General features: G+C 43.4%; 38 protein-coding genes (2 of these 38 running past the window's edge). 26 read left to right on the top strand and 12 right to left on the bottom strand.

Going from position 1 to position 57671, the window contains the following annotated elements:
• Positions 1-1660, top strand: the 3' portion of a protein-coding gene (locus EZE20_RS17645; RefSeq protein ID WP_132120102.1) for a DUF5060 domain-containing protein. It extends 200 nt beyond the left edge of the window; only the last 1660 of its 1860 coding nucleotides appear in the window; the start codon falls outside the window, past its left edge; its stop codon occupies positions 1658-1660.
• Positions 1661-3064 (top strand): sulfatase, encoded by a 1404-nt coding sequence (locus EZE20_RS17650; protein ID WP_132120104.1) that lies wholly within the window; start codon positions 1661-1663, stop codon positions 3062-3064. It abuts the gene before it with no gap.
• Between the two features lie 97 nt (positions 3065-3161).
• On the opposite strand, the gene EZE20_RS17655 is transcribed toward EZE20_RS17650, so the two are convergent.
• Positions 3162-4556 (bottom strand): glycoside hydrolase family 27 protein, encoded by a 1395-nt coding sequence (locus EZE20_RS17655; protein WP_132120106.1) that lies wholly within the window; start codon positions 4554-4556, stop codon positions 3162-3164.
• A gap of 419 nt (positions 4557-4975) precedes the next feature.
• On the opposite strand from EZE20_RS17655, the gene EZE20_RS24090 reads away from it, so the two are divergent.
• From EZE20_RS24090 to EZE20_RS17730, 15 genes are all read left to right on the top strand, one after another.
• Positions 4976-6529, top strand: a complete 1554-nt coding sequence (locus EZE20_RS24090) for a family 43 glycosylhydrolase (RefSeq protein ID WP_165933509.1) — start codon at positions 4976-4978, stop codon at positions 6527-6529.
• Between the two features lie 27 nt (positions 6530-6556).
• A complete protein-coding gene (locus EZE20_RS17665) occupies positions 6557-8116 on the top strand; it encodes a sulfatase family protein (protein WP_132120108.1) in 1560 nt (519 codons plus the stop codon).
• 262 nt (positions 8117-8378) lie between these two features.
• A complete protein-coding gene (locus tag EZE20_RS17670; protein WP_165933510.1) occupies positions 8379-9752 on the top strand; it encodes a hypothetical protein in 1374 nt (457 codons plus the stop codon).
• 24 nt (positions 9753-9776) lie between these two features.
• Positions 9777-11324 carry a sulfatase-like hydrolase/transferase gene (locus EZE20_RS17675; protein WP_165933511.1) on the top strand — a complete coding sequence of 516 codons (1548 nt, stop codon included), beginning with the start codon at positions 9777-9779 and terminating at the stop codon, positions 11322-11324.
• 132 nt (positions 11325-11456) lie between these two features.
• On the top strand, positions 11457-13367 hold the full coding sequence (locus tag EZE20_RS24290) for a nucleoside hydrolase-like domain-containing protein (protein ID WP_228713864.1): 1911 nt from the start codon (positions 11457-11459) through the stop codon (positions 13365-13367).
• A complete protein-coding gene (locus EZE20_RS17685) occupies positions 13364-14827 on the top strand; it encodes a family 43 glycosylhydrolase (RefSeq protein WP_132120116.1) in 1464 nt (487 codons plus the stop codon). The genes EZE20_RS24290 and EZE20_RS17685 overlap by 4 nt, the downstream gene beginning before the upstream one ends.
• Before the next feature lies 1 nt (position 14828).
• The gene (locus tag EZE20_RS17690) at positions 14829-16760 is read left to right on the top strand and encodes a family 43 glycosylhydrolase (RefSeq protein ID WP_132120118.1); all 1932 of its coding nucleotides are present in this window, start codon (positions 14829-14831) and stop codon (positions 16758-16760) included.
• Positions 16753-18240, top strand: a complete 1488-nt coding sequence (locus EZE20_RS17695; RefSeq protein ID WP_132120120.1) for a sulfatase family protein — start codon at positions 16753-16755, stop codon at positions 18238-18240. Before EZE20_RS17690 ends, EZE20_RS17695 begins: the two co-directional genes overlap by 8 nt.
• A gap of 16 nt (positions 18241-18256) precedes the next feature.
• Positions 18257-20200, top strand: coding sequence for a family 43 glycosylhydrolase (locus tag EZE20_RS17700; RefSeq protein ID WP_165933512.1), 1944 nt, complete (start codon positions 18257-18259; stop codon positions 20198-20200).
• Positions 20197-21576 (top strand): glycosyl hydrolase family 28 protein, encoded by a 1380-nt coding sequence (locus EZE20_RS17705; protein ID WP_132120124.1) that lies wholly within the window; start codon positions 20197-20199, stop codon positions 21574-21576. Before EZE20_RS17700 ends, EZE20_RS17705 begins: the two co-directional genes overlap by 4 nt.
• 306 nt (positions 21577-21882) lie before the next feature.
• The gene (locus EZE20_RS17710; RefSeq protein WP_132120126.1) at positions 21883-25050 is read left to right on the top strand and encodes a SusC/RagA family TonB-linked outer membrane protein; all 3168 of its coding nucleotides are present in this window, start codon (positions 21883-21885) and stop codon (positions 25048-25050) included.
• A gap of 43 nt (positions 25051-25093) precedes the next feature.
• On the top strand, positions 25094-27202 hold the full coding sequence (locus EZE20_RS17715; RefSeq protein WP_132120128.1) for a RagB/SusD family nutrient uptake outer membrane protein: 2109 nt from the start codon (positions 25094-25096) through the stop codon (positions 27200-27202).
• A 41-nt stretch (positions 27203-27243) separates the two neighbouring features.
• A complete protein-coding gene (locus tag EZE20_RS17720) occupies positions 27244-28377 on the top strand; it encodes a DUF5017 domain-containing protein (protein ID WP_132120130.1) in 1134 nt (377 codons plus the stop codon).
• 79 nt (positions 28378-28456) lie between these two features.
• On the top strand, positions 28457-29635 hold the full coding sequence (locus EZE20_RS17725; RefSeq protein WP_132120131.1) for a glycoside hydrolase family protein: 1179 nt from the start codon (positions 28457-28459) through the stop codon (positions 29633-29635).
• Between the two features lie 13 nt (positions 29636-29648).
• The gene (locus tag EZE20_RS17730) at positions 29649-31478 is read left to right on the top strand and encodes a glycoside hydrolase family 2 protein (protein ID WP_199879919.1); all 1830 of its coding nucleotides are present in this window, start codon (positions 29649-29651) and stop codon (positions 31476-31478) included.
• A gap of 254 nt (positions 31479-31732) precedes the next feature.
• Here the strand turns inward: EZE20_RS17730 and EZE20_RS17735 are convergent, their stop codons facing one another.
• From EZE20_RS17735 to EZE20_RS17760, 6 genes are all read right to left on the bottom strand, one after another.
• The gene (locus EZE20_RS17735; RefSeq protein WP_132120133.1) at positions 31733-32149 is read right to left on the bottom strand and encodes a sugar 3,4-ketoisomerase; all 417 of its coding nucleotides are present in this window, start codon (positions 32147-32149) and stop codon (positions 31733-31735) included.
• A 5-nt stretch (positions 32150-32154) separates the two neighbouring features.
• Positions 32155-33810, bottom strand: a complete 1656-nt coding sequence (locus EZE20_RS17740; RefSeq protein ID WP_132120135.1) for a sodium/sugar symporter — start codon at positions 33808-33810, stop codon at positions 32155-32157.
• A 24-nt stretch (positions 33811-33834) separates the two neighbouring features.
• The gene (gene fsa, locus EZE20_RS17745; RefSeq protein ID WP_132120137.1) at positions 33835-34491 is read right to left on the bottom strand and encodes a fructose-6-phosphate aldolase; all 657 of its coding nucleotides are present in this window, start codon (positions 34489-34491) and stop codon (positions 33835-33837) included.
• Between the two features lie 31 nt (positions 34492-34522).
• Positions 34523-35227, bottom strand: coding sequence for an L-ribulose-5-phosphate 4-epimerase (locus tag EZE20_RS17750; protein WP_132120139.1), 705 nt, complete (start codon positions 35225-35227; stop codon positions 34523-34525).
• On the bottom strand, positions 35224-36708 hold the full coding sequence (gene araA / locus EZE20_RS17755) for an L-arabinose isomerase (RefSeq protein ID WP_394345655.1): 1485 nt from the start codon (positions 36706-36708) through the stop codon (positions 35224-35226). Before araA ends, EZE20_RS17750 begins: the two co-directional genes overlap by 4 nt.
• A 68-nt stretch (positions 36709-36776) precedes the next feature.
• Positions 36777-38399: a ribulokinase gene (locus EZE20_RS17760; protein WP_132120141.1), complete on the bottom strand. Its 1623-nt coding sequence runs from the start codon at positions 38397-38399 to the stop codon at positions 36777-36779.
• Between the two features lie 229 nt (positions 38400-38628).
• On the opposite strand from EZE20_RS17760, the gene EZE20_RS17765 reads away from it, so the two are divergent.
• The 3 genes from EZE20_RS17765 to EZE20_RS17775 all read left to right on the top strand — a co-directional run bounded on the left by EZE20_RS17765 (position 38629) and on the right by EZE20_RS17775 (position 45773).
• The gene (locus EZE20_RS17765) at positions 38629-40065 is read left to right on the top strand and encodes an arylsulfatase (protein ID WP_132120143.1); all 1437 of its coding nucleotides are present in this window, start codon (positions 38629-38631) and stop codon (positions 40063-40065) included.
• A 7-nt stretch (positions 40066-40072) separates the two neighbouring features.
• Positions 40073-41500 (top strand): glycoside hydrolase family 27 protein, encoded by a 1428-nt coding sequence (locus EZE20_RS17770; protein ID WP_132120145.1) that lies wholly within the window; start codon positions 40073-40075, stop codon positions 41498-41500.
• A gap of 238 nt (positions 41501-41738) precedes the next feature.
• Entirely contained in the window at positions 41739-45773 is a 4035-nt protein-coding gene (locus EZE20_RS17775; RefSeq protein WP_132120147.1) for a two-component regulator propeller domain-containing protein, read from the top strand.
• Between the two features lie 454 nt (positions 45774-46227).
• On the opposite strand, the gene EZE20_RS17780 is transcribed toward EZE20_RS17775, so the two are convergent.
• Positions 46228-46707, bottom strand: a complete 480-nt coding sequence (locus EZE20_RS17780; protein WP_132120149.1) for a DM13 domain-containing protein — start codon at positions 46705-46707, stop codon at positions 46228-46230.
• 744 nt (positions 46708-47451) lie between these two features.
• Between EZE20_RS17780 and EZE20_RS17785 the strand changes: the two genes are divergently transcribed.
• Together EZE20_RS17785 and EZE20_RS17790 are read left to right on the top strand one after the other, a co-directional pair.
• Positions 47452-48000 carry a DUF2867 domain-containing protein gene (locus tag EZE20_RS17785; RefSeq protein ID WP_132120151.1) on the top strand — a complete coding sequence of 183 codons (549 nt, stop codon included), beginning with the start codon at positions 47452-47454 and terminating at the stop codon, positions 47998-48000.
• Between the two features lie 180 nt (positions 48001-48180).
• Entirely contained in the window at positions 48181-49320 is a 1140-nt protein-coding gene (locus EZE20_RS17790; protein WP_132120153.1) for an FAD-dependent monooxygenase, read from the top strand.
• Positions 49321-49450: 130 nt separating this feature from the next.
• On the opposite strand, the gene EZE20_RS24100 is transcribed toward EZE20_RS17790, so the two are convergent.
• From EZE20_RS24100 to EZE20_RS17800, 3 genes are all read right to left on the bottom strand, one after another.
• Positions 49451-49603 carry a hypothetical protein gene (locus EZE20_RS24100; protein WP_165933513.1) on the bottom strand — a complete coding sequence of 51 codons (153 nt, stop codon included), beginning with the start codon at positions 49601-49603 and terminating at the stop codon, positions 49451-49453.
• A 92-nt stretch (positions 49604-49695) separates the two neighbouring features.
• Positions 49696-52293, bottom strand: a complete 2598-nt coding sequence (locus EZE20_RS17795; RefSeq protein ID WP_132120155.1) for a PQQ-dependent sugar dehydrogenase — start codon at positions 52291-52293, stop codon at positions 49696-49698.
• Positions 52294-52733: 440 nt separating this feature from the next.
• A complete protein-coding gene (locus EZE20_RS17800) occupies positions 52734-53213 on the bottom strand; it encodes a DM13 domain-containing protein (RefSeq protein ID WP_132120157.1) in 480 nt (159 codons plus the stop codon).
• Positions 53214-53854: 641 nt separating this feature from the next.
• On the opposite strand from EZE20_RS17800, the gene EZE20_RS17805 reads away from it, so the two are divergent.
• The 4 genes from EZE20_RS17805 (at position 53855) to EZE20_RS17820 (ending at position 56902) form a co-directional block, all read left to right on the top strand.
• Complete coding sequence (locus tag EZE20_RS17805) at positions 53855-54094, top strand: hypothetical protein (protein WP_132120159.1); 240 nt, start codon at positions 53855-53857, stop codon at positions 54092-54094.
• 8 nt (positions 54095-54102) lie between these two features.
• Complete coding sequence (locus EZE20_RS17810; RefSeq protein ID WP_132120161.1) at positions 54103-54504, top strand: SMI1/KNR4 family protein; 402 nt, start codon at positions 54103-54105, stop codon at positions 54502-54504.
• A 168-nt stretch (positions 54505-54672) separates the two neighbouring features.
• A complete protein-coding gene (locus EZE20_RS17815; protein ID WP_132120163.1) occupies positions 54673-56109 on the top strand; it encodes a S41 family peptidase in 1437 nt (478 codons plus the stop codon).
• Between the two features lie 214 nt (positions 56110-56323).
• Positions 56324-56902: a dihydrofolate reductase family protein gene (locus tag EZE20_RS17820; protein WP_132120165.1), complete on the top strand. Its 579-nt coding sequence runs from the start codon at positions 56324-56326 to the stop codon at positions 56900-56902.
• Positions 56903-57300: 398 nt separating this feature from the next.
• On the opposite strand, the gene mph is transcribed toward EZE20_RS17820, so the two are convergent.
• On the bottom strand, positions 57301-57671 hold the final stretch of the coding sequence (gene mph / locus EZE20_RS17825; RefSeq protein WP_132120167.1) for an Mph(E)/Mph(G) family macrolide 2'-phosphotransferase. Its footprint extends 514 nt past the window's final position; the window shows 371 of its 885 coding nt (coding positions 515-885); the start codon falls outside the window, past its right edge — the gene reads right to left on this strand; the stop codon is at positions 57301-57303.

A 57671-nucleotide genomic window follows, 5' to 3' on the forward strand; every position in this document is an offset into this window, starting at 1 on the left:
AGTCATGATCGTACCGGGATATTACGCTGCCGATGGCCAGGCAGCCAACTCCTCTGCTACTGCCGGCAACGTATGGCGAGTCCATTTTTCACCCCTAAAAACAGGTCAGTGGCAGTACGAAGTATCATTTAAAGCAGGCGAAAACTCAGCTGTAAGTGAGGGCGGCATATCGGCTGGTTTTATGGATGGCAAAAAAGGAAGTATCTCGGTACAAAACACCGACAAAGTTGCCCCCGACAACCGTGCCGTTGGTCGGCTCAATTATGTGGGAACCCGCTACCTTCAATATGCCGAAACGGGCGAATATTTCTTGAAAATTGGCGCGGACTCCCCCGAAAATATGCTTCATTATGAAGATTTTGACGGCACCCTCAACGGCTACGGAAAACTCGGAAAAGAGTACCTTCAACTGATGAAAACCTGGCAACCTCACGCCCCGGATGCCGATGAAGCCGCCAATTTATTTACCTGGCAAAATGGCAAAGGCAAAAATCTTATGGGAGCTATCAACTATTTGTATCAAAAAGGGCAGAATGCGGTATCATTCCTGACATTTTCTGTGGATGGCGACGATGGCTGCGTATATCCACACCTGGTAAAGGACGATACTACTTTTATAAAAGCTTCACAAGAATCCAAAGCCTGGGAAAAAGCCCTGTACCATGACCGATTCGACTGTTCCAAACTCGACCAATGGGAAAGAGTTTTTGAATATGCCGAGACCAAAGGAATGTTTTTGCATTTCAAGACTTTTGAAAATGAAAGTGCTTCTACCATGGGTAAAAAAGAATTGACCAGGGACCGAAAACTTTATTACCGCGAACTCATTGCCCGCTACGGGCACCACCTGGCACTCAACTGGAACCTCAGCGAAGAAACGAACGTAGATGTAGCTGTGATCCGAAAAACGGCCTCTTTTATTCGTAACCTCGATCCTTACAAAAATCACCTCGTACAGCACACCTTCCCCCCACACCATAACAAAAACGCCCTTGTACAGCCCAATTACGATTACTATTACCTCAATTTGGTAGGTTTTCAGTCGGAACTAACGGGTGCTTCGCTTCAACTCGAAAAATCGGTAACACACAAGGAAATAAAACGTTGGGTGAACCTTGCGGAGCAAAGCGGCAAACCGTGGGTGGTTTGCAACGATGAGCAGGGATATGCCAACGATGGTGTAACAGTAGATGCCGATCACCCGCTCTACAAAGCCCTGAAACCTGACAATGTCGATCAAATCCGTCATCAGGTACTTTGGGCCACTTTTTTAGCCGGCGGGGCCGGGGTAGAGTACTACTACGGCTATCAATGCGAAACCAACGACCTCAACGCTCAGGATCACCGTACCCGTGCCAGAAAATATGAGCAAGCTAAAATAGCACTTGATTTTATGAAGCAATTGCCTTTCTTTGAAATGAAATCTATGGATGAAATCACTTCAAATCCAGACGATTATGTGTTTGGAATAGAAAACCAAACTTATGCAGTGTATGTGCCGAAAGGCGGCACAACAACCATCAACCTTCCCAAAAATCAGTGGGCAGTGCAATGGTATAATCCCCGAACAGGCGGAAATCTCACCTCCAAAAAATCAATCACTAACCAGCTGACTACCCCCGACCATAAGGATTGGGTAGCACTAATCACCAGAAAATAGATGAAAAAGATAATTTTTTCCCTGGCACTGATTCTTGCAGGTTGGGCTTGTAGTCGTACTATTCAGTCCGGGAAGATACGGGCGGGGAATCAGGCCCAAAAAATGAACGTGCTATTTATTGCCGTTGATGACCTCAATCACTGGGTTGGTTATTTCGGACGTAATGATCAGGTTAAAACCCCCAACCTCGATCGCCTCTCCGCCATGGGCATGAGTTTTACCAATGCCTATTGTGCCGCACCCGTTTGTTGTCCGTCAAGAGCGGGCCTAATGTCAGGATTAAGACCTTCTAGCTCAGGAGTTTATGACAATGGCGACGATTGGCGTATAGGAATTCCAAAAGAATTACCCCTCACGACTTTCTTCAAAGACAACGGCTATACCGTTTTAGGCGGGGGGAAAATTTATCATGGAGGCTTTGACCGTGACGAGGAGTTTGATTTCTATTTTCGCGGCGGAAAAAACAATCCCAACCGAAAGGTGGTCAAAAAAGGTCAGTTCGGGGGCATCAAGTGGGCACAACTGGATGCAGATGATGATGTACTGGACGACTACCATGTAGCGCAATGGGCAGCCGCAGAATTACTCAAAAAACATGACGAGCCGTTATTCCTGGCCGCAGGTATTTTTCGTCCTCACATGCCCTGGAATGTTCCCAAAAAGTATTTTGATATGTATCCGTTGGACAAAATCATCTTGCCACCTTTTAACAAAGATGACCTCAATGACCTGCCCGAGGAAGGTTTAAAAATGGCCAATCCAAATCAGGACCACAACCGCCTTGAATCAGAAACACAGTGGAAGGAAGCCATACAAGCGTATCAGGCATGTATTACCTACGCCGATGCTCAAATCGGTCGAATACTGGATGCCTATGAAAAAAGTCCTGAACGTGAAAATACCATGATTGTACTTTGGGGTGACCACGGCTGGCACCTGGGCGAAAAACACCACTGGCGTAAGTTTTCCCTTTGGGAAGAAGCCACTCGTTCACCCTTAATTTGGGTAGTACCCAATGTAACAAAGCCAGGGAGTATTTGCCAAAAAACGGTAGATTTTATGAGCATCTACCCTACTCTTGCCGCAATCAATGGGTTGCAACTACCAAAGCACGTCGAAGGGGAAAATATTTCAAAACTCCTTCAAAATTCTGAAAGTAAATGGAAAATTCCTGCGCTCACAACTTTTGGCGAAAATAATCATAGCGTGCGATCGGACAAATGGCGGTATATCCGCTATGCCAAAGGAGGCGAGGAACTTTATGATGAAGTCAACGACCCCTACGAATGGAACAACCTGGCCAATGATCCAAAATTCAAAGCGGTGAAAGCCGACCTGGCAAAATGGCTACCAAAAACCAATAAAAAAGCCCTGGGTAATAAGGGAAAGCCCGCAGGGGAATAATGAAAAGTTCAGGAATGACTACAAAGAACCCTCCCCATACCTAATGGGGAGGGTTTCTTTTACTAACTCCTAACCTAACATTAACTCTACCTAAACTTTACTTTTTTGCCTCAGTAATTAAATACATCCCCGCGCCGTGAGATTTAATTTCCTGCGCAAAAGTCCCTTTAAACACGCCAATGTCCTGTTTTTTCCACAAATCACGTACCGTATATCTGGCTTTGGGATTTAGACCCAACTGCTCAAAGGTTACCTCTACATGTCTGGTCTCTTTGGCGTGATTGAACAAAGCCAGGTTGATGGCCGTTGAGTTTGGTACTTTGGACATCCAAACTATTTTTTCCTCTTTTCGATACACTTCTTTGGGTGAAACACCTCGCTGATTGACGGCAATAATTTCGTCATTGGTAATTAAACTAGTTACAAAATCGGTGTTTTCAGGCAAATTCCCCCCAAACATCAAAGGAGATTTGCAGATTGACCAAAGGGTCATGTGCGTAATCTGCTCAACTTCCGTAAAGCGGCTATACCGCTCGTTGCCAACCGGGCCTCTTTTCGCAATTTTGCCTAATTGCAGCATATCGGCATCAGGCCAATTGCCTGGCTCAGCCACGTGCGCCCATTGCGCACAGAGCGCGAACTGCTCTTCCAGTTGTTCCCAGGAATCCCAGTAGTCCTTTGAAATTCGCCACGTTTCGGCATTTTCTTTGGCGTGTTCGCGGTTTTCGTACTTCATGTTGAGCGAAAGACTCAACGTTATGGGGCGGTTTGTACTTTCAATGGCTTTATGAAAAGCTGTTACTTCCTGGCGACGATACGGGTATTTTTCATCCAAATCGGTATCGTCCAGTTTGATGAAGTCCACACCCCAATCGGCGTAAAGTTTTAGTATAGAATCATAATACTCTTGTGAGCCCTCTTTGCTCATATTTACGCCCCACATGGTATTGAGCCAAGGACAAATAGAGGTAGTATCTACTACATCTTTTGCTCTTACGCCCGAAGCACCCATGATGGGTGTGTTGTACCAAACGGCTTGCCTGGGAATGCCCCGCATGACGTGAATCCCAAACTTTAAACCCAGTGAATGAACATAATCGGCTAAGGGTTTGAAGCCTTTGCCTGCCGCCGATGAGGGAAAACGACGTACATCGGGCATCAACCGACCGTATTCATCCATCCCAAAATAGGGGACCAGGGAGCCGTCGGATTTAAGTTTAAACTGTGGTGGATTGCTCTGATTACTACCAGGAGGATGTGGATACCACCAGCAAAAATCTATCACGACGTAGTTCCATCCGTGTTTTTTAAGGTTTTTTGCTACATATTCAGCATTCGCCCGAAACTCAGACTCTTCAACCGTAGCACCGAAGGCATTGTAACTATTCCAACCCATCGGAGGCGTTGGGGCAAGTTGTGCAGAAGGAGTTTGGGCGATGCTTACGCTCCATACCCCCATGAACAGAAATAAAAGGCAACTATTTTTTGACATAAAAAAGATGAGTTAAAACCTGATACGAAGGTATTTTCGAACTCATACTTTTTCTTGCTCTATTGTTTAATGGATTGGCTGTAACGTACGGTCAATGTCTGTACCCTTAATTTTACGGCAAACTGGGTTTTTATAATCAAGCAAAAGGCAGGAATCAGGATCAGAAAGTCACGCGATTAGGTTTTGTTCAGCAGTGCCAAATTTTAGAATAGGCTAGTTTAAAAATAGCGAAGACTCCCGATTTCAAAATACATGCATTTTCACTTCAAAAGAGCTTTCTATACTGTCCCGATCAACCAGTAATGTTTTCTTTGCAGAAGGGTATTTTTGGAATAATTTGGTTTTTAGAACAAAGATTGTGAATGTTTTAACCATGCCATAGCCGTTGCATATAGTTATTTTGCTAAAAATTTTACTTCGTGAAAAACTTACTTTTTCTTTTATTTTGGAGTGTTACGACACTCGCTCAGCAAATACCCATCGAAGCAAACGGCTTCGTGGAAGTAGAAGCCGAAGATTATATTGAGCAATCCAAAACCGAAAAACGGCGCTGGGAAAAAATAACGCTTCAATCGTCAAATAATCATGCACTATCGGCTGGGAAAAACACCTACCTCGAATGTCTGCCCGATACCCGGGTTACGCACGATGACAAGCTAATCAACGGTGAAAACTTCTCCAATAAGGCGGGAGAAATGGCTGTTTTGAGTTATAAAGTCAATTTTACGACAACTGGTAGATTTTACGTGTGGGTAAGAGCCTATTCCACAGGAAGCGAAGATAACGGCCTTCATGTTGGCATTGATAATCAGTGGGTTGAATCTGGACAACGAATGCAATGGTGCGAAGGTAAAAATGTCTGGACCTGGGCAAGTAAGCAACGAACCGAGAAAAATCACTGTGGTGAACCCTTCAAAATCTATTTGGATATTGACAAAACAGGCGAGCATCTCATACAGTTTTCGATGCGGGAAGATGGCTTTGAGTTCGACAAATTTATCCTGACAACTGATAAAAACTTCAATCCCAACGAAACACTCAAACGTTCTCAAATTTATATTCGAGATCCGTTTATTTATGCCGATGAAAGCACCAAAACCTATTTTATGTATTCATCTGCCAACAAATCTGAACATCTGCCCGATGCGGTCAATGGCGTGGTGGTTTATCGAAGTAAAGATTTAGAAAACTGGTCGAAACCCAGGTATATTTTCAAAACACCTCAAAATTGGTGGCCCTCAGAAAAACACGGCGTATGGGCACCGGAAGTTCATTTTTACAAAGGGAAATACTATGTTTTTGCTACTTTTACCCACCCCGATAAGTCATTGACTGCTAAAAATCCATCGGCAAAAACTGCGATGCGAGGAACTGCGATTTTGGTTTCGGATTCTCTAACCGGACCATTTAAACCGCTTTCAGAAATACCACAAACCCCCGGCGATTGGATGGCGTTGGACGGAACGCTCTTTATTGAAAAAGGTAAGCCCTACATGGTTTTTTGTCATGAATGGATTCAAACCATTGATGGAACGATGGAAATGGTTGCTCTGACAGAAGATTTATCCAAACCCAAAGCAAAACCAAGAACCTTGTTCAAGGCCACCAATGCTACCTGGGTCAAAAAATTAGAAAATGTAAAGGCGTGGAATACCGACGGATACATTACCGACGGCCCCTGGTTTTATCGTACCAAAAGTGGTAAATTATTGATGTTATGGTCAAGTTTTGGTGATAAAGGCTACGCCGTGGGGGTGGCAGAATCTGCTACTGGAAAACTGTCTGGCAAGTGGATTCAAAAAGAGCGATTATTTGAAAAAGACGGTGGGCATGCAATGATTTTCAAAACTTTTGAAGGACAACTCATACTAACGCTTCATCAACCCAACTCGGGTGATATTCGGGCAAGGTTTTTTGAAATCACCGAAGAAAACAATTCCCTGAAATTGGGAAAAATGCTGGAATTCAAGTAAATCAACCCTTTTGCTGTACCATATCCCATGAAAAAAATATTCGTTTTCCTTGTCCTGCTTATCGTTTTTTCATCCTACAAAAAACAACCGTTACAAAAAACAAACATCCTCTACATCGTAGCCGACGATGCCGGACTTGACATGAGTGCGTACGGAAGAACATGGGTCAATACGCCTGCGTTTGACCGAATAGCCAAAGAGGGGATTTTGTTCAAAAATGCCTACACTCCCAATGCCAAATGCGCTCCCTCACGCTCGTGTATGCTCACAGGCAGGAATCCGTGGCAGTTGGATGCCGCCATGAATCATTCGATTTTCTTTCCCAACTATTTCAAGACGTATCCCGAAGTACTGCACGAAAACGGTTATTTTGTAGGCTATACCGGCAAAGGCTACGCTCCCGGCAAGGCATTGAAAGAAGACGGCAGCAAGCGGGAATTGTTGATAAAAGATTTTTTAGCTCTCAAAACCACCCCACCTACCAAAGAAATCTCCAACAATAACTACGCGGGAAATTTTGGTGAATTTTTGAAAGCATCAGGCGACAAGCCCTGGGCCTTTTGGCTAGGATTTACTGAGCCACACCGAGCCTACGAATACGGCAGCGGTGTAGCCAAAGGCGGTAAAAAACTGACAATGGTGGACAGAATCCCCGACTATTACCCTGACTCAGACACCACCCGCCACGACTTGCTCGACTATGCCCTGGAAATTGAATACATGGATAGTCACGTGGCGCAAATTTTGAAAACATTGGAAGAGGCCGGGCAATTGGAAAATACGCTGATTGTCTTTACCTCAGACCACGGAATGCCGTTTCCTAGGGTCAAGGGAAATCAGTACGAAAACGCCAACCATGTTCCCTTTGCCGTCATGTGGAAAAATGGCATCAAAAACCCCGGGCGTCTGGTGAACGACTACATAAATATGACTGACCTAGCCCCTACATTTCTGGAAGCAGCAGGTATCGAACCACAAAAATCCGGGATGCGGCCCATGTCAGGCAAAAGCCTGTTCGATATTTTTAAATCGGAAAAAAGCGGGCAAATTGACGCTACCCGGAATTTTCAACTTGTAGGTCAGGAGCGCCACGATTTTGGCAGACCCAAAGATGTGGGGTATCCTGTGCGCGGAATGCACAAAAACGGATTTTTGTATTTAAAAAACTACGAACCCGACCGTTGGCCTGCATGTAATCCTGAAACTGGATATTTGAACTGCGACGGCGGAGCCATAAAAACCATGCTCCTGGCAAATCGTAGAAAAGGGATTGATACCTATTTCTGGAAGTTATCATTTGGCAAAAGACCTGCCCAAGAGCTCTACGATCTGGCCAAGGATCCCGATTGTGTCACGAATTTGGCTCAGAATCCTGCCTATCAGGGGATTAAAAAAAGAATGGAAAAAGAAATGGAAGCCAAACTTTTGGCACAAGGAGATTTAAGAATGCAAGGGTATGGACACCTGTACGAACAGTATCCGGGGGCGGAAATCAACGGTTTTTATGAGCGGTTTATGAACGGCGAAAAGTTTAAACTCGGATGGGTCAATGAGAGTGATTTTGAGAAGGAGCCGGTAGAAGACTAAAAAAATCCTGCAAAACCTGTTGAACCAGTTTGGATATTTCTCGTGTGCGTATTTGGCCCTGATAGCAGAATAGTGTATCGGTGGCTATTTAGCTACTGCCAATGCCCATTAAAGCTTGAAAATGGAAGAAAAGCCTGCCAACTAAGTCAAATTCCTGGATTTGCCTGATAAAGCAGACGATACAGCTAAATCTAAAAACCCTACGACATAGCGTTGTCGTAGGGTTTTTAGATTTTTGAGGATGCATTTAAAACCAAATCCTATGCTACGAAAAAGTTGGTGGATGCTGCTGGCAATGCTGGCAGGTAGCCAGGTAAAGGCACAAACCACGGTTTATCCATTTCCTGAAAACAGTAGTGAATTTTTACCTCAATCAGCCGAGTATCAGGTTTTTGTGGTTCAAAAAGACCAATTAACCGAAAGCTTTGTTTACAGTAGTCAGACTAATTTTGAAAAGCCCGAACAGCAAAGCGACTGGAATCACTGGACCACTTTTGAAGCAACAGGAGAAATAGAAGTAGTACTAAAAAAACGAAAGGGCAGTATTGAAAATCCACGGGTCTATCCTGCCCGTTTGGGGATAAAACCTTCCATCCTAGGCGATGAAATACGGCTGAAAATTGCCCCTCCCTGTAAACTATTGATAGAAATGGAGGGTATGGAGGAACACCCGCTGTTCATTTTTGCGGATGCTCCTGAAAAAAACAAACCCAATAGAAATGATCCAAATGTACTTTGGTTTGACGCAGGAAAAGTGCATAAGGTAGGATTACAATTTAAAGTACCCAACGGTAAAACATTATACGTAGAAGGCGGCGCCATCGTTTGGGGGACTTTTTATTGTGAAGATGGACCTCTAAAAACCGCCATTAAAGGTAGAGGTATCCTTACTACCCGTAGCTCAGAGAGAAAACCCAATGCCCAAAACATTCCCTTTACGTCCATCTACGGTGTAATTACCGACCTCGAAATAGAAGGAATAACCATTACCGACCCGGTAAAATTCTGCATTTTAGGTCGCAGTAAAGTCGAAACTGACAATGTAAAACTTTTTGCCTGGTATCATCAAACCGACGGCTGGGGTGGCGGCGATGACTCCCGGATAACTAATAGTTTCATGAAGGTTTTTGATGATAATGTAAAACTCTATGGCAAAAATCAGAAAGCCGCCAATTTGGTACTTTATCAACAACACAATGGTGCTCCGTTTCAACTGAGCTGGGGAGGACAAAGCGGGCAAAATTGCCTCGCAGAAAACATAGACATTGTAAAATGCTGGGTCAATAAACAGGCAGGCGTAAGCAATTCGGCACTTCTCAATCTACGCAAGGGGAGCAATAGGCCAATCAGCACTATTACCATCAGAAATGTACACGCCGATCAGGGACTGCATCAGTTGATTGGTGTGCTGAATGATCAGGGAGCTACCGTGCAAAACCTTCGTTTGGAAAATATAACTATCAGCCAGGGACTTTTTCAAAAAAGTTATCTTGATAATCAACAAGATAGCAAACTTCTGGGGATTGCTCTATCGAATGTAACAATCGATGGCAAGTGCCTGGAAAAGGAAAATATTCAGCTGAATTCAGTGCCTGAAAAAGAATTAACCATCAGTTGTCAATCACAAAATAAGTGACAGTACCCAAAACGAATAATGAACATGAAAAAGCCCATTTTTGTACTAGTATTGAGTGTTTTTTACAACCTGGTCTCTGCCCAAAAACCAAACATCGTCTTCATCTTTTCTGATGATTTGAGTTTCAGGGATTTAAGTGCGTATGGGCAAACCAATTACAAAACACCAAATCTTGATGCCCTAGTGGCTCATTCCACCCGCTTTACCCAAGCCTACGCTGCGGCTCCCGAATGTGCCCCATCACGCGGGTGCATGCTTACGGGATTGCAGGTCGGCAGGAGTCCAATTCGCATCAATTCCAGTGCAAGAGGGTTTGAAGAATTACCCGCCACCGCCCTTACTTTCCCCAAAATGCTTCAACAAAACGGCTACAAAACCGCTGTGATTGGGAAATGGGGGCTTGGTTATCCAAACAGCATTGGTGACCCCAGAAAACAAGGATTTGATTATCATTTTGGCTACTATGACCATTATGAAGCGCATTCGTTTTTTCCCTTGAACCTGTATCGAAATGGGAAAAAAGTTGACTACCCTACCAATAATGCCTTTAACCTGGAAGTACTTTATGACAAAGAAAGAGCCCCTAAAAGCTTTGACTATGAAGGGATGTATGATGCCGACGGAAAACTAAAATACATCAACGAAAACAAGGGCGTATATGCTGTGGATGAGTTTGACAGAGAGGCATTGGAGTATATATCTGCCAACAAAAACAATCCTTTCTTCTTGTTTTACACCACCAATCTGCCACACGGTCCACAAATTGTGGATGATTTAAGAGATTTAAAAGACCGCAAAGACATGGATTTGAGGTCGAGAGAATGGGGGGCGATGGTCAGGCGTTTGGATATTTCTGTGGGTAAGCTAATTCAAAAACTAAAAGATGAAGGTGTTTATGAAAACACCATGATACTTTTTGCTTCTGATAATGGCTACGCTATGCATAATCCTGGTAAAGATTCTAACGGTATGCCACGATGGGAAGATGACAAATGGCTTCAAAATAAAGGACCATTCAATGGGGGAAAATTTACGGTGCGGGAAGCGGGTATGCGAATACCGCTCTTTATTCGGATGCCCAATCAATCTCAGGCAAAGACAATGAGTCAACCTGTTTGGTTGATAGACTTGTTTCCTACCTTCGCCGATTTTATAAAAGCATCAGCTCCTGAAAACATTGACGGGTTTTCGCTTCTGCCCCTGCTCACTGGTCAGGTTTCAAAAATTCCCACAGAAAGACCGTTTTACTTCTTTAAAAACAACGAGCAATCCGTTCGGATGGGGGCATGGTTTGGATACCGTGAACACCCCAATAAGCCCCTTCAATTATACCTTTTGGAAGAAGACCAAACCTGTGAGCGGAATTTGGCAGCGTTTTATCCTGATGTGGTAACAAAAATAGAAGATTACCTGAAAACGGCCCACGAGCCGCATCCATGGTATTGGAATCCTGGCGAAACACAGGAGGATTTTCAGAGGAAGCAAAAGTTAGCTATCGAGACCAAACAAAAAATCGAGGCTTTAAGACCTAACAATATGAAATTGATGCCTTGGGAGAAGTCAGCAAAGTAAAGTCGCATATTAAAATCTTGACTAAACATGAATAACATCAAAAGTATTGTAATCAATCTTACCCTTTGTTTTGGGCTATTCCCGCTATTTTCACTTGCTCAATCCAAACCCAACGTTTGGATTTACACAGACATGAGCGACAGGAACATCAAAGGGCAGGAAAAGGAAGGCTCTGCCAATGATCCCGATGATATTTCGGCAATGGCTGGCTATTTATTGATGGCCAATGAGTTTGAAACCAAAGGCATTGTGGTAGGCAGTACGCATCGAAAAGAACATAAAACCTCGCCGGACCAGGCCGCCTGGGCCAATACTTTTTTTGGAGATGCGTACAGACAGGATGTTGTTAATTTAAACAAGTTTATCGGAGGGTATCCTGCCAATATAACTTTCTTACAATCAAGCATTAAAGAGAGTGCAGAACGATTTGAGACCAGCAAAAACTATGAAGATTTAAGCACTTACAAATCAATTACTGATCTAATAAAAATTGCCAAGACCGAAAAAGACATTATCAATGTACTGATTTGGGGTTCTACTACCGAACCTGCCATTCTGGTAAAACACTGCCTCACCACAGGCAATCAAAAAGTATTGAAAAAGCTAAGATTCATTGCCCATTGGACGAGTTCGTATTGGCATCAGGGAAGTATGGATAAGCCAGAAAATGTAGCCAATTGCCGGGAAGATGCAGCTGCCTGTGCTTATATGAAAGATATGGCAAAAAAAGGCAAAATTGACTATTATGAATGCGGAGCCATTGGTCAGCATGGGATAGTAAGTGGAAGCCAAAAAGGGGAAGCTTATTTTAATCAATTCAAAACCAGTGCCGTAGGAAAAATATTTGCAGAGGGAAAGTTTGCCCACAACAGCGTGGACCATTCGGATGCCGCTAGCTATTGGGCATTGTTGGGTAATTGGGGCGTAAGTTTAAATGACATTAAATCTAATGGAATCAACACCCCTGAAATAGAAAAGGCTAACGAAGAAAAATTCACGACCTGGTCGCACAAGATTCATAATGAGCTGTTAAGAAGGTCAAAAATTGCAGGCTACGTAACTAATCCCGATGGATATACCCAAAAAGTAGGCGTCATTCATCACCCTGATTTTTTACCAAACACTATTACCCGCCTTACCGATTTTGGTGAAAGGGCAGCTTTTTCGCCCGATGGCAGGAAAGTGGCTTTCATGAACAAAACTTTTGGAGATGCCTATGAAATAGACCTCCAAACGAAGCAAATTAAACCACTCACCCAACACTTCTATCATTATGGTTTTCAGAGGGTCCATTATTTATCAAATGGCGATTATCTGCTCACAGGCGCTGATTTTTTTGAAAAAGATAACCCCTGGAAAGCACGAAAACCAGAGAATTGCCAAGTATGGATATTGAAAAAAGACCTTAAATCACCGCCAACGCCACTCGGTATTACCCTAAAAGAAGGGATTGCCATATCCAGAAATTCACTTAAAATCGCCTGGGTGCAAGACCCCAACATGTACTATGCAGAGGTTGTCTATGAAGATGGAAAACCAAAGTTGGCTAATAAAAGAGTCTTGTTTTCGCAAAAAGATTTACCCGAACCTGTCAAAGATTGGAAACTCGAACCGCAAGATTTTAGGCCCACCCTTGACAATGAGCTTATATTTAATGCCCACTTTGAAAGTATCATTTATGAAGCAGAGGTAATGGGATTCAATTTTGAAACAGGTGAAATAAAAAGCTATTCGAAGAGGCCGGATAGGTACGATGAACCCGAAACTATTTTTCCAGACGGCAAATCTATATTGGTTGAAAGTAACCGACACAGGCCAAAATATAAAAACTACAAAAGTTGGAATTTAATTGACCTTTATCGCTTACTGTTAGACGGCTCAGGCAAAATGGAGCGGCTCACTTATTTCAACGATAATGAAAATTTCAAGGCCAGTAATCCAGTGGTAAGCCCCGATGGAAAGTTACTCGCATTTCAATATGCTCAATTAGATGAAATTACGGGAATTGGACACGGAATTTTAATCATGGACCTAAACAAATGAAGAACAAAAACTTTATTTTTCTTACTCTTTTTGCAATTACTCAGAACTTCTGTTTTGCACAAAAGAAAAACTCAAACACTACCCCATATCCCTATGGCAATCCTATCATAAAACACATGTACACAGCAGATGCTGCTCCTCATGTTATGCCTGATGGTAAGGTTTGGATGGTAACCTCTGTTGATTCGGAAAATGGCGGAGGGTATTCTACCATGCACAGTTACCACACTTTTTCTTCCGGTGATATGGTAAACTGGACCGACCATGGAGAAGTATTAAACATAGCTGACGTGAGACCTTCCAATGTTGATGTACAAAAAGAAAAATGGGCACTCTGGGCACCTGATATGATTTATCGGCATGGAAGGTATTTTTTATATTTTCCCGTAAGGATTTTATATCCCGATAGCTTAAACCAAAACGGAAAACCAGTAGTAAAATCCTACATTGGTGTAGCAGAAAGTTCAGCATTGGATAAGCCTTTCAAAGTAATAAAATCTAAAATTGAAGGTACGCAAGGCATCGACCCCGCCGTTTTCAGCGATGATGACGGAACTCTATATCTCTTGTGGGGGCAGGAAAAAATAGCTCGACTCAAAGAAAACATGAGGGAGCTGGAAGGAAAGACCACAAAATTAGAATTAGGCACCGATAGGTTCATGGAGGCTATTTGGATGCACAAAAAAGAGAATAAATACTATATTTCGTACCACACAAAATATGGGAATAAAATTGACCCCAACAATCCGGATGATTCTGCTCGTGATAAATCTGAAATTGCTTACAGTGTTTCTGAGTCGCCTTTGGGACCCTATACTTATGGAGGTGTCGTAAATTATGAATTGGGGGTAAATGTAGAAAAAGGGCCAAAATACAAAGACAAAAACTATGTGCCCTGGCGACTAACCCAGTCAAACCATGTAGGTATGGTTGAATTTCATGGGAAAGATTATTTGTTTTATCATACTTCTGCCCTTTCATCGTGGCGACAAGATAAATTCAATGATTTTGGAACCTGGACTCAAAGGTCTGTTTGTGTCGATTTAATCAATTTTAACTCAAAAGGACAGATTCTTCCTGTCAAACAAACCATAGAAGGAGTACCCAAAGTGGTCGTTAGCCAGCCCTATGAGATCATGCTCCAAAAAGAAGCCAAATCAATCGTTAGCCCAAAAGAACCTCTGGTGTTTAAGAAAATAAATTTAGGCTCGGGGTATTACTATTTCCGTCTTGAAGCCAATCAAGTGTCCAGTAGTGCTTCGGTAGAAGTTCGTCTTGATTCGCCGAATGGCAAAGTAATTGGAACAGTGCCCGTTACCCAAGATGGAATAAAAACAAGAGCAATTCGAGAAGCCAAAGGACTGCACGATGTGTATTTGGTTTTTAAAAATGTAACACCGGATTTTAAAGCCACCATCAGGAACATATGCTTTATAGCTGGGTCTCCTAATCCAAATTGACATGTTAAAGAACAAAATTATTCTTATCACTTTTCTTCTCATTTGTGTAGAGGCCAACGCTCAATGGCGTAGCCTCTTCGACGGAAAGACCTTTAATGGATGGACAAAATACTTGGGTGTGCCTCATCAGAGTAATCAAGGCATAGATTTACCCAAAGACGACAATGGAAAATACACCAAAGCCATTGGTATAAACAACGACCCACTGAATGTGTATCGCATAGTAAATGAAGATGGACAACCCGCCATTTATGTAAGCGGTCAGGTGTTTGGTACACTTACTTTTAACGAAGAATTTGAAAATTACCACATCAAATTAGAATTTAAGTGGGGTCTAAAAAAATGGCACCCACGTCAGAATATGGTGCGTGATGCTGGTTTGCTATATCATGGTTTTGGGCAACAAGGCAGCACCGAACGCAATTGGCATCCTGCCCAAGAATGCCAGATTCAAGAAGGGGATATTGGCGATTATTGGCCAACGGGTGAGGTTACGATAGATATCCCTGCCATCAAGACTGATACTTCGGATTGGTGGGCTTATCGTCCCAATGCTCCGCTTCGCACGCAGATTTTCTCCAAAAAAATGTCGGAGCGACGCATCATCACCGATTTAGAGATTGAAAAACCACACGGTGAGTGGAATACCGTCGAGGTGATTTGCTGGGGCGATAGCAGTATCCATATTGTGAACGGAAAAGTAGTGATGCGTCTTTTTAATTCTCGCAAAATAGAAAACGGACAACCTGTACCACTCAAAAAAGGCACAATTGCTCTACAATCAGAGGGGGCCGAGTTGTTTTACAGGAACATTCAGGTCAGATCAATAAATGAAATTCCGAAGGAATACCTTTCTCAAAATACCTTTCAGTACCAAAACCCTATCAAGTCGGGTATTGACCCCAACGGGCTGAGGGACTGCCAGGTTTTGCGTGATGGAGACTATTGGTACATGACCGGTACCTCCTACCCGCATTGGGCGAGGCAGGAAACCGGCCGCAATCTCAACAAGGGCGTCGTGTTGTATCGCTCCAAAAATTTAACGGATTGGGAGTTTGTGAAATGGGTGGTAGAGCGTGGAGACTCTACCAAATGGTACTATCGCAGGTTTTGGGCACCCGAAATCCAGAAAATCAAAGGGAAATACTATGCCACTTTCAACTGCAACAATGATCTTACTGGACACACGGGGCAGTGGTTTGGCTATGCAGTAGCCGACCGCATCGAAGGTCCCTACAAAATCATCACCGAACAAAAACCGCTCGGGAGTGGCAATGACTTGACGTTTTTTGAAGATACTGATGGCAAAGTATGGGCATTTTGGAACCGTGGACGTGAGTTTGGAATAGGCTACGCTCAAATGGATTTAGAAAATGGCAGGTTTTTGACCGAACCAAAATCAGCCATCAGGCCCGCGAAAGTAGATTATGAAACCAACCACAAAGGCGAGATCGTGAAAGTTCCGGGCTATGACGGTCGGCCTATATCAAAAGTCAAAAAATATTATGAGTGGGATGCCATCGGAATTGAGGGTGCGTATATTGTCAAGCGTCAGAACACTTACTATCTTTTTTATTCGAGTTGGACACGAGGCTACGAAATTGGCTATGCCACCGCTCCAGGCATCTCCGGGCCCTGGACGAAAGCCTCCAACAATCCTTTTTACGGGGCAATGAGCAAACAGGCTTGTGAGAAAAACGGGTTTGTGTGGCAGGGCGACTCCAACAGTCCATTTAATCAGGTAGGCCATAATGAAATTTTTGTCGGACCCGACGGACGGTTTTGGTTATCGTGTCATGGTATTATGCAGCCCAAAGCGGGCAAACAAGAACAACCTTTTTTGGTGATTGACCCGATTGATTTTGATGAAAAAGGGAATATCCTGCAATCAAATCCGAGTTATACTCCGCAAACCATAAAAATCAATGAATAGAAAAATCTCTTTCAGGTTAAGGGGCATTTTGTTGTTGCTGGTAATAACGGCAACATCAGACAAAAGCATCGCTCAGACGTCCAGCCGCCCCAATATTGTATTTTTTATTGCTGATGATGTCAGCTGGAATGATTTGGGCTGTTATGGAAACAAAGCTGTATCAACGCCAAACATCGATAAATTGACAAAATCTGGCGTACAATTTCAACATGCGTTTCTTACCGCCAGTTCGTGTAGTCCGAGTAGAATCAGCATCCTAAATGGTCGCTATCCGCACAACACGGGTGCGGCTGAGTTGCACATGCCCATCCTGGAATCATTGCCAAATTTGGCTATGGAACTCAAAAAAGCAGGATATTTTACAGTTTCTTCAGGCAAATGGCATCAGGGAAACACCATGAAGTCCAGTTTTGATTTGATTTATTCTAAAAAAGATGGTGAAGGTGGTAACGGCGATGGTGGCGAAAACAACTGGGTTAGGAGCATTGCTGACAGACCGAAAGAAAAACCATTTTTTATGTGGTTTGCATCGCACGATGCCCACAGACTTTGGGGAACAAACGAGTATACAGGCACCAACAAGCCTGAAAAAGTGGTGGTACCACCCTACATGATTGATTCAGAAGCTACCAGAAAAGATTTTGCACAATACCACGACGAAATCACCCGATTTGATGCGTATGTAGGTAAAGTCGTGGCTCATTTGGAAGAAAATGCTTTGCTCAAAAATACTATAATAGTAGTGATGGCTGATAATGGCAGGCCGTTTCCGAGATGTAAAACCCGTCTGTACGACGACGGTATCAAAACCCCGTTTATAGTACGTTGGGACGGTGCAAACATTGCCAGGAATCAAAAAACAGAATCAATCGTAAGTGCCATAGACATCATGCCCACACTTCTTGAAGCTGCCAGCTTGCCGATTCCGGAAACAGTGCAGGGCAAAAGCTTTTTGAGCGTATTGAAAAACCCAGCGGAGAAATTCCGTACCTACGCTTTTGCCGAGCACAACTGGCATGACTATGAAGCCTACGAAAGAATGGTCCGTACCAAAGACTTCCTGTATATCTACAATGCCCGTCCGCAATACCCCCAATCTACTTCGGGCGACAACCACCGTGACAGTTCTTTTCAGGAACTGGTGAAGGTGTGGAGAAAGGGAGAGTTGACCAATTTACAGATGGACAACTTTAAAGCCCCGAGAAATTTTGAAGAATTATATGATTTGAAAAATGACCCACAGCAAATAAACGATGTCTCGAAAAAGCCAGCCTATAAAATGAAATTACTGGAAATGAGGTCATTGAAAGATGAATGGCAGGAGCAAACCGCAGATACCGAACCTGCCAGGCTCACACCAGGTAATCATGATTGGCTGATGGGCTATTTCTATGACGAAACTTTTGTACCTACCAAACGAGGCGAAATGCCTGGGGCTAGCAAAAAGGCCCATTTGGTTAATCATTCAGGTAGATTTTAAACATGTTTTGTATTCAATGAAACACTTTTTAAGAATAACACTCTGCTTCCTTACCATCCATTCTACGGTTTTCTCGCAGCAGAAACCAATAGTTTGGAATAATCCCATTCGGGAGGGACTCAATGTCTATGGAATGAAAGACTTTTACCTGTTACCCGAAAGCAATTCGTTCTTTTTGGTGGGCACTTCCTACAAAAACCATTCTAAAAACGTGGCGGGCCTGGTCCTATACAAATCCAATAACCTAAAAAAATGGGAGGAAGCAGGGAAATTGATTGACACAAAAAAATTGTCAAAACAATCCTGGTTCTACGATATTTTCAACGCTCCCGAAATACATACTTACAACAATAAGTATTACCTGATTTTCAATGGTGGAAATTCGTTGAAAAACCCATACAAAAAAACGGGATTTGGGATAGCGGTCAGTAGCTCAGCAACTGGCCCCTACCAAGTGTTGAACGCCGATAAAATGTTGTTTGAGAGCAATCATACTACGTTGGTTTTTGATGAACACAAACAGCCATTCGTGTTTTTTGAGATGGATGGACGATTCTATTCTGTAAAAATTGATTTGGAAAATGGGAAAACGTTTTCCGAACCAACTGAGTTTTTAGGCCCCAAATCGTTGGGCGAAAAATATAAGTACCTCGATGCTCCCCAGTTCTATGTCAAAGATGGCAAATTTCACCTGGTATTTTCGCAGTTTTATGCAGGCTACATCATAAAGGTTTTTCACTATGCAGCAGATTCACTTCACGGAAAATATAGTGAAGTACAAGATCCGCTTTATACATGGCTCGAAGCCGAAGCCGACGAGGGTATCAAAGCCCAATACCCAACGATCAATGGCTTTGCACCACCAACCCAGGTGATTTTCTCTAATCAAGTCGTGGAACTTCAAAAAGGTAAATTTGGGCTCGTGTATCATAGTTCTGAAAAATACTCCGAGCCTGCCCTTTGCATAGATACCTTCGATTGGGAAAACGACCAAATCAAAATTCACAACCCCAAAAGTCCATTTCAAGGAATAAATCTTGGCACCACAACCCGCTTTATGAGTACCCATGGCTACGAGAATTGTCTCGAAATTAAGAATGAGAAGGTAAGGGTTGTAATTGAACCAAACCTGGGCGGACGAGTATTGATTTATGAAATAGCAGGTAAAAATATCATGTACGTTGATACCACCCAAAACGGATGGACCCTTGAAAAAAATGGATTTACCCAACCCTCAGCAGGAAGGTTTGATATTGGACCGGAGGCCGTTACACCAAAACGAAACACCACCTGGGCAGGAGCCTGGAAACCAGAAATAATTGACAATAAAACGGTAAGAATTACTAGTAAAAAAGATTCAGTGGCTGGAATTCAAATGGTTCGGGAATTTCGTTTGGAAGCCAATAGTACACAATTGAGTTGTACTCAGCTTGTAAAAAATATATCAAACGAAGAGATTTCAGGCAATCATTGGGGGCGAACCTTCGCTGTGGGCGGGGGTATAGCCCTTGTCCCCAAAAACCCAAAAAGTCGATATCCAAAAGGTTATTGCATATACCGTCCTCCCTTCAATGGGATAGATTTCAAACCTGCCGCTGAACCCAATGTAAACGTGAAAGAAAACATCATTGAGATTAAAAATACCCCGTCACAACCCAAATTTGTGATGGATAACGTAGAAGGTTGGCTCGCTTATGCCGCACCAAACGACCTGCTTTTTATCAAAAAATACCCAATCTATCCCAACCGTGTTTATGGCGAAGTAACGGCGGCTACTTCTTCTATTTGGTACTACAAAGATACGATGGTTGAAATTGAACCGATCGGTCCGCTTGAAGTGCTGAAACCCAATGAATCTTTCTCTTTTACCGAAGATTGGTGGTTGACGGAATATGATTTTCCAGGGGATAGAAACCTGAACATTGCTAAAATCAAACAAATCATAGAGGTCTTAAAATGAAGAAATTAGTATTTTTTATATTCGTAATCATCTGTTCGGCGGCCTTTGCAGAGGTTCAGACATACAGTGTCCCGGCAGACATTTCTTCGGGTAACTCTTTCATTTATCCCTCGAAAGAATACAAAGTGAAGCTGTTTCAGGACCAAATCTTTCAGCCGTTTGTCTACACGATGAGTGCGATGCACAGCACCAATGTGTCTAAAACGACGGGGTGGATAAATTTTTCTTTTTCGGGTAAAGTAAAGGTTCAGGTTACAAAGGTTAATGGCACTATCGTATTTTGTCAAATTTTACCCAAAAACAAAAACATCAAAGTTGAGATTAAAGGAAATGTAGCAGAATTTGAACTTTCGGAGGCAGGACATTATTCGGTTGAATTCCAGCAGGGGATTGTGATTGACCACCCCTTGCTGCTATTTGCCAATCCACTCGAAACCGATGTGCCCTCAAAAAACGACCCCAATACCATTTTTTTTGGAGATGGAATCCACGAAATCGGTGATAAATACCTAATCCCAAGCCACAAACAGGTGTACATTTCGGGTGGTGCGTACATCAAAGGTCAGTTCTATGCCGAAAACGGAGAGAATATTTCCATGTCGGGCAGAGGCATTATTTCCGGCGAAAACTACCCTGCTCGCACCGCCAATCACATGTTGGTTTTTAAGAATGTCAATAATGTTAAGCTCGAAGGAATCACCATCATTCACGCACCTCGCTACATGATTTCTGTTTCGGGACAAAAAACCGACATAAACAATGTAAAAATGCTTGGTTGGTGGTTTAGCACGGATGGGATTTCGGCAGGTGAAAATTCGGTCATCGAAAATTGCTTCTTCAAGGTCAATGACGATGCCATCAAATTATATTCAAGCCATACAATCGCAAGAAAAAATGTCATTTGGCAAATGGAAAACGGGGCTCCTTTTATGATTTCGTGGAATGGTACCAAAGATTTTGGCAACTGCCAGGTTATTGATAATGACATCATCAGGGTGGAACATTCGTGGGACAACGAAAATCTCGCCGTCATTTGTGCCGTGCATGGCGGGAAAGCCCGCATCAGCCATTTTTTATTTGAAGATTTAAGAATTGATAATTCGGACTGGCGAGTATTTCATGTTATCACCAAACCCAACAGATGGGGAAAATGGGACCCCGAACAAGGGAGTATTGCCGATATGACCTTCAAAAATATCTCTTACACGGGAACTCAAAAAATCAAAAGCCTCATCATGGGGCATGACAAAAACCATTTGGTCAGTAACTTCACCTTTAAAAATCTTACGTTTGGAAACAAGAAAGTCAAAAACCTTTCAGAGATTTTGATCATTGATGGCGATACTACTCAGGACATACGACTCAGAAATGATTAAAACTACGATGATACCAGTTTTGATCGTCAAAGTTATTAAATCAATAGGGACCATTCGTAAAGACCTGCATTCATCGAGCCTGCAAAAGCCAAAGTGTTCCATCCACTTTTGGGTCACTGACAAATCCGCATCTACTGGCAGGATGCCCGAAATCAACGCAAAATTTTAAAAAAAGCAGAGCGAAAATGCGATTTTTAAGACTACAAGGCCTCTTTGGAAAATAGAACAAAATCTACAAAGTTTTAGACAAACCAAATCATGAGCATCAATTTACTTTTGAACACACATTCAAAGTAAGCAAGCTCGATGAAAAAAATTTACAACTACTTATGCACATGCCTGCTGGTATGGTTAGGATGTACTGCTACCTTACATGCTCAGGTTAAAGGAACCGTACTTGACTCTGAAACCTCAGAGGGTCTACCTGGTGTCAGTATTCTGATTAAAGGTACTACCAAAGGAGTAACCACCGACCAGAATGGGAAATTTCAGCTTGCGACTGATGTTCCCAAAACGTCTACCCTAATTTTCAGCTATATTGGCTACGAGAAACAGGAAGTAGAAATTGGTAACCAAACCGAGCTGACAATAACACTTCAGGCTGCTGCCAATACTCTGGAAGAAGTGGTAGTGTCAGGTTATGGAATCGAAACTCTTCGCAAAGATGTTACAGGTGCCGTTTCCAAAATTGACAAATCTACCTTACAGAATACTGCCCCGGTCAATACCACAGAACTTCTGCAGGGGCGAGCGGCCGGTGTCAATATTATTTCAAATGACGGCTCACCGGGCGCGGGAATCAATATCAACATTCGGGGTGCAGCTTCTATTTCTGCGGGTACTTCCCCCCTGATCGTAATAGATAATATCCCTTACCTTACCTCTGCCAACGATGTTTTTAACCCTTTGGCAGCCTTGAATCCCAATGACATCGAGTCGTTGGACATTTTGAAAGATGCTTCCGCTACGGCACTTTATGGCGTAGGAGCTACCAACGGGGTGATTGTAATCACGACCAAAAAAGGGAAGAAAGGTAAACCCCGCATTAATTTTACGGTAAATGAAGGCATTGGGACCTTCGCCAATCGCCTCAACGTCCTGAGTCCGCAAGACTATGCACTCTACCGTGCCGAGATTTCCCGCTCTTACGCCCAAAATCAGTTTATTCTCTCGCCAGGTTTTCCAGGTATGTGGGAAATGCTCGCCAGCCCAACGATTGAGGGCTTTTCAGACGTGAACTTTCAGGAAGTACTTCAAAACAACTACGGGGTTACCAATACCGATGGAAACGATTGGTTAAATCTGATTACCCAAAATACCCGAAAGCGTATTTATAACTTCGATTTCTCGGGGGCCAATGAATTGGGTACATCTTATTTTGCCTCAGTGGGCTACACCGACGAAACCGGTGTCCTGATAAACTCCGGATTCAGGCGTCTTTCTGCCCGCCTCAACCTTGATCAGCGTCTCTCAAAATTTATGACGGTTGGCTTACGTCTGCAATATGGAAATACCGCCTATAACGGCCTCATTGGCGACTGGCGGGTGGATAACGCTGTGGCGCAATCTGTGTTTCTGAACCCGTTCATTAACCGGGATAATATCACGGGCGCCCCCGAAGGGTTGATCAATAATGGCGGGCAGGGTGTGGGTCCTGAAAGTCCCGAATATCGACTCCAACAAACTGAGCTTACCCGAAATCAAGATCAGCTTCAGGGAACTGTGAATTTATCCATCAAACCTACGGACTGGTTTGAACTGGCGTTTACAGGTGGATTCATTCCAGAGAATACCACTCGTAACTTCTTTGTGTCAGGAATATTGCGGGAGGCCTCCAATACACGCGGCAGAGCCGAAATCGATGCAGAACGTAACATTCGATGGAATCTCCAGCCCCGCATTGCCATCAATAAAAGTTTTGGCGATCACAAAATTAACGCTACCATGGTATATGAGCTGCGTAAAAACAGCAGCAATAGAGTGTATACCCGTTACGAGCAGTTCAGTACAGAGGTCCTCAGGGAGTTTTCGTTGGGGGCCGCGTCGTCCATTATCTCAATACCTACTTATTTTGATATTCGCGACAGGTCCTACATTGCCCGTGCGCAATACGATTTCAAAAGTAAGTACATCCTGACGGCTTCGGCTCGTATTGACGAATCGTCGCGGTTTGTGAGCAATCGACGGGGCTTCTTTCCGGCAGTGTCTGCCGCATGGAACGTGAGTGACGAAAAATTCATGGATTTTTCCAAAACGTATTTGTCTGCCCTCAAACTCAGGGTGGGCTATGGCATCACGGGGAATAACCAAATCCCGATTAATGCAGGATTAGCCCTGGCCAATCTCAGTACGGTTGGATATCCGTTCAATGATGCAGTAGCAACGGCAGTTGCTACCCGCGATCGGTTTGCCAATCCAGACATTACCTGGGAAACCACCGAAGGTAGAAACCTGGGCCTGGACATTGGGCTTTTCAATGATAAATTAGCAATTTCGACCAACCTGTACCGCAACGTTACCCGTGATCTGCTGCTGGACATTCAGCTGCCTGCCTATTCGGCTTTCGACAATGCCATCAAAAACATGGGATCTATCCGGAATCAGGGGTTAGAAATTGAGGTTCAATCTACCAATATTCAATCCAATACATTTACCTGGCGGACCAACTTCAACATTGCCTGGAACCGCAATAAAATTCTGAGCCTTGGCGGACAACCTGAAATCGGTTTTAGAGTGATTGGAACGGGTTCAAATCCCAACGACGTGATATTACGGGTAGGACAACCCCTGGGAGTGTTCTATGGTACTATTCAGGATGGACTGATTAACAACGACATCGAACGCTACAACTCTACACCCAAAGTACAGGATAACAATACGGGGGAATTTGGCTTTTATGATCTCAACGGCGATGGCAACATAGATCGCGAAGAGTATGTGCCAATTGCCTATACTCTTCCCAAACATACCGGAGGTATTGGCAACACCTTCAACTGGAAAGGCTTTGATTTATACGCATTTTTGAGATGGTCCTTTGGCAACGATGTAGTAAACAACAACCTCAATCGTGCGCACTACCTGCGGGGAGACAATAACCTGCAATACAATATAGTAGATCAAATTTGGAACCGTCAAAACCAGGATCGGAATTACCAAAGCTACTTCGCCATTTATACGACCCGAGTTGGTGCTACTTTCTCCCGCAGTGAAATGGTGGAAGATGGCTCGTTTCTGCGACTTGAAACGCTCCGATTAGGGTATAATATTCCGGCAAAATTTACGAAACAATACAAAATCGAACGGGTGAGAATCAATTTCACAGGTCAAAACCTCTTTTTGTTGAGCCGTTATTCCTGGTACGATCCGGAAGTAAACGCCGCCCGTGGACAAAACCGGCAACTTGCCCCAGGCCTGGATCAGGGCTCATATCCTCGTTCCAAATTCTATATGCTTGGACTTGAAATAGGATTTTAATTGCCGGTTTCCAACTCTCAATACTATTAACTAAGCAAGAAACATGAAAAAAATCAAACATATTCTTACCCTCGTACTTGTGGTTCTTACGACCTTTTCGTGTAATGAGGACTTTCTGAATCCGGAAATCAAAACTGATATTGATTTGGAAACTTTTGGGGCCACCCCGCAGGAAGGGCAGTTTTTGCTCACGCAGGTATACATCAACATGCGAAACGACAACTTCGTTGGCTCAGTGTACTGGGCATGGTTTCCAACTGATTACTCTGTCCCAAACCCAGGCACGACGGGTGCTCGCAGTTTTATTGCCCGTATGTCTCAGGAGGCTACTGACAGCGAAGCATTTGTTATCTGGACAGCGCAGTACCGGGTCATAGCATCTGCTAATTTGGTGCTGGAAAAAGCCGAAGCAGGACTGGCACAGCAGGATATTTCTGCTGCTGATCGCGCCGAATGGAACCGTATTGCCGGAGAGGCTTTGTTTGCAAGGGCTTTGTCCTATTTCAATTTGGTGCGCCTCTACCGGAATGTGCCCATCATAGAGAAGTTCTTCAAGAGTTTTGCTGACATTGATGCCGTTTCCAATGGAACACAAATGAAGGAACAGGAAATAAAGGTGTACGACTTCATTGCTGCCGATCTTGGCAAAGCCATTGATGTACTGCCTGTAAATGTTAATCGGGGTCGTTCCAACAAGTACTCGGCACATGCCCTGTTGGGTAAGGTGTACCTGCAAATGGCCAGTATTGAAAAATTCAGAGACCAAACGGGGGATGGTTCGAGCCATTACACCAAGGCTATTGAGAACCTTAACGTCGTTATTAACAGCGGGATTTATGATCTGAAAACCTATTTTCCTGATAACTTTATTCGCGCCAGGCAGTATACCGGAGCCAATGAGTTTTTGTTTACTCTCGAATTTAACGAAACCGACAAAGGTAATTTTAACATCCTTGGCAATAATTCAGGATTTGTCAATAACTCAGGTGCTTCATCAACGGTATTTTTGGGAACCCTGAATAGTGCCAATGGCGGGTCGTTTCCAACGGACCACGGTTGGTCGGCATTTGATCTAAACTCACCCGGTGATATTGTACGACGCTTTTGGACTTTTGAAGATGGTGAGTTTCGTACCTTCGATGCAAACGGCGACAAACGGCTGGCTAACTCGCTTTCTGATTGCCCCAACGGACAAGGTCCCAACTGTGAGATTTTCCTCAAAACCCAGGAACCCTATCAGTTTACACGTCCCTATTGGTTTGAGACCATCGCTGATGTCAATGCGTTCAGAAACAATCCTTCTACGGCTGATGTGGTTACTCAGCCAAATGGCCAAACGACATTTAGCCTGATTTGGGGCGGTGGTACACCGGGAGCAACGCCAAACATTAAGTTAGTGAAGTTCCGTCGGAATCCTGTTTCACAAGCTACCTATACCGACGCCACCTACGATGCCGACTACCCCGTGATGCGCTATGCTGAGGTACTTCTGATGTATGCCGAAGCCGCCAACGAACTCGGCAACACCACGACCAAACCCGTCGATGGAAAATACTCAGCCATCGAAGCGGCCAATCTGGTCCGGGATCGCGCCCGTAATTTTGTGTATTACAGCGATTTGAGCGTTAATAAAACCATTATTGATAACTCGCCATTCAAAGTAACGTATGGTGATGTATATTCCCGGCAGGCCAAGGTGGGTAATAGGCCCGGTCCGGCACTCACGGCCAATGCGGCAGATACGCTCACGAAGTATTACAACCAGATTTCGGCATTCAGAGGTTTGCGTGAAGTACCTGCTGCACCCGTGATTCGTAATTTCAAAGAGTTTCCAGCCACCAGCGGCTTTGTCCCTGATTATCCAAACACCTTTTCACAAACAGAATTAAGAGAAGAACTTCTCGATGAGCGCTGGCGCGAACTGGCCGGCGAAGCCAATGCCCGCTATTTTGATCTGGCACGTTATGGCCGATTGATTTCGGCGGTACAGTCGGCCATCAATTCGGTGAATCCGCTCACCAATCGAGACCTGACGGCTACTCCTTTTGGACAAAACACCTTACGTGTTCCTGACGAAAAATACACCTATTTCCCGATTCCGAAATCGGAAATTGACCGAAACCCCAATCTAAATCAAAATCCTGGCTATTGACACGTATAGGCTTTTTTTCAAAAACCAAACTGATGAAAAAAATGAAATCATTTAAGAACATATGTTTCTTTGCAGTGGCAGGTTTGTTGCTTGCAAGTTGCGAAAATGAAGAACTGGCAGTAGATGTTCCCTTTTCGGTGGATAAAGTAACCACAAAAGTTGGTGAAACGGTTACTTTCACGGTTGGGGCAGGTGCTAATCTTTCCTCAATCTATACCGGCGATGCAGGTAAAGATTATGATAAAAGCCGTATTAACCTGGTCGAAATGAAAGGCTTTTCCGAGGACTATCTCCGTAATAATCTGGTAGCCACCCGCCTCCCCGACTTGAAAGAGTACTTTTGGCACGTTCCGGATAGCCCTACACTGCCCGCTAACATGAGCCTCAGCAAAGGGAATTTGACCATATATGATGGTAAACTGGTGGCCTGGGACGTATCTAATTCGACGAATTCAAACTATCTAAGTTTTGAAGTTCCCAACGAACCCATTACCTGGACCATCAAACCGGAAAATGCAGTACTCCCAGCCATGTTAAGATACAACAACGCAACATTATCTGGTTTAGGTGCATTGAATACAGTTGCCAATAATGCTGTGAGCTTGTGGATGTCGTTCCCGGATGGATTCACCAAAGATAGTCAGCAGGGCACTTCGATGCGTTATGCTGTTCAGTTTGTAATTGATGGCAAAGCTTCGGCTCCGATATATCTTACAGGCACATTCCGGGAGTTGCTGCAAGCCACCAATATCAATCTTCAGGCAGCCATTGCTGCATGGCTTACTGCCAATCCTACTGCCAACGCCAAAGCAGGAATTGACGAAATCAGAATTACCCTCAATGCAGATAATCCTGCCACTACCGATGATGACGGTGATTTGCTTAACTATGTGGGGAAAGTCTATATCCAGGAAATTCGGGTAGGTGCAGGCGATAACATGATTAAGGCGTTTGACAAGGGCTTTTCCTTTAGCTACATCTACCCCGGCACCACAAGGACCTTTGAATACAAATACACCAAAGCCGGTACCTACAAAGCCACGTTGGTTTCAACCTTTGTAGGCCGCAAGCAGTATAGCGGCGACGGTTATCAAACGAACCGGCCTGAGGAAATTTCGGCAAGTGAATACCCTCTTGAACGGAGGATCAAAAGCGTTCAAATTGTGGTGGAATAAGAGATTTTTTGTGAAAAAGAAATTAGGGCTGGTCAGAAAACCAGCCCTTTCTACCATATTCTCCTATATTTTCTAATCCATGAAAAAAATAATGGTTTTCCTTTTCTCACTCTCACTATTCCTGGCTTGCCAAACCGCAGAAAACAACACCCCTTCGGCTCTTACTTCTACTATTCAGACCATCAATGATACCGATTTGATAGAACTTAAACTACCCAAAGGCGTTAAAAAACAGCAGGTTAGGTGGGATAAAATCTCAAACACGGTCAGCTTTATCGCCAATACGCAGTTTAGCGATATGCCCAACGCTGACCTTGATAAAGAGGGCTTTTACTGGTCTGTTCCTGCGGCCATCAAAACCGTGGTAATTGAAAAAAACGTCAGAATCACGGGTGGTTTCAGAGGCATGGGCAACTTGGCGATTGAGGGAAAAGACCGAGCCACGAGCGAAATCTTTGGCACCAACACCAAAGGTTGGTCGCTGGGACCCGATGGCAAAACGGACCCCAACACTTCCTGCCAGAACGGTGCAAAGGGTGATGACATCGTTCACGACTGTGAAAAGTGGAAATACGGTGCGGTGAGCTCATCTGCACCCAACACCACTACCCTGCTTATCAAGAATTTGACCATTACCAATGCCCGTAGTTATGCCATCACGAGTTTCAGTACCAAAATCATCATGGACGGCGTACACGTACGAATCACGCGGCCCCTACCCGACTACCACAGCAACTCTGACGGCATCAGTGCAGGGGCGGGTTCGATAGTCAAAAACTCAAAATTTGATTGCTGGGACGACGCCATTAAATTGTATCGTGATTTGACCGTTGAAAATGTAACCATCGTGCATAATTCCAACGGAGCTCCGTTTCAGTTAGGTTGGGGCAACGACAATAACGTCACCAATCACTCTCTCAAAAACATTTTGATTGAAGTCAAAAACCAAAGCTATACCAATTTGGCCTTGTTTTCAGCTTCGCTTACTTCTGGAAAAGTAACGCGAAATGTAACGATTGATGGCTTGAAAGTTCAGTACGAATCCACCCAAAAAGTGCGAGGAACTGACCCCTTGCCCCTTTTCCTGATGAAATCACCCGACGCCGTGATGAATCTCAATGCCCAAAACGTAAGTATGTCTGCCCCAATCGGACTTGGCGGAACTGGAAAAGTAAATCTGAATATTTGTGGTAGTACCGAAATCAGCAATCAATATTCTTGCGGCAACGTGAGCAATGTCAATGGGTGTGGATGGTAACAAAAAAAAATTTATGATGAAAAATTATTTACTAGTTGTTCTGATTTTTACGAACTGGTTTGATGCAGGTTTGGGTTTTGGTCAACACAATCTCAGCACGCCCTGGACGGATAAAATTGACAAAAATAATGTCCTGGGTGAGTACCCACGCCCCATGATGGTTCGTGAAAAATGGCAAAATCTCAACGGTACCTGGGAGTTTCAGCAGACCAAAGAATCTGACGAAGTTCCTTTCAAAAAATCATTGAAAGACAAAATCCTTGTTCCCTTTGCCTGGGAATCGCAACTTTCGGGAATCCAAAAGCAATTTGACTCCAATAGGGCCTGGTATCGCCGAAATTTTTCTGTTTCAAACGATTGGAAAGGCCAAAGAACTCTTCTGCATTTTGGGGCGGTAGACTGGCAGGCTACTGTATATATCAACGGTCGCTGTGTAGGCATACATAAAGGTGGATATGATGCTTTTTCGTATGATATAACCCCCTTTCTTAACGAAGAAGGCGACAATGAGCTGATTGTAAATGTTTTTGACCCGACCGATGAGGCAGCTATCGCCTATGGAAAACAAAATCGCAGCCGTTTTTCGGACCCTCAAAAATATGCCTATACACCTTGTTCGGGCATTTGGCAGACCGTTTGGCTCGAACCTGTACCCAAAATTTCTATTAAAGACTTCCACATAACACCAGATATAGATGCCGAAAAAATAACAATTTTGGTCAATCCAGAGGGGAAAGTAACGAATAAAATGAAAGTAGAAGTGGTGGCTTTTGAGGGCACAAAAGAAATCAGCAAAACCACCGGAGAATTCAATCAGCCATTTGAGTTAGAAATTCCTGAACCCAGGTTGTGGTCGCCATCGAATCCGTTTTTGTACGATCTCAAAATAAGCATCAAAGATAGTTTAACTGTCATTGACGAAGTGACGGGCTATTTTGGCATGAGAAAAATTTCACTAAAACAGGAAAAAGGCACACAACGATTGGCTTTAAACAATCATTTTTTGTTCCAGTTCGGCCCTCTCGACCAGGGTTACTGGCCCGACGGCATCTACACAGCCCCCACCGACGAAGCCCTCAAATGGGACATTGAACAGACAAAAGCCTGGGGTTTCAACATGATTCGTAAGCATATCAAGGTTGAGCCGCAACGTTGGTATTATTGGTGTGATAAACTCGGAATTTTAGTTTGGCAGGATATGCCCAGTACTTTCAAAAAGCGCACAGAAGAAGACAAAATTCAGTTTGAATCAGAACTTCAAACCATGATAAAACAGCATTGGAACCATCCGAGTATTGTCAATTGGGTAGTTTTTAATGAGCATTGGGGGGTGTATGATGTTGAGAGAATTACGCCAAATGTCATGGCTCTCGACCCCTCTCGCCTGGTAACAGGCAATAGCGGCATTGATGCCGGGCGTCCCAATCTTGATTTTGAGGTAGGGCATATCAAAGACAACCACAGTTATCGTCCGCCGTCGTTGCCGTTGGTAAGTAACCGCCGTGCTACGGTCAATGGTGAGTACGGAGCAATCGGCTATTTAGCCGAAGGACACGTTTGGGACGCTGATGGCCCCTGGGTTCATTACAACTACAAAGGCAAAGAAGATGCAACGGCTGAGTATGAGAAGTTTATCAAAATGATTACCGAAAAATTCCTGCAAGGCGGGCTATCCGGGGCTGTCTATACGCAATGGACCGACGTAGAAAACGAAATGAATGGGCTGTATACCTACGACCGTAAATTAGAGAAATTAGACAAAGAGAGAGTCAGAAAAGCCAATATCAGCACCTGGATGGTAGATAAACTTACGGGCAAACCTGTGGTTGGGGTAAATGAGTAGTATTACTATTTGCACTAAAACAATGCAAATAGTAATACTATATGCATCATTTTAGTGCAAAATTACAATTTGACTTTGTCTTATTGGAAAAACAAACGGCCTCCTGCACCACAATATTCCTTAAAAGATCGTCGCCAGAACTTTAAAAAGGTAGGGTTTGAAGCGTACATTTCACAAAATATTGTAGAGATAACTACAAGCGATTCCCCTGGGAAATTGGTTCTTTCAGGTTTGTAATGCTACTTTTTTCGGTTTCAGCCAGGCCCTCCGGTAGCCAAATCCGATGAGGGAATGCCGCCTTGGAGAGTAGCAAAGGGTTGGTAGATATAGTCATCTGCATCGTAATAACTGTTTGAGATACACATCAATATACAATCCTCTGAAAAATCGAACATCTCTCTCCAATCATCTGGTGGTATCAGTAATCCCTGCTGCTTACTTCTCAACAAATATGTAAACTCCGTGCTACCGGAATTTACATGTATCTTACAACTCCCTATCATACAAATCAACAAATGAGTTGTCTTTTTATGACGATGCCCTCCTCTTTTTTTAAGGGGTTTACCTTCAATGAAAAAAATCCGCCGGATGGTTTCGGGTAGAATATTTTCCACTACGGCCAGATTTCCGCTATCATCTGTAAAGACGGGAAGGTTTATCAAATTTGCCATATATTCTACCAAAAAATCCAGTAAATGATACAAAATAGAGCAATGATGGCTACTGTGCCAAACCGAAAGGTAGGCGTAACTTTGAACCATTCTTTATCCACCTTAAAGGCGTTCACCTGGTCTTTGCCTTTGGATTGAATCAGGCTAATGGTAATATGCACGAGTGAACAAATCCAGAATACAACCCCCATACGATTTAAGAACGGGAAATCGGGGTATTGCCTGGCAATTAAAGCCGACAACGCCACACTTAATACCGCTGCCGTCAGGGCACCATTGGCGGTAGCTTTTTTCCAGAAAAAACCAAGCAAGAAAATACTCAAAATACCGGGTGAGATATAACCGGTATAAACTTGAATATACTCAAAGGCCTGTCCAAAATTGGCTAACAATGGACTGATTACCAGCGCAATAGAAAATGAAACTACAATCGCTACACGACCGGTCCAAATGGTTTGTTTTTCGGAAAGATCAGGGTTGAAATATTTGGTATGAATATCGAGCATATAAATCGTAGAGATGCTGTTGGCTTTTCCTGCCAAACTCGCCACAATGGCTGCAGTCAAAGCTGCAAATGCTAATCCCTTTAAGCCCACGGGAAGCAGGTTAAGTAGTACAGGGTAGGCGTTGTCTGGTTTTACCACCCCGTTGGAAGTAATTCCATTGACAATGCTTGCATCGGCATTTTCCTGAAACAATACGTAAGCCGCCAAACCTGGCAACACTACAATAAAAGGCATAAGCATCTTCATGAAAGCGGCAAAGAGGACCCCGTTGCGAGCGGTGTGGATGTCAGCACCCAACGCCCGCTGGGTCATGTACTGATTGCAGCCAAAGTAGTTAAGATTATTGACCCACTGCCCTCCAATGATAAACATCATAACGCCCGGCAATTGATTGTAGGCGTCAATAAAACCACCTTTGCCATCGTGTACCAGGTACTCTCCGGGTTCAAAAATCATATGCAGGTGACTGTCGGCTTTCTGACGGATCAGGGATAATCCTTCCAGAATTCCTGACCCTGTACCAACTTTGACTGACAATAGATCCAGCGCTAAGTACGTAGTGGCCAGCCCGCCCAATACCAAACAAACCACCTGAATCACATCGGTATATCCAATCACTTTCATACCTCCAAGCGTGATAATGACCGCAAATACGGTCAGAAAAATGGCGCAGGGCATAAAACTGAATCCGGTCATTTTTTCAAGGCTCAGTCCCCCCAAATAGATAATCGAAGTAAGGTTGACAAAAATGTACAGAAACAACCAAAACACCGCCATAATGGTAGCCAAACGATTGTCATAGCGCTTAGCCAAAAACTGTGGCATGGTGTAAATCTTATTATTGAGGTACATCGGTAAAAAATACACCGCCACAATCAGCAGCGACACCGCACCCAGTAATTCATAAACAGAAATCGCCAATCCAAGCTGAAAAGCTTGTCCACTCATCCCGATAAACTGCTCGGCAGAGATATTGGAGGCGATAATGGAAGCGCCAATAGCCCACCAGGTCAGGGAGCCTTCGGCAAGAAAAAAATCCTTGCTATCTGCCGATTTCTTGCCTTTGTTTTTATAAATCCAGTAACCATAACTGGAAACAATGACGAAGTAAATAAAGAAAATAACGTAGTCAAGGGTTTCGAGGCCAAGTTTCATGCCAGTAGTTAGGTTTAGGATGGCTTATCCGTTTACTTTTTTGTAGTCTGCCAAAAATTTTTCCAGGCCAATGTCCGTCAGGGGGTGTTTCAATAATGCTTTAATAGCACTCAGTGGACCTGTCATCACGTCTGCGCCGATTTCGGCACATTTGATGATATGAATGGAGTGGCGGACGGAAGCGGCCAGAATTTGGGTTTCAAAACCGTAGTTATCAAAAATCGTCCGAATTTGCTGAATCAAGTCTGTACCGTCCACCGATACATCATCCAGGCGACCAATGAAAGGAGAAACGTAAGTAGCGCCGGCTTTGGCCGCCAGGAGTGCTTGACCCGCCGAAAAAATCAACGTACAGTTCGTTTTGATTCCTTTATCTGAGAAATAGCGAATCGCTTTGATACCCTCCTCAATCATGGGAACTTTAACCACAATATTTGGATGCAAATCGGCCAGTATTTCACCTTCCCGAATCATATTTTCAAAATCCGTTGCGATGACTTCGGCAGAAATGGGACCATCCACAATTTCACAAATAGCCTTGTAATGATTGAGAATATTTTCATTACCCGAAATCCCTTCCTTGGCCATGAGTGATGGATTGGTCGTTACACCATCCAGGACCCCAAGGCTATTTGCTTCTGCAATATCGGCCAGGTTGGCCGTGTCAATAAAAAACTTCATAACTAATGTGTTAATCTGGGTGAGTCATTTTTTAGCATCCTTGCCCGTAGTAGGCGTTTTTACCGTGCTTTCGCTCATAATGTTTGAGTCGCAAGCTGTCTTTGAGTCTTGGTGTAGCTGGGTTGATTTGTAAAGTAAGCATGGCCATTTGGGCTACTTCTTCCAATACTGCGGCGTTATAAACCGACTTTTCGGCTGTTTTTCCCCAGGTAAACGGACCATGATTTTGGAGCAAAACCATTTCCATTTCCTGATGAGAAAGGTTTTTTTGTTCAAAACACCCAAAAATTTGATTGCCTGTTTCGAATTCATAATCACCCTCAATCATGGAATCGCTCAATACCGCTGCACAGGGAATATCCCGGTGGGTATGGTCGGCGTGGGTGGTCCCAAAAATCGGAATATCCATTCCTGCCTGTGCACAGGCCACTGCGTAGGTGCTGTGCGTATGGGTGATTCCACCGATGTCATCCCAGGTTTTGTAAAGCAGGGCATGGGTTTTGGTATCTGACGAAGGGCGCATGTTGCCATTTACTACAACGGCATCAAAATCCATGATAACGATGTCTTCTGGTTTTAATGCATCATACGGCACACCGCTTGGCTTGATGGCAAAAACAGATTTTTCTCTATCCACAGCACTGACATTACCAAATGTAAAAAGCACTAATCCCAGCTTCGGAAGCATCATATTGGCTTCGTAACATTCTTCTCTTAGTGATTGAAAGCCGTTCATTTGTAGTAGATTTCGCTGAGTTTTAAGTCATTTTTCAAGGTTCTGATCGACGTATCTTTCCCAATCACAACCAATTCTACATCAAGCATTTCGGCAAAATCTTCAAGGTATTCTGTGGTTAGATTTTGGCTGTAAACGGTATGATGCGCTCCACCCGCCAAAATCCAGGCCTGCAGGCCAACTTCCATACTCGGTTGAGGTTTCCAAAGCACTCTGGCGGTTGGGAGTTTGGGGAATTTTTCAGTTACTTCCACTGCCTCTACTTCATTGACCAACAGGCGGAAGCGATTGCCCATGTCAATCAACGACACATTCAATGCCGAACCTGCGGCCCCGTTGAACACCAATCGCACGGGGTCTTCTTTGCCGCCGATCCCGAGTGGATGTAACTCGCATTTCACCTTCCCGTCAGCAATGCTCGGACAGATTTCCAGCATGTGAGAGCCTAAAACCATCGGATTGACGGGGTCAAAGTGGTAGGTGTAATCTTCCATAAACGAGTTGCCACCTTTCATACCGCTCGCCATAAGTTTCATAATATGCACCATGGCCGAGGTTTTCCAGTCGCCTTCTCCCCCGTAGCCGTAGCCTGCGGCCATCATGCGTTGCGAGCCAACGCCCGGCAGCTGTTTCATGCCGTGCAAATCTTCAAAGGTATTGGTGTAGGCCGAAAAACCTCCATCTTCCAAAAAGGTTCTGATGCCCAGTTCGATACGGGCAGCTTCGATGAGCGATTCCCGCCTTGCTCCACCCTTCAGAATCGTTGGCAGTAACTCGTAGGTATCTTCGTATTCCTGTATCAATCTTTCGATTTGAGCATCCGAAATCTGATTGATTACTTGCACCAAATCGCCCACACCATGCGTATTGACCGAAAAACCAAACTTCATTTCGGCGGCCACTTTATCACCATCGGTTACGGCGACTTGCCGCATATTGTCGCCAAAACGAACCACTTTCATGGTTTGCATTTTGTATTTTGCCGCCGCTACCCTCGACCAAACATTGATTTTTTCGAGCACCGATGCTGCCTGCCAATGCCCCACCACCACTTTTCGGTTTAGTCTCATTCGACTCATGATGAAGCCAAACTCACGGTCGCCGTGGGCCGATTGATTCAGATTCATGAAATCCATATCAATGTCATCGAAAGGAATATCCCGATTGAATTGCGTATGCAGGTGCAGAAGGGGCAATTGAAGCGCATTCAAACCCGAAATCCACATTTTGGCGGGTGAAAACGTGTGCATCCAGGCGATGATACCCACGCAGTTGGGTGTGGCGTTGGCTTCTTTGCAAATTGCCGTGATCTCCTCAGGCGTTTTCACCACGGGTTTGAATACAACCCGAACCGCCATTACGGGAGAATCGTTGAGCGAATTGGCGATAATTTTAGAGTGTTCGTCTACCTGCCGGAGCGTGGTTTCTCCATACAAGTGCTGACTACCCGTGACAAACCAGATTTCGTATTGTTCCAACATAATAATTGATGTTTTACATACCATTGACTTGATTACCAACAGCTTAACTTCTCAGTGGTTACGCATAATTAAAGAGACTTTCCGATTGCCTGGTACTTCGTATACAATTTTTGATACACTTCTACCTGAGCCGTACGAGGCAGATAATGAGCATCAAAACCCGAACCCATCGCTTTTTGTGCCTCCTGAATGGTACTATAAACCCCCGCCGCAACGGAGGCATTCATGGCCGCCCCCAACGCACAGGCCTGGTCAGAGGCTACTACTTTGATCGGCATATTCAGCACATCACAAAGGGTCTGCATTACAAAAGGTGATTTCTTGGCCACACCTCCTATGGCAATCACTTGCTTGATGGGTACACCTTCTTCGATAAATCTATCTACGATCGCTTTTGAACCAAAGGCCGTTGCTTCCACAATCATTTTAAAAATCTTGACCGCATCTGTTCCTAAATTCAAACCCGTGAAAGTAGCTTTCAGGGCATGATTGGCATCGGGCGTTCGGCGGCCATTTATCCAATCAGTAGCCACAGGGTCGCCTTCGGTAACAGGCAGTTGGGAGGCTTTTTCAGAAAGATGCGGGATTAGTTTTTGCGCCAACTCATCAGCAGCCTCCTTGCCAAGTAGTTCACGCACGGGCTTGGTGATAATTTTCTGAAACCAGGCGTAAAAATCCCCGTAGGCCGATTGCCCCGCTTCCATACCAAGCATACCTGGTACTATGGAACCATCTACCTGCCCGCATATTCCTTTGATCAGCAGATGCCCGATTTCTTCAACAGGAGCAATGAGCATATCGCAGGTAGAGGTACCCATCACCCGTACAAAATCAAAAGGCTGAATCTCTGCGCCAACCCCTCCCATGTGGCAATCGAACGCCCCAACACCAATGACAACCTCCGGCGAAAGCCCCAGTTTTTCGGCCCATTCCACCGAAATTTTACCCATCCTTTGGTCGGAGGTGAAGGTTTGCTCAAATAGCCGCTGGCGCAAACCCGCTAATTTGGGGTCGAGTTTGACCAGAAACTCCTCGGAGGGCAGGCCATCAAACTCTGCGTGCCACATGGCTTTATGCCCTGCGGCACAGCGAGAGCGTCTAAGCGTTTTGGGATTGGTATTCCCCGTCAGAACCGCCGAAATCCAATCGCAATGCTCAACCCACGAGTAAGCATGCCGTTGAATGTCTTCATCATGGCGCAGCGTATGCAGGATTTTTGCCCAAAACCATTCTGATGAATAAATACCGCCGACGTATTTGGTATAATCCACATCCCAATGATGTGCCAAATGGTTGATTTCTTCAGCTTCCCGGTTGGCGGTGTGGTCTTTCCAAAGGATAAACATACCGTTGGGATTTTCGGAAAACTCAGGCAATAGCGCCAGGGGCGTACCGTTTTCATCAACGGCTACGGGAGTGGAACCGGTGGTATCAATTGAAATACCTACGATCTGCCGGCGAACATCCTCGTCCAGGTCTGCTAATACTCCTGCAACGACATTTTCAAGAGCTTCCAGGTAGTCCAGCGGATGCTGACGAAACTGCGACTTTTCGGGCTTGCAGTAAAGACCTAGTTTCCAGCGCGTGTATTCTACAACATGCGAACCAGGCATTTCGCCAGTGTCGGTATTGACGACGATAGCCCGTACCGAATCCGTACCATAATCAATTCCCAGAGTAAATTTTGCCATCGATATATCCTCCTACTTGTTGATGTCGGCAAAACTATCATGATACCCCAATCAGCGATTGGCTTGATTTTCCTAACCTTTTGCTCAATTGGCAAAATGACCAAAAATAGCCATTATGACCTCCAAAATGTAAGTTTTGGATTTTGGAACCAAACGGATAGAATCTAAAACCAAGAGGATGGAAGGATTTATTTAAATCTTTGCATTTGATAAAATTATTATGACTTACATGAAGAGAAACAAACTACTACTTCTGCTTTCGTTACTAAGCGTCGGAAGTGCATGGGCACAAACTCCTAAAAAACCCAACGTCATTGTGATACTGGCCGACGACTTAGGATATGGTGATTTGAGTTGCTACGGTCAAAAGTTGTACACAACTCCGCACATTGACAAGCTGGCTCAGGAGGGAATGTTATTTACCCGACATTATGCGGGTGCTCCGGTATGTGCTCCTGCCCGAGGCACTTTGATGACTGGTAAGCATGTGGGGCATGGCTCGGTACGGGGCAATCAGCCCAAAGGTCAACTTCTACAGCTTGCCGAAACTACTTTACCCGAAGTATTCAAAAAGGCTGGATATACAACCGCATGCATCGGAAAATGGGGCATGGGTAACGCTCCTGAACCCAACGACCCGCTGCTGCACGGATTTGATTACCACTACGGCTATGTAAATATGTGGCACGCGCACAATTTTTATCCGGAATTTTTGTATCAAAACGGAAAGAAAACAATCCTTGAAGGTAACAAAACCGGGACTATACCCAAAGGCGACTTTCCCGAAGGAGTGGGGCTTGCCAAGGAACGAGCCAAATACGCTCCTGATGAATTTGACCGTGAAGTAGGGCAATTCATTACCCAAAATCGCAACAATCCCTTTTTTATTTATTACGCCATCAATACGCCACATGGCAATAGTGAGTTTAAGGTGGGAGGAATGGAAGTACCTGATCACAAACGTTTTGATAGTAAAAACTGGCCTGATGTTGAAAAAGATTTTGCCGAAATGGTGGCAAAACTGGATGAATCGGTCGGGAAAATTGTGGCAAAATTAAAAGAAACCGGCCTGGACGAAAATACCCTGATCATTTTCACGAGTGACAACGGCCCCCACAACGAGAGCGGGCATTCCGCCGAGTTTTTTGATAGTAACGGACCTTTTCGTGGCAAAAAACGAGATTTGTATGAAGGGGGTATTCATGTACCAATGATTGCACGCTTTCCTGCCAAAATTAAAGCAGGAACGGTTTCGAGTCATGTTTCTGCCTTTTGGGATTATGTTCCAACCGTCTGCGACTTGCTCAATGTTCCCAAACCTGCGGGGATTGATGGTATCTCTTTCCTGCCCACGCTGCTTGGACAAAAGAATCAAATCGCGCACGAGTACCTCTACTGGGAATTTTACGAAGAAGGAGGTAAGCAGGCCGTGTTACATCAAAACTGGAAAGGTATCAAATTGAATACCAACGATGCCACAAAAACCACTTTTGAGCTGTACGATTTAACCAACGATCCTGCCGAATTACAGAATCTGGCCAAACAATACCCGGAAAGAGTACAGAAAATGCAATCGCTGATGTCGCAGGCACATCGCCCTTTTGAACTTACATCATTATTCACATTAGACCCCTCTGCCCAACGGGACGTGCAGGTGAAACCATAAGAAAAATATGAAACGTAGAGAACTATTGGCCACATTGGCGGTAAGTACTACCGCTTTGGGGTTTACCACAGAGGTTGAAAAAAAGAACAAAACGACTACAACCGATCCCAAACGTATTGCCCCTCGCCCACCAATGGGCTGGAACAGTTTCGATGCCTATGACTGCCGAATCAATGAGAAAGAGTTTCGGGATGTAGTGGATTTTATGGATAGCCATCTTAAAAAGTATGGCTGGGAGTATGCAGTCATTGATTATATCTGGTTTAATCATGCCCCGGGCAATTGGAACAACCCTAACCGTAGATTTGGTCACCCTGATATCAGGCTTAATGCCGACGGATCACCCATAGATAAGCTGGTAATGGATGAGTTTGGCCGTTTACTGCCTTCCGTAGAACGTTTCCCCTCGGCAGATAAGGGCCAGGGATTCAGGCCATTGGCTGATCTGGTACACAAAAAAGGGATGAAGTTTGGGATTCATATCATGCGGGGGATTCCTCGGCAGGCTTACTACGAAAATACGCCTATCAAAGGTACAAGCTATCGCGCCAAAGATATTGCCGAACCCTGGGACAACTGCAATTGGTGCAACAACATGTTTGGCATTGACCCCACCAAACCCGGCGCTCAGGCCTACTACGATTCTATTTTTGAATTGTATGCGGCCTGGGGGGTGGATTTTATCAAAGCGGATGACACCATGTACCCGCCTTATCACAAAGGCGAAATCGAAATGATGCGTAAGGCCATTGAAAAATGTGGTCGTCCCATGGTACTGTCGCTTTCCTGCGGAGAAGCCCCCCTTGCGCAGGCATCGCACCTACTCGAAAACGCAAATATGTGGCGGGTTTCGGCTGATTTTTGGGATGACTGGAAAGACTTAAAGCATAGTTTCGATTTGCTCAATGCGTGGTCGCCTCATACGCGTGAAGATCACTGGCCCGATGCAGATATGATTCCGATTGGACGTTTATCCCTCAACAACCGCCCGCATGGCCCTGAGCGTATGAGCAAGTTTACGACCGCTGAGCAATATACGTTGATGACACTTTGGTGTATTGCCCGCTCTCCGCTGATATGGGGCGGCGATCCGCTCAGTACACCGATGGAAACGGTCAAAAACTTATTTCAAAATGAAGAAGTATTGAACGTCAATCAGTTCAGTACCGACAACCGACAGGTAGTGCAAAACAAAACGCAGCGCGTATGGGTCGCTACCGATGCCAGGTCAGGCGATAAATATGTAGCCCTCTTCAATTTGGGTGATAAACCCGATACTGTATCTTTTGACTTTGAACTCGAATACTGGCGGGGGAACTTCAAAGTCAGGGATTTATGGAAAAAACAGGATGCCGGAACAGAAGAAAAAACAATTTCGGCAGAAGTTCCTGCCCACGGCGCAAAACTGTACCGCCTGAGCATCGAAAAGGCATAGGTACATTGAAAGTGAATGGGAGGAACCCTGACGGCTAAATCGGTTGTCGGGGTTTCCCTTTTTTTATACTTTTAGATTAAATCCTTTTTTGATGAAACGTTTCCTTTGTTTGCTAATTATATTTTGTCAAAGCTTCGCTACGGCCCAGCAGGTCAAGCAGGTCTTTCGTTAACTGACCGTTGATCAGGGACTTACGCATACCGATGCGACCGACCTGGTACAAGACCAAAATGGCTTTGTGTGGATTGCTACATTGGCGGGCCTGAATCGCTACGATGGTCACGAAATAAAATCATACATAAGTAGTCAGCAGCGCTTCAACAACGTTTATCTTAACCGGATTAATAAGCTTAGTTTGCAAAAAACATCTATTTTTATGGCCACCCAGGGGGGCTTGGCTGAGTTTGACCTTCGTACCGAAAAATTCATCACCTTCGAAGCCAAAGATGCGTCCACAAAAGCACTCATCACCAACTCTCTCAGTACTATTCTGGCCTGGACGGACTCCCTGGTTTGGGTGATTCGGGAAGGGAAAGTGTTTCTGCTGCAAATTGATCGCTCTGCCCGTCAAATCAAAGCCTTGAAGGTAAACTTTCCCCAAACATTTGTTGGTACATCCTTGGCTCTTGACCCTTCGGGCAATGTCTGGATAGGAGGAAATCAAGGCGTATTCAGGATTTCAAAACAGAGTAAAGCGATTGATTTGCAGCCGGTTTTGTTGCAATCAGCCGACAGTCAGCCCATTCAAAAAATTGAATCATTACATTTTCAGCACAACCGATTTTTTGTTGGGGGAATCAATCGGGTTTGGGTTTGCGAGAACCCTGTTTTTCAGGCGAACGTATTGAGGGGAAACGTTATTCCATTTGCTTCACAAAAACTTTCTGTTAGTGAGGAGTTATCGGTACCCGTGAGCTCAATAGTAGCTTCGCAAAATAGAATTTGGCTGGGTACGCCGGTTGGTTTGTTGTGCCTTCAGGCGGGTGAATTTGTGGATCTTCCTGCCCTCAAAACTATTTCTTCCAGTCACATAAGCCATTTACTTGCCGATGCAAGCGGCTGTCTGTGGGCGGGCACTTACGGCGGCGGAGTTAATCTTATGGATCTTAACCCAAAGCCATTTTATACGCTCAATCTTAGCCAGTTTACAAATCCGGCGGGCACCAACCCCAACTACATTCGGGCTATTCTGGAAGATGATTTGACGGGGAATCTTTGGATAGGCACCCGTAATGCCGGGTTGATCTATCATGATTTTAAGCAGCAAAAATCCACCCAATATTTACACCAATCGGGCAATTCCAATAGTTTGATCAGCAACAATATACGTTCCATTGCGAAAGATAAAAAAGGACGTATTTGGGTTGGAACCGAAGCGGGCATTTCACTAATAGAAAACAATCGTTTTCAGCACCTGACACATCTTCCAAATACCCCTAATTCTTTGACCAACAATGTGATATATTCACTGGCAGTCGATGTTTTTGGACAGGTATGGGCGGGTTCGTGGGCCAATGGACTCAACCGAATCATCGAAAACAATGGCACCTTTGATGTAGAGCGGATTTATGAAGGTAAAAACGGCATCAGCAGTTCCAAAGTAACCTTTATTTATACCGACCCGCTGCGACCTGAAGTGTTGGTGGGGACAACCAAAGGCCTTGACCACATTTTTCTTCAACCTAACGGCCACATTGCCCGTGTGCTGCATTACCATGGTAGTGCCAGCTATGCCAAAAGTCTGAGTTCAAATTTTATATGGCCTATTGTTCGTTCTGATGAACGCACGTTCTGGGTAGGCACCATCGGGGGCGGACTCAACAAGGTTACTTTACTTGGAAATGGCCGCTACGAGGCCGAATCCTTTACGACCGAAGATGGACTACCCTCCAACGATGTAGAAGGACTGCTTCTGGACAATCAGGGCAATCTGTGGCTGGGGGGCAAGGGCCTTTCGATGCTGAATCCTCAAACCCGTGAATTTATAAACTTTGACCTAAATGACGGACTGCAGGGTAACGTTTTTAAAATAGGGGCAGCTACCAAAGGACGAGACGGCAAACTTTATTTTGGGGGCGTGAATGGCCTCAACTATTTCTATCCCAACCAAATCAAACGAAGCCAGTTTGTGCCGAATGTGGTGGTGAGTGATTTATGGGTAAATAACAAACCATTCAAAGAGCTACCTGCGTCAATCGCGAATCTTAACGAACTGAATTTAAACTATTTGCAAAATAATTTTATCCTTAAATTCTCCTCCCTGGACTTTGCCAATTCAGATAAAAGCCGCTATCGCTATCAGTTGCTGGGCTTTGATAAAAATTGGATAGAAACCGATAGCCGCAATCCGCAGGCTGCATATTCAAACCTTGACTATGGCGAGTATACCTTTCAACTCCTGGCCACCAATCACGATGGCGTTTGGCTCAAAAAACCTACCTTACTCAAAATTGTTGTAACCCCTCCCTGGTGGAAATCTATCCTTGCCCAATTACTATATCTTACCCTTCTGGTCATATTTATCTGGTTTATTTATCAGTACCAGATCCGCTGGTTTAGATTAAAAAACAATCTTGAAATCAAAGAAATAGAAGAGCGCAAATCCGAGGAGATTCATCAGATGCGCCTGCAGTTTTTTACCAATATTTCCCATGAACTTCGTACGCCGCTGAGTTTGATCCTTAGCCCCGTTGAAAAGCTTCTGCACGAACCCATGAGTGAGGAGTCCCGTACCAAATATTATCAGATAATCCATCGCAGTTCGAGTCGCTTGCTTACCCTGGTTAACGAACTAATGGACTTCCGTAAGGCGGAGGCGGGTGTTACAAAACTACGTGCCTCCGAAACCTTTCTTAACCCTTTTCTGACCGACATTTGTGCCGAATTTGAGGAAGTGGCAGACGAGAAAAACCTTAACTTTCAGCTAAAACTACCCACTCAGGATTTAAGACTCTGGATAGACCGTAGTATCATTGAAAAAATTCTGGTCAATATCATTTCCAACGCCATCAAATACACCAACGCGCACAAAAGTATTCTGGTCGAAACAACCACTTCCTCAACCCCATTTTTTGAGCATACACATCAGATCGGCGTTTTACAAAATACCCGAGAGTACACCTGGATTCGGGTATTGGACAATGGTATGGGGATTCCCTCGCAAGACCTCGAACACGTCTTTGACCGATATTACCGGGTTACCGAAGCTGAAAAACAAAAGATGCTGGGTTCAGGAATTGGGCTTTCCCTGGTCAGGAGTCTGATTTTGTTGCATCGGGGAGTCATCAAAATCAGTAGTCAACTTGGTCATGGGACTGAATTTTTGGTTGGGATTCCGGTGGGTTCTTCCCATTTCAAACCAGAAGAACTCCTCTCCGTACCCGACTATCAGCTTGATGATTCTTCTATTAAAGCCCTCGAAACTAAGCAGTCTCTGGAAGAAACGTTTGAGCTAATCTCTGAAAATCAACCAAAAAATGACAAATCCCAGATCAAAAAACTCCTCATTGTAGAGGATAATGACGAACTACGGCATTTCCTAGCCGATAGTTTTATGGGGCAATACCACGTCATTGAAGCGACTGACGGACTGACGGGGTGGAACCTGGCTCAGGAAGAACTTCCCGACCTCATCATCAGCGACATCATGATGCCCCAAATGGACGGCGTTGAGCTGTGCCAACGCATCAAAGACAATCTGGACACCAGCCACACCCCCGTGATTCTGCTAACTGCTAAAACCTCCGATGAAAGTAAAATTGCAGGTTCTGAATCAGGGGCTGATGCCTATTTGACTAAACCATTCAGTTTTAAATTACTCCAAATAACCATTAATAACCTGCTCGAAAGTCGCCGTAAACTCAAAGAACTCTATGCACACGATGCGCTCGTGGAGGCCCGGGAAGTAGGAACTACCAGGCGTGATAAAGAATTTATTGATTTGATAATCAAAGTTGTAGAGAAAAATCTGGACAATACCGAACTTGAAATTGAGGACATTGCTCGTGAAGTAGGTATGAGTCGTTCCAAGCTCTACACCAAAATCCACAGCCTGACGGGTCAACCTGTGGGTGATTTCGTTCGTAAAATTCGTCTCAAAACCGCTGCCAAGATGATTGTTTGTGAAAACGTCTCGATCACAGAAGTCATGGAACGGGTGGGGATTCAGAGTCAATCCTATTTTACAAAAGCCTTCAAAAAAGAGTTCGGTAAAACCCCTACCCAGTACCTGCACGATTTTGTGGTGGAAAGCGAAATAAATAAAAGTGTTTAACTGGGTGTCAGCTCGGATTTAAACCTCTCATTTATGTAGCCGGTAGTGGTGGCCTATGAAGCAGCAGCAGGGATAATCAATCATCTGAAACACCGATCCGGTCCTGAACGATGTAAGATCCGTATCGGAGTATAATTCACCCAGCAGACTTTCAAATTCCCGGAACCATCCCCCGAGCCGACTGTATGAAGAGTTTACCCAGCAAGGGAATTTTTATTGCCTATGGGCTTTTTCAAGATAAAATGCTTCCGAGAGCCTTAACGGAAAAAAGCACATCTGCTGTTGACCCAATATCCGATGGTTTCCATCTCAGGCCCGAGACAATCGGGAAAAGTTCGGCATAATTTTAAAGTATTACAACTACCAAAAAAGGCTAATTCCAACTTGATTCTTTTTGATAGTAAAGCCAAGTTTACTCACATGTTCGTCATTGTATAAATCTACAAATTAGCCCCTACATCTGCCCTGACGCCTTCAACTCCGCCGAACCGAAAAGCGCCGAAAAACGCTTGCACCAGACCAGCACAAACATCCGCTCGTCTACTTTGGCATTGTTGGGCAGCGTGAGATAAAAATTGCCGCTATTTTCCAATTCAACTAGTTCGATGAAATTTCGGGCTCCTGTATCTTCTGAGAGGTAAACCCGAAGATCAGGGCCTTGGTCAGTCTTAAAGGCCTCAAACACCAGGGTATAGGTAGTGCCTTTTCTGTACAATTTGGCCGTGCCCGAGGTAGAGTAACGTCCCCCGTTTTTGAAATCCCCCTGAGAAATCAGCGTTTGGGTAGAAGCGTCAAAGGGGGTACCGGTAGTACCCATGGCGTTTGAACCGGGTGTAATATCTACGTTATTGACCGGCGTCAACTCTTTGTTTTTGCAGGAATACAGGGTGAGCAGAGCAAAAACAAGCAGGCTATTGACTAGTACTTTTCTCATTATCTGTCAGTTTTGGTTTGTTTTGACTTATACGTTACCAAAAATGAATGGGTTGCGTGTCATCATTTTCAAATTCATTTTTAAAACGATAAGGAGAAAAATCGTTGACCTATAAGTTCAGAAAAAGCTTTGAGTAACAACTAAACAAAGGCCGGAGGCTTAACCGTCTTCGGAGACAACTACTTCAAAGCCTATCGCCCAGTGGAGGATAGGCACTCCCCTAGGTACCTGAACATGCCTTCCGACAATGCATTGGTGGAATATGCCAATAGGGCTGACTTGTATGGATTTGCCTTCGTCAACCGGTTTGAGCTTAGGAATTGGTAACTTCCAGAAAAAGTGGAGGGAAAGTGGACGTGAGAAAAATTTTATTAGACGAATTTTAAATTGTTCCAAATACATCAGGATTTAAGGCCGTTGTGCTATCTTGTCACTGTTTAAAATTCAGTCAAAACGTATAATCTGGTTTTACGCTATGGCATCAGAACATGTGATGGCAAAATATTCCGCTTACACACCCCCACGGTCCTTTCAATTGCGGGTATACTTCATATTGAGGTATAAACGCAATTGAGTTTCGTAGATATGGATGTTGGGCAGAAATTGAATAAAAAAAATCAACTTCGCCCAACAGGCAAATGGGTGCAATATGCTTAGGCTTTGCCAACAGACTGCACCCATTTGCCAACCGTTTAGGCGTCTTTGTAAAACAGACATAGAAACGAAACGACAAATTAGAAATTAATGACAATTATAAAAACAGAAATTCCTAAAAATTCACTTCTGAAAACTAACAATATGACTTATGATTATATTGACAGCTTTCAAGGAGAGTATATTGACAAATTTCAAAATATTGGGACAACCGAAATTGGAAAATCATTTTTTTCAAGTGGACCAAAATGGATTGACAAATTATTTGCATTCAGAAATAAATTGATTGGACTTTTCGGACTAAAAACTTCCGGGACAATAACCAACAGACAAAAAATTATTGATAATTTTAAGGGCGAAAAAGGGGAGCAAATTGGACTATTTAAAGTATTTGACAAAACATCTAACGAAATAATTTTGGGCGAAGATGATAAGCATTTGAATTTTAGAGTTTCTTTGTTTATTGTCAAACAAAATGAAAGCAAAACAAACAAAAAGTTAATTATTTCAACAACAGTAAAATTTAATAATTGGTTTGGGCGACTTTATTTTTTACCTGTTCGACCATTTCACATATTAATTGTTCCGACAATGTTGAAAGGGATAATAAAAGATATTGAACGACATAACGGAAAATAAACAACGACCAGCCAACAGCACTTACACGCAAGTGGGGTTCTGTGGTTAAATTTAGCTTTGTGCTTCGTATCAAGTGTGGTGCTGTCAACACAGTTCAGTGCTTTTATATCCGCTTCTTCCCCAGGCACCAAACCATTAGCGGTCAGCTTAAAGGACAACAATCATATAAAAAATATAACAATGACAGAAAGGAAAAAAATAGCAATTATAGGGGGTGGAATAGCAGGATTAACCTTTGCTCGTTGTTTAACAATTAAGGACTATGAAATCCATATTTTCGAGAAAAAAGAACAATTTGGAGAAATTGGGGCAGCAATTAGTGTTTTTCCAAATGCACTTTGTGTTTTGGATGAGTTAGGCTTACTCAACACTATTTTAGAGAGTAGTGGTCAATTTAAAACTGTTTATTTGAAAACAGACAAAGGCACTATTTTAAGTAAGTCTGAACCGAAAAGCGACTATCCTGTAATTTGCATTCATCGAGCAGATTTACACTCGATACTTTTAGAGAATATTGACGCAAAACTATACAAGAATTACGCACTGAAAGACTTATCTCACCTTGAAAACGGTCAAATAAGTTTGTTGTTTGATAATGGAGAAACCCAGGTATTTGACGCTGTAATTGGTGCTGACGGAGTGCGTTCAGTAGTTCGTCAGCACATCATTAATGACGGAGAACCCATTTTCAGGGGATATAATATTTGGCGTGGTGTAGTAAAAACAAATTTTGACATTGGATATGCAAGTGAGACCTTTGGTAAAGGACAAAGGGTTGGAATAGTACCAATCAAAGACGGTGTTTATGGTTGGTGGGCAACTTGTAATGAAGTATATATGCAAGATGACAAGCCTGAAACCACCAAAGAAAAACTTAATCGCCTTTTTGGGGATTGGCACTATCCCATAGCAGACTTGATTAACAATACAGAGCACATTTTAAAAAATAGCTTATTAGACAGAAAACCTCAAAAAGGTTGGACAAATGGGAATATTACTTTACTTGGAGATGCTGCACATCCCACAACGCCAAATTTAGGCCAAGGTGGTTGTATGGCTATGGAAGGTGCATATATTTTGGCAAAATCAATTCAAAAATATGGTTTGACCAAAAAGGCTTTTGATCGGTATGAAGAAATACAATACCCACGTTCTGAAAACATTGTAAATGAGAGTTTAAAATTGGGGAGAATGGGACAACTCACTAACCCTGGTCTAATCTTATTGAGAAATTTTGCATTTAAAGTAATGCCATCGAGTGTGGCTATGAAGATGATTGACAAGTATTTTTCGTATAGAGTAACAAGCCTTGAAATATAAAGGCCGAACTGCAAACAGAATCTGCACGCAAGTGTGAGTACAGTACTTCTAAGAAGGTGAAGGGCTAAATTCAAGCTTCGTGAGTCTAATAGTGTGTATTAGTCAACACTAGATCTGACAGTTGAGTTTTTTATTGATACGTGAGTAGATTTGTAAAGAAAGTATAAAGTTTAGGAAATTTGTCAGTCTGAGCGAAGTTGAAGCCAGTCTGCCGGCGGGCTTCGACCGCCAGGCGGCCCTGTTCGGTCAGCCTGACATTCATGTTCTTTACGGGCCAATTCATCCATCAATAACAATTCCACGTTTAATTTCCAAAACACCAAATTTAATTCTTGGATCGTTTCGTGGATCTTCACCATGGGATGCTATCGAAGATTACTTCCCAAATTCCAGCCATCGAAGATTCAGGGCCTTCCAGATATTGGCTCCTCCCGATGTTTCACGATATACTACATACAAATCATGAAGTCCCGAATTTGGTCTTAGGGTAGTGGTTTTTTCTTCCACATCTTTGCCATCGACCGGAACTTCGGCAATGATAGGACCCAATGGGCTATCCATTCGAAATTCCAGCGTTCCGACTAGTTTCGGCGTGTATAAATTGGTCTTTACCGTACTTAAACCACTTAAATCCAGATTCTTAAAACAGATCCAGGCACCGTTTTCATTAAAACTCATAGTAGATGTTCCAGGAGCGGCTGAATTTTTCTTTGCTACTTTTTGGAATATCTCTGCATCTGACGCATACAACTTGGCCGGACGCAGGCGAAGCATATCCTGCCCTAACAGGCCTCCGGTGTCGGTGTAGCGGGCAATCATAAAATAGCTTCCCTGCGACTGATTGAGTTTTACCTTTCCCTTTGACGGAATCTGCGGACTCGGTTTGTTTAGTGATAGAATGTACCGAACCATCTCCGCGGCATCTTCCTTCAGCAGCTGCGGGTGCGCCGACATCACGTGGTCTTTGGTCCAATCCCCACCCCCTCCGTTAATAATTTTATCGGTTAGCTTTGGAATGTCATCCTCCCGGTAGCGTGCCGCAACTTCCAGATAACTAGGCCCTACTGAGGCAGCATCAAGAGCGTGACATGCTTTACAATCACTTTGTTCCATGAGCGTTTTGCCCTTCATGGTTACTTCCCCAGTAGCCATTATACCTGCTACGTCTTCGCCCTCGGGCAAGTAATGAAGCATTACCTTGGTGCGTTTAGGATCAGAAACTTTGTCCTCCCGATCAGATACCCTGACCTGATACTCTACTTCGCTTTCCCCAAAATAAAACGAGCGATTCCCCTTCCAGTCCACCCTGACCGTCGGCGGCTCGTTACCTACGCGTATAGTCAGGCTGTTTTCGCTCGATTTTCCCTTAGAATCTGTAACCCGCACACGACTTTTGTACATACCGGGTTTAGCAAAAGTGAACGTTGCATCGAGTCCGGTACGTTGGGGGGTATTTGCGGTAAAAAACCATTCGTATTTTAGGGAATCGTTTTTATCGTAATCAAAGGAGCCCTTGGCCGAAAACGAAACTTTCAGGGGAGCTGCTCCCACAGTTTTATCGGCTGTAATTTTGGCCACCGGAGTGCGGTTACCTTCATTGTACTCAATCCGTACCAGCCTGGCATCGGTATTTTTGGCCCGCCAGTACGTACCGTATTCCAGCATGTAAAGTTCGCCTTTTTTTGAAAAAGCCATATCAACGGGATGGTTAAATTCGGTCTCTGGCAGAAAACGATCCAATTTATCAAAATCTCCGTTTTCTTTCATTTTAACCGTAAAGACCCACCCGCGCATCCAGTCATACACAAAAAGTTTTTTGTCAAAATAGCGAGGGAATTTACCCGCAAAGTTTTCATAATCATCGTAATAGTACACCGGGCCGGCCATGGCATTGCGCCCTCCGGTGCCCAGCTCAGGAAACTCGGGAGAATCAGCATAGGGATACCAAATAAAGGCGCTTTGGGCGGGTGGTAATTCTTTCAGTCCTGTACTGTTGCGGGAAAAGTTTATCGGTCTTTGGGTGTCAAAAAGTTCTCCTGATTTTTTTACGTCAAAATCGTAGCGATAGTAGGGCTTATTATTGCCGACAAACATCGGCCATCCAAAATTTCCTGCCCGACGAGCCTGATTGATTTCATCATGCCCTCTGGGGCCGCGCATCAGGCTGTCATTGCCGGCATCCGGGCCTACTTCCCCCCAGTACAGAAAGTCGGTACGCCTGTCTACCGAAATCCGGAACGGATTGCGGCAGCCCATCACGTATATCTCAGGACGGGTATTTGGAGTACCTTTGGGAAACAAGTTTCCTTCGGGAATGGTATAAGCACCATCCATAGTAGGAAGAATACGCAGAACTTTGCCGCGCAGGTCATTGGTATTGCCGGAGGATTTGAGAGCATCAAATCGGACTCGTCCGGGCCGGTCATCCGAAGGTGAATAGCCGTCTGATTCAAAGGGATTTGTATTATCGCCCGTGGAAAGGTAGAGGTTTCCCTTTGCATCAAAGGCAAGCGAGCCTGCCGAATGGCTGACCCCTTCGTGTAGCAACGGCACACGCAAAATTTCTTTTTTGTTGATTAAACCATTGGCTGTAAGCTCGAAACGGCAAAGCACATTGGTATACCCTTCATTTTGAGGTTCGGGGTCCCCGAAATACATGTACAGCCAATGATTGGTCGTGAAGTTGGGGTCGAGGGCCAAACCCAGCAGGCCGTCTTCGGCTGTGGCGCGAACATGTAGTTTGGCAACCAGCTTTTTCTTATTGGTTTTCGGGTCAAAACTGTTGAGATTACCGATTCGTTCGATATAGTAAACAACCCCATCGTCGGCAATGTCCAGTTCCATGGGTTCGTTCAGATCATCGTCCAGCACAACTTTGGTAAAACGACTGTCATCTGGTTTTGATGGAACGTCCTGGTCGGTGGTGAAACCGGTAAAAAATATGATCAATAAAAGAAATTTCAACCTGGTCATTTTAATGCCGTTTACAAAAAATTATGACAATGTACTATTTCATTATGCTTCCCCAGATTTAAAAAGATGTTTACTTACAAAATTTAACTACACGTACCGGAACACCAGCCGTCATGCTTAGCGTGATTTTCCCATTTTTAATAAAACCATGGTGCGGGTCACCCAGACGAACCTTAGCAAACTGGAAAAGAGCGGGAGTAGCCACTTGGGGTCCTGAATCTACCCAATGGTCGTCAAATTACCTGGCATGTCAAAGGGAATCGCAGCGTCGCCCCTCCCCGATCTGTGTTTCTTTTTAGTAAGTTTTAGTTGGGCTGGTAGGAATAGATAAAATATTGCAGTGTTGCAACCCAAAAAAAGCTAATTCCTACTTGATTCTTTTTATTAGAAAAGTCCTGTTTGCTCACTTACTCGCAATGTGTGTATCCACGAATTAGCCCCTACATCTGCCCTGACGCCTTCAACTCCGCCGAACCAAAAAGAGCCGAGAAACGCTTGCACCAGACCAGCACAAACATCCGCTCGTCTACTTTGGCGTTGTTGGGCAGCGTGAGATAGAAATTGCCGCTATTTTTCAATTCAACCAGTTCGATGAAATTTCGGGCTCCTGTATCTTCTGAGAGGTAAACCCGTAGATCAGGACCTTGGTCAGTCTTAAAGGCCTCAAACACCAGGGTATAGGTAGTGCCTTTTTTGTACAATTTGGCACTGCCCGATGTAGAGTAACGACCCCCGTTTTTGAAATCTCCCTGCGAAACCAGCGTTTGGGTAGAAGAATCAAAGGGGGTACCGGCAGTACCTATTGCGTTTGAACCGGGTGTAATATCTACATTATTGACCGGCGTCAGCTCTTTGTTTTTGCAGGAATACAGGATGAGCAGAGCAAAAACAAGCAGGCTATTGACTAGTACCTTTCTCATTATCTGTCAGTTTTGATTTGTTTTGACTTATACGTTACCAAAAATGAATGGGTTGCGTGTCATCATTTTCAAATTCATTTTTAAAACGATAAGGAGAAAAATCGTTGACCTATAAGTTCAGAAAAAGCTTTGAGTAACAACTAAACAAAGGCCGGAGGCTTAACCGTCTTCGGAGACAACTACTTCAAAGCCTATCGCCCAGTGGAGGATAGGCACTCCCCTAGGTACCTGAACATGCCTTCCGACAATGCATTGGTGGAATATGCCAATAGGGCTGACTTGTATGGATTTGCCTTCGTCAACCGGTTTCAGCATAGAAATTGGTAGCTTCCAGAAAAAGTGGATGGTAAGTAGACGTAAGAAAAATATTCCTTAAACGAATTTTGAATTGTTCCAAATACATCAGGATTTAAGGCCATTGTGCTATCTTGTTACTGTATAAGAATCAGTCAATACGTATAATGTGGTTTTACGCTATGGCATCAGAACATGTGATGGCAAAATATTCCGCTTTCACACCCCTACGGTCCTTTCAATTGCGGGTATACTTCATATTGAGGTATAACCGCAATTGAGTTTCGTATATGTAGATGTTAGCGGTAATTATAACGGACGACACTACAACACCAATAATTTGACAAATGACACTACCGAAAGACAGAGTAATAATTGCTAGTGATGTAAGCGACAGAGACGGAGTTGGCGTTGAAATTTACCGTGACGACAAATTAGTAATTGAAATATTCCGTGACGACACAAAACGCACAAGGACTGTTACGCTTTACCAACAAGACATTTCATTAGACTTGCTTGAAGAAAGTATTCAAACTTTTAAGAAAGAAATTCCTTGGGACTTTATTGATTATGACAACTTAAAATAACTCGACCAATGCCTTTTCCAGTAGACATAAAATATATTAATGAAACGGAGCAAGAACTCGGACTAATGTTTCCAGACAAATTCAAGTCGAAAATGACAAAAGAAAATGGTGGAGAATTAATGACAGAAGATGATGATTGGCAATTATTTCCGTTTTTTGATAAATCAGACAACAAAAGAATTAGTAGAACTTGTAACCATATTGGCTTAGAAACAAAACAAGCAAAAGAATGGGAGAACTTTCCGAATAATGGTGTTGCAATTGCCTCAAATGGTTGTGGTAACTTTTTAGTATTACTGCCGACAGAAGAAAATGGGAAAAAATTAAGTGACGAAATTTTTATGTGGTTTCACGAGACTGGACAAACAGAAAAAGTAGCAGACAATATTGACGAACTAAATGAAGACTGAAAGAATAACTACCGCTAACAGCACCTACACGCAAGTGGGGGTTCAGTACTTCTACGAAAGTGAAGTGCTAAATCCAAGTTCTGTACATTTAATGAAGTTCAGTGCTAAAAATCCCCACCTTCGCAAAGCTGCCGGGCGTTAGCGGCTCATTTTAAAAAGACAAACAATATGACAATAACTAAAACAACATTTTTTATAGTAATTACGGTATTTGTTCACGGAATTGCATTTTCGCAAAATTCAACAGTGACCAGTGATAAAATACTAACGAAACAGCAAGCCATTGAAGACTATAGTATTTTATATTCATCACTTATCCATTACCATCCAAATCCGTTTCTATACCTTGCTGAAAATGATTTTAAGGCATATTATGAAACACAAAAATCAAATATACCTGACAGCCTTAGTGAGTTGGAGTTTTATTATTTATCAAGCCAACTTACCTCACAAGTAAAATGCGGGCATACGTTCGCTAAGCCATCAAAAGAATGGTACACTTCGGTAAATGGGAAAAATGTCCAATTGCCTTTTGATGTAAGAATAATTGAAGATAGAATTTTTATTTCTAGTATGACAAAAGATTCTTTTCAATTTAATAGCAACGATGAGATATTAAGTATAAATAATATTCCTGCAAAAAATATTTTACAAAAAATGTCAACAATGCAAGAAAGAGATGGACTGACAGAAGCATTTTTATATCCAGTGATTGAAAAAAGATTTAGACCATACCTTTTGTTTATTTTGGGTGTTCAAAATGAGTATTTGATTGAGTACAAAACAAAATCAAGTGAAATAAAAAGGACAACCGTTCTTCCAACTAATAAGAAATTGCAAGTAATAAATAAACCTGAACTACCTTTTAATTTCAAAAAGATAATTGAGAACAATTGGAGTTCTTTTAGTTTCGATTCCACAACAAATTTAGCATATCTTAAAATTGATAATTTTAGCGACAGAAAAGAATTTAAAAAGTACTATGAATCTGTTTTTAAATTTTTGAAACAAAAGAAAGATGCAAATCTAATTATCGATTTAAGAGATAATCCAGGAGGTTTCTTTAGAAATGGAAATAACTTTTTGACTTTTTTGACACCGACAAAATTCGATTTGAAACTTAATAGACCCAAAATTATAAAGGAAAAGAATAAATACGTAACCATGTCATTCGTGAATACGTTAACGAAATTTGCTTTTTCACTAAAACCCTCTAAATATAGAATAAAAGGGAGGTCAACCACTACATTTACCTTCAAACCAAGTAAATATTTATTTGAAGGAAAAGTAAATATCATTACTAATGGAGGTACGTTTTCCCAAGCGTCTTTGGTTACAGCTCAATTAAAAGAACACGGTGCAATATTGTTTGGTCAAGAAACAGGAGGAGCAGAAATTGAATGTAATGGAATTCTCTTTTACGATCTTGAATTACCTAGTTCAATGATTCAGGTACGTATTCCTGTGAATAATGTAAAATCAAATTCAACCAAGGGACAGTTTGGTTATGGTGTTAAGCCAAATTATCCAATTTTACCAAAATTAGACGGTTCAATTGACAACACTCTAGAAGAAGTAATTAAAGTAATTAGGAATGAAAAATAAAAACGAAGGCACAACAAAGTATTGGCAAAAAAGCGGGTTTAGGGCTTCGGATGAACATTTGTAATAACATCAACAATAGTGCTTCGTATCAACCTTAGTGGTAAAAGTCCGCTTCTTCGCCAATACTCAACCGTTGACCGTCATTGTAAAAGACGAGATAGCAAACATAACAACTTGCAAATGACAGAGTAGAAACAAAAAAAGAAAGGTAAATATGAGAAAAGTAATTTCATTTATGCACATAACTCTTGACGGTTATGTTTCAGGACCAAATGGAGAACTCAATTGGGCAAAAGTTGACCAGGAACTATTTGGCTATGTTGGAAATCGAATTAAAAATGGTGACACAGCTCTTTATGGACGAACAACTTACCAAATGATGGAAGGTTATTGGCCAACCGCTGGCGACAAACCTAATGCAACCAAACACGACATTGAACATTCAAAATGGTATAATAACGTTCACAAAATCGTTTTATCAAAAACCCTCCATGGCACAGACAAGCCAAACACGACGATCATAAGTGATAACATTGTTGACCAAATAAATGAAATCAAAAAACATAAAGGTGAAGAAATTTTACTTTTTGGTAGTCCGACAGCAACTCATTCGCTGATTCAACTAAATTTAATAGACGGCTTTTGGTTGTTCGTAAACCCTATCATTCTTGGACGAGGTGTTTCACTATATAATGACATTAATGTCAAAATAAACTTGAAACTTTTGCCGACAACTCGACAATTTAGCAATGGTGTAACTGAACTAAATTATGAAGTTGATAGAACGATATAAATGAGTACAAACCGCCCAAGCAAAAAAACAACGAACCGCCAACATTACCTGCACTCAAGCAGAGGTTTAGTGCTTCGTAGAGTGGATGCCGGTTTCCTATTCTTTGAGGGGCGTCGGTTTCACCTAGTGGTCCACCCAGGACTTAATCAACAAGGGATACTTTTTTCGGTGCCGCCAGGCCCTTTTCTCATCAAATTCAATAGACAAATAAGGCTGGTTGGTACGAATCTGAGGGATGATGCATGGTTGAATCTGGGTCCTGGCGAATACGGCCGCAATTGCGGTCTTTGTTTTTTTGCATGAATGCGTCTGTTAGGGTTTTCAATTTAGTTATTTTTTACTCACACATCGGTGATATAATTGATTTTACAGTCACTTAAAAATCTAAAATTTGAAAATTACTCGACACCTAGCTGAGCTTTGGCACCATTTATATGGACTTCATCTTGGGTTTCCAGTGCAAAATAACCATAAGCCAAGGGTGCAGCCTCTGCACGTTCAACAGACTGTTCAAAAATCTTATCCCATATTCTGCCTCCTTGTTTTTGGTATTCCAAAATTAAAGCTTTGAGACTCTCTTCTCCGAAGACTGTATAATGTCCCGAAAAATCTTGTGATATATCACTGATTTGTGCTGTTGACCAGTCAATAATGCCACAAACATTTCCATTGGCATCTGTAAGTACATGTCCTGCATACAAATCACCATGGATGAATTTTGTAAAATTTGGCCAAAGCGCATCAGTATCTATCCACTTTTGATAACGCT

This window comes from Arundinibacter roseus, assembly GCF_004348825.1.
Lineage (GTDB): Bacteria > Bacteroidota > Bacteroidia > Cytophagales > Spirosomataceae > Arundinibacter > Arundinibacter roseus.

What these genes read in the sequence shown, in the direction of transcription:
- EZE20_RS17650 (WP_132120104.1), top strand. Translation starts at nt 1,661, where the DNA reads ATGAAAAAGATAATTTTTTCCCTGGCACTGATTCTTGCAGGTTGGGCT.
- EZE20_RS17655 (WP_132120106.1), bottom strand. Translation starts at nt 4,556, where the DNA reads ATGTCAAAAAATAGTTGCCTTTTATTTCTGTTCATGGGGGTATGGAGC.
- EZE20_RS17665 (WP_132120108.1), top strand. Translation starts at nt 6,557, where the DNA reads ATGAAAAAAATATTCGTTTTCCTTGTCCTGCTTATCGTTTTTTCATCC.
- EZE20_RS17670 (WP_165933510.1), top strand. Translation starts at nt 8,379, where the DNA reads ATGCTACGAAAAAGTTGGTGGATGCTGCTGGCAATGCTGGCAGGTAGC.
- EZE20_RS17675 (WP_165933511.1), top strand. Translation starts at nt 9,777, where the DNA reads ATGAAAAAGCCCATTTTTGTACTAGTATTGAGTGTTTTTTACAACCTG.
- EZE20_RS24290 (WP_228713864.1), top strand. Translation starts at nt 11,457, where the DNA reads ATGAGCGACAGGAACATCAAAGGGCAGGAAAAGGAAGGCTCTGCCAAT.
- EZE20_RS17685 (WP_132120116.1), top strand. Translation starts at nt 13,364, where the DNA reads ATGAAGAACAAAAACTTTATTTTTCTTACTCTTTTTGCAATTACTCAG.
- EZE20_RS17690 (WP_132120118.1), top strand. Translation starts at nt 14,829, where the DNA reads ATGTTAAAGAACAAAATTATTCTTATCACTTTTCTTCTCATTTGTGTA.
- EZE20_RS17695 (WP_132120120.1), top strand. Translation starts at nt 16,753, where the DNA reads ATGAATAGAAAAATCTCTTTCAGGTTAAGGGGCATTTTGTTGTTGCTG.
- EZE20_RS17700 (WP_165933512.1), top strand. Translation starts at nt 18,257, where the DNA reads ATGAAACACTTTTTAAGAATAACACTCTGCTTCCTTACCATCCATTCT.
- EZE20_RS17705 (WP_132120124.1), top strand. Translation starts at nt 20,197, where the DNA reads ATGAAGAAATTAGTATTTTTTATATTCGTAATCATCTGTTCGGCGGCC.
- EZE20_RS17710 (WP_132120126.1), top strand. Translation starts at nt 21,883, where the DNA reads ATGAAAAAAATTTACAACTACTTATGCACATGCCTGCTGGTATGGTTA.
- EZE20_RS17715 (WP_132120128.1), top strand. Translation starts at nt 25,094, where the DNA reads ATGAAAAAAATCAAACATATTCTTACCCTCGTACTTGTGGTTCTTACG.
- EZE20_RS17720 (WP_132120130.1), top strand. Translation starts at nt 27,244, where the DNA reads ATGAAATCATTTAAGAACATATGTTTCTTTGCAGTGGCAGGTTTGTTG.
- EZE20_RS17725 (WP_132120131.1), top strand. Translation starts at nt 28,457, where the DNA reads ATGAAAAAAATAATGGTTTTCCTTTTCTCACTCTCACTATTCCTGGCT.
- EZE20_RS17730 (WP_199879919.1), top strand. Translation starts at nt 29,649, where the DNA reads ATGATGAAAAATTATTTACTAGTTGTTCTGATTTTTACGAACTGGTTT.
- EZE20_RS17735 (WP_132120133.1), bottom strand. Translation starts at nt 32,149, where the DNA reads ATGGCAAATTTGATAAACCTTCCCGTCTTTACAGATGATAGCGGAAAT.
- EZE20_RS17740 (WP_132120135.1), bottom strand. Translation starts at nt 33,810, where the DNA reads ATGAAACTTGGCCTCGAAACCCTTGACTACGTTATTTTCTTTATTTAC.
- fsa (WP_132120137.1), bottom strand. Translation starts at nt 34,491, where the DNA reads ATGAAGTTTTTTATTGACACGGCCAACCTGGCCGATATTGCAGAAGCA.
- EZE20_RS17750 (WP_132120139.1), bottom strand. Translation starts at nt 35,227, where the DNA reads ATGAACGGCTTTCAATCACTAAGAGAAGAATGTTACGAAGCCAATATG.
- araA (WP_394345655.1), bottom strand. Translation starts at nt 36,708, where the DNA reads ATGTTGGAACAATACGAAATCTGGTTTGTCACGGGTAGTCAGCACTTG.
- EZE20_RS17760 (WP_132120141.1), bottom strand. Translation starts at nt 38,399, where the DNA reads ATGGCAAAATTTACTCTGGGAATTGATTATGGTACGGATTCGGTACGG.
- EZE20_RS17765 (WP_132120143.1), top strand. Translation starts at nt 38,629, where the DNA reads ATGAAGAGAAACAAACTACTACTTCTGCTTTCGTTACTAAGCGTCGGA.
- EZE20_RS17770 (WP_132120145.1), top strand. Translation starts at nt 40,073, where the DNA reads ATGAAACGTAGAGAACTATTGGCCACATTGGCGGTAAGTACTACCGCT.
- EZE20_RS17780 (WP_132120149.1), bottom strand. Translation starts at nt 46,707, where the DNA reads ATGAGAAAAGTACTAGTCAATAGCCTGCTTGTTTTTGCTCTGCTCACC.
- EZE20_RS17785 (WP_132120151.1), top strand. Translation starts at nt 47,452, where the DNA reads ATGACAATTATAAAAACAGAAATTCCTAAAAATTCACTTCTGAAAACT.
- EZE20_RS17790 (WP_132120153.1), top strand. Translation starts at nt 48,181, where the DNA reads ATGACAGAAAGGAAAAAAATAGCAATTATAGGGGGTGGAATAGCAGGA.
- EZE20_RS24100 (WP_165933513.1), bottom strand. Translation starts at nt 49,603, where the DNA reads ATGAATTGGCCCGTAAAGAACATGAATGTCAGGCTGACCGAACAGGGC.
- EZE20_RS17795 (WP_132120155.1), bottom strand. Translation starts at nt 52,293, where the DNA reads ATGACCAGGTTGAAATTTCTTTTATTGATCATATTTTTTACCGGTTTC.
- EZE20_RS17800 (WP_132120157.1), bottom strand. Translation starts at nt 53,213, where the DNA reads ATGAGAAAGGTACTAGTCAATAGCCTGCTTGTTTTTGCTCTGCTCATC.
- EZE20_RS17805 (WP_132120159.1), top strand. Translation starts at nt 53,855, where the DNA reads ATGACACTACCGAAAGACAGAGTAATAATTGCTAGTGATGTAAGCGAC.
- EZE20_RS17810 (WP_132120161.1), top strand. Translation starts at nt 54,103, where the DNA reads ATGCCTTTTCCAGTAGACATAAAATATATTAATGAAACGGAGCAAGAA.
- EZE20_RS17815 (WP_132120163.1), top strand. Translation starts at nt 54,673, where the DNA reads ATGACAATAACTAAAACAACATTTTTTATAGTAATTACGGTATTTGTT.
- EZE20_RS17820 (WP_132120165.1), top strand. Translation starts at nt 56,324, where the DNA reads ATGAGAAAAGTAATTTCATTTATGCACATAACTCTTGACGGTTATGTT.